General features: G+C 48.0%; 44 protein-coding genes (1 of these 44 cut by a window edge). 20 read left to right on the top strand and 24 right to left on the bottom strand.

The genetic code is table 11. The annotated features are described in order from the left end of the window. The first annotated feature begins 238 nt into the window (after nt 1–238). On the top strand, nt 239–1,948 hold the full coding sequence (argS, locus tag OXH39_22565) for an arginine--tRNA ligase (protein ID MCY3553254.1): 1,710 nt from the start codon (nt 239–241) through the stop codon (nt 1,946–1,948). 138 nt (nt 1,949–2,086) lie between these two features. Continuing rightward, entirely contained in the window at nt 2,087–3,433 is a 1,347-nt protein-coding gene (locus tag OXH39_22560; GenBank protein ID MCY3553253.1) for an aminotransferase, read from the top strand. Here the strand turns inward: OXH39_22560 and mtnP are convergent. Continuing rightward, entirely contained in the window at nt 3,407–4,264 is an 858-nt protein-coding gene (gene mtnP, locus OXH39_22555; GenBank protein ID MCY3553252.1) for an S-methyl-5'-thioadenosine phosphorylase, read from the bottom strand. The genes OXH39_22560 and mtnP overlap by 27 nt on opposite strands. 130 nt (nt 4,265–4,394) lie before the next feature. Here mtnP and OXH39_22550 point away from each other — a divergent pair, with 130 nt between their 5' ends. Further along, the gene (locus OXH39_22550; GenBank protein ID MCY3553251.1) at nt 4,395–5,216 is read left to right on the top strand and encodes an MBL fold metallo-hydrolase; all 822 of its coding nucleotides are present in this window, start codon (nt 4,395–4,397) and stop codon (nt 5,214–5,216) included. A gap of 224 nt (nt 5,217–5,440) precedes the next feature. Here the strand turns inward: OXH39_22550 and OXH39_22545 are convergent, their stop codons facing one another. Further along, nucleotides 5,441–6,841, bottom strand: a complete 1,401-nt coding sequence (locus tag OXH39_22545) for a tetratricopeptide repeat protein (protein MCY3553250.1) — start codon at nt 6,839–6,841, stop codon at nt 5,441–5,443. Between the two features lie 671 nt (nt 6,842–7,512). Here OXH39_22545 and OXH39_22540 point away from each other — a divergent pair. The 8 genes from OXH39_22540 (at nt 7,513) to OXH39_22505 (ending at nt 15,260) form a co-directional block, all read left to right on the top strand. Continuing rightward, nucleotides 7,513–7,740, top strand: a complete 228-nt coding sequence (locus OXH39_22540) for a hypothetical protein (GenBank protein MCY3553249.1) — start codon at nt 7,513–7,515, stop codon at nt 7,738–7,740. A gap of 246 nt (nt 7,741–7,986) precedes the next feature. Further along, nucleotides 7,987–8,901 carry an NAD(P)-dependent oxidoreductase gene (locus tag OXH39_22535; GenBank protein ID MCY3553248.1) on the top strand — a complete coding sequence of 305 codons (915 nt, stop codon included), beginning with the start codon at nt 7,987–7,989 and terminating at the stop codon, nt 8,899–8,901. A gap of 3 nt (nt 8,902–8,904) precedes the next feature. Beyond that, a complete protein-coding gene (locus OXH39_22530) occupies nt 8,905–9,630 on the top strand; it encodes a sugar phosphate nucleotidyltransferase (GenBank protein MCY3553247.1) in 726 nt (241 codons plus the stop codon). An 18-nt stretch (nt 9,631–9,648) separates the two neighbouring features. Beyond that, complete coding sequence (locus tag OXH39_22525) at nt 9,649–10,908, top strand: glycosyltransferase family 2 protein (protein ID MCY3553246.1); 1,260 nt, start codon at nt 9,649–9,651, stop codon at nt 10,906–10,908. Continuing rightward, complete coding sequence (locus OXH39_22520; protein MCY3553245.1) at nt 10,908–12,059, top strand: aminotransferase class V-fold PLP-dependent enzyme; 1,152 nt, start codon at nt 10,908–10,910, stop codon at nt 12,057–12,059. The genes OXH39_22525 and OXH39_22520 overlap by 1 nt, the downstream gene beginning before the upstream one ends. Before the next feature lie 10 nt (nt 12,060–12,069). After that, the gene (locus tag OXH39_22515; protein ID MCY3553244.1) at nt 12,070–13,578 is read left to right on the top strand and encodes a DUF4861 family protein; all 1,509 of its coding nucleotides are present in this window, start codon (nt 12,070–12,072) and stop codon (nt 13,576–13,578) included. Nucleotides 13,579–13,724: 146 nt separating this feature from the next. Beyond that, nucleotides 13,725–14,327, top strand: a complete 603-nt coding sequence (locus OXH39_22510; GenBank protein ID MCY3553243.1) for a thiamine pyrophosphate-dependent enzyme — start codon at nt 13,725–13,727, stop codon at nt 14,325–14,327. Nucleotides 14,328–14,363: 36 nt separating this feature from the next. Next, entirely contained in the window at nt 14,364–15,260 is an 897-nt protein-coding gene (locus OXH39_22505) for an aldo/keto reductase (GenBank protein ID MCY3553242.1), read from the top strand. Nucleotide 15,261: 1 nt separating this feature from the next. Here OXH39_22505 and trpA read toward each other — a convergent pair whose 3' ends face one another. After that, nucleotides 15,262–16,062 (bottom strand): tryptophan synthase subunit alpha, encoded by an 801-nt coding sequence (gene trpA, locus OXH39_22500; protein MCY3553241.1) that lies wholly within the window; start codon nt 16,060–16,062, stop codon nt 15,262–15,264. A 179-nt stretch (nt 16,063–16,241) separates the two neighbouring features. Between trpA and OXH39_22495 the strand changes: the two genes are divergently transcribed. Further along, a complete protein-coding gene (locus OXH39_22495; GenBank protein ID MCY3553240.1) occupies nt 16,242–16,817 on the top strand; it encodes a Uma2 family endonuclease in 576 nt (191 codons plus the stop codon). Here OXH39_22495 and OXH39_22490 read toward each other — a convergent pair. The 8 genes from OXH39_22490 to OXH39_22455 form a co-directional block, all read right to left on the bottom strand. Further along, nucleotides 16,790–17,080 carry a hypothetical protein gene (locus tag OXH39_22490; protein ID MCY3553239.1) on the bottom strand — a complete coding sequence of 97 codons (291 nt, stop codon included), beginning with the start codon at nt 17,078–17,080 and terminating at the stop codon, nt 16,790–16,792. The two genes, OXH39_22495 and OXH39_22490, sit on opposite strands and share 28 nt — an antisense overlap. 189 nt (nt 17,081–17,269) lie before the next feature. Then, a complete protein-coding gene (locus tag OXH39_22485) occupies nt 17,270–17,533 on the bottom strand; it encodes a hypothetical protein (protein ID MCY3553238.1) in 264 nt (87 codons plus the stop codon). A 2-nt stretch (nt 17,534–17,535) separates the two neighbouring features. Next, nucleotides 17,536–20,118, bottom strand: a complete 2,583-nt coding sequence (clpB, locus tag OXH39_22480; GenBank protein ID MCY3553237.1) for an ATP-dependent chaperone ClpB — start codon at nt 20,116–20,118, stop codon at nt 17,536–17,538. 155 nt (nt 20,119–20,273) lie between these two features. Beyond that, nucleotides 20,274–22,001, bottom strand: a complete 1,728-nt coding sequence (locus OXH39_22475; GenBank protein MCY3553236.1) for a CRTAC1 family protein — start codon at nt 21,999–22,001, stop codon at nt 20,274–20,276. Nucleotides 22,002–22,025: 24 nt separating this feature from the next. Beyond that, the gene (locus OXH39_22470; GenBank protein MCY3553235.1) at nt 22,026–22,811 is read right to left on the bottom strand and encodes an ADP-ribosylglycohydrolase family protein; all 786 of its coding nucleotides are present in this window, start codon (nt 22,809–22,811) and stop codon (nt 22,026–22,028) included. 79 nt (nt 22,812–22,890) lie between these two features. Continuing rightward, nucleotides 22,891–23,763: a hypothetical protein gene (locus OXH39_22465; protein ID MCY3553234.1), complete on the bottom strand. Its 873-nt coding sequence runs from the start codon at nt 23,761–23,763 to the stop codon at nt 22,891–22,893. 58 nt (nt 23,764–23,821) lie between these two features. After that, nucleotides 23,822–24,652, bottom strand: a complete 831-nt coding sequence (locus tag OXH39_22460; protein ID MCY3553233.1) for a hypothetical protein — start codon at nt 24,650–24,652, stop codon at nt 23,822–23,824. Between the two features lie 200 nt (nt 24,653–24,852). After that, nucleotides 24,853–26,094 carry a transposase gene (locus tag OXH39_22455; GenBank protein ID MCY3553232.1) on the bottom strand — a complete coding sequence of 414 codons (1,242 nt, stop codon included), beginning with the start codon at nt 26,092–26,094 and terminating at the stop codon, nt 24,853–24,855. 371 nt (nt 26,095–26,465) lie between these two features. Here OXH39_22455 and OXH39_22450 point away from each other — a divergent pair, with 371 nt between their 5' ends. Both OXH39_22450 and OXH39_22445 read left to right on the top strand, forming a co-directional pair. Next, complete coding sequence (locus tag OXH39_22450) at nt 26,466–28,739, top strand: leucine-rich repeat domain-containing protein (GenBank protein ID MCY3553231.1); 2,274 nt, start codon at nt 26,466–26,468, stop codon at nt 28,737–28,739. A 58-nt stretch (nt 28,740–28,797) separates the two neighbouring features. Beyond that, nucleotides 28,798–33,414 (top strand): leucine-rich repeat domain-containing protein, encoded by a 4,617-nt coding sequence (locus tag OXH39_22445; protein ID MCY3553230.1) that lies wholly within the window; start codon nt 28,798–28,800, stop codon nt 33,412–33,414. Nucleotides 33,415–33,425: 11 nt separating this feature from the next. Here OXH39_22445 and OXH39_22440 read toward each other — a convergent pair whose 3' ends face one another. From OXH39_22440 to OXH39_22385, 12 genes are all read right to left on the bottom strand, one after another. Then, nucleotides 33,426–33,803, bottom strand: a complete 378-nt coding sequence (locus tag OXH39_22440; protein MCY3553229.1) for a hypothetical protein — start codon at nt 33,801–33,803, stop codon at nt 33,426–33,428. Next, the gene (locus OXH39_22435; GenBank protein MCY3553228.1) at nt 33,796–34,719 is read right to left on the bottom strand and encodes a sugar phosphate isomerase/epimerase; all 924 of its coding nucleotides are present in this window, start codon (nt 34,717–34,719) and stop codon (nt 33,796–33,798) included. The genes OXH39_22440 and OXH39_22435 overlap by 8 nt, the downstream gene beginning before the upstream one ends. 62 nt (nt 34,720–34,781) lie before the next feature. Continuing rightward, nucleotides 34,782–35,426, bottom strand: a complete 645-nt coding sequence (gene purN, locus OXH39_22430; GenBank protein ID MCY3553227.1) for a phosphoribosylglycinamide formyltransferase — start codon at nt 35,424–35,426, stop codon at nt 34,782–34,784. Nucleotides 35,427–35,436: 10 nt separating this feature from the next. Beyond that, the gene (locus OXH39_22425; protein MCY3553226.1) at nt 35,437–37,245 is read right to left on the bottom strand and encodes a VWA domain-containing protein; all 1,809 of its coding nucleotides are present in this window, start codon (nt 37,243–37,245) and stop codon (nt 35,437–35,439) included. A gap of 88 nt (nt 37,246–37,333) precedes the next feature. Next, nucleotides 37,334–37,936, bottom strand: coding sequence for a zf-HC2 domain-containing protein (locus OXH39_22420; protein MCY3553225.1), 603 nt, complete (start codon nt 37,934–37,936; stop codon nt 37,334–37,336). After that, nucleotides 37,923–38,525: a sigma-70 family RNA polymerase sigma factor gene (locus OXH39_22415; protein MCY3553224.1), complete on the bottom strand. Its 603-nt coding sequence runs from the start codon at nt 38,523–38,525 to the stop codon at nt 37,923–37,925. Before OXH39_22415 ends, OXH39_22420 begins: the two co-directional genes overlap by 14 nt. A 104-nt stretch (nt 38,526–38,629) precedes the next feature. Then, nucleotides 38,630–39,187, bottom strand: a complete 558-nt coding sequence (locus tag OXH39_22410; GenBank protein MCY3553223.1) for a tetratricopeptide repeat protein — start codon at nt 39,185–39,187, stop codon at nt 38,630–38,632. Between the two features lie 23 nt (nt 39,188–39,210). Beyond that, a complete protein-coding gene (locus tag OXH39_22405) occupies nt 39,211–40,110 on the bottom strand; it encodes an SUMF1/EgtB/PvdO family nonheme iron enzyme (GenBank protein ID MCY3553222.1) in 900 nt (299 codons plus the stop codon). Nucleotides 40,111–40,266: 156 nt separating this feature from the next. Beyond that, nucleotides 40,267–40,974, bottom strand: coding sequence for an HAD family hydrolase (locus tag OXH39_22400; protein ID MCY3553221.1), 708 nt, complete (start codon nt 40,972–40,974; stop codon nt 40,267–40,269). 70 nt (nt 40,975–41,044) lie between these two features. Beyond that, nucleotides 41,045–41,314: a hypothetical protein gene (locus OXH39_22395; GenBank protein MCY3553220.1), complete on the bottom strand. Its 270-nt coding sequence runs from the start codon at nt 41,312–41,314 to the stop codon at nt 41,045–41,047. After that, nucleotides 41,314–41,706, bottom strand: coding sequence for a nuclear transport factor 2 family protein (locus tag OXH39_22390; GenBank protein ID MCY3553219.1), 393 nt, complete (start codon nt 41,704–41,706; stop codon nt 41,314–41,316). The genes OXH39_22395 and OXH39_22390 overlap by 1 nt, the downstream gene beginning before the upstream one ends. Beyond that, complete coding sequence (locus OXH39_22385; protein ID MCY3553218.1) at nt 41,690–42,280, bottom strand: iron-containing redox enzyme family protein; 591 nt, start codon at nt 42,278–42,280, stop codon at nt 41,690–41,692. The genes OXH39_22390 and OXH39_22385 overlap by 17 nt, the downstream gene beginning before the upstream one ends. A 389-nt stretch (nt 42,281–42,669) precedes the next feature. On the opposite strand from OXH39_22385, the gene OXH39_22380 reads away from it, so the two are divergent. From OXH39_22380 to OXH39_22355, 6 genes are all read left to right on the top strand, one after another. Continuing rightward, entirely contained in the window at nt 42,670–43,413 is a 744-nt protein-coding gene (locus OXH39_22380) for a phytanoyl-CoA dioxygenase family protein (protein ID MCY3553217.1), read from the top strand. 83 nt (nt 43,414–43,496) lie between these two features. Continuing rightward, nucleotides 43,497–43,826 carry a hypothetical protein gene (locus tag OXH39_22375; protein ID MCY3553216.1) on the top strand — a complete coding sequence of 110 codons (330 nt, stop codon included), beginning with the start codon at nt 43,497–43,499 and terminating at the stop codon, nt 43,824–43,826. 81 nt (nt 43,827–43,907) lie between these two features. Next, entirely contained in the window at nt 43,908–44,234 is a 327-nt protein-coding gene (locus OXH39_22370) for a DUF202 domain-containing protein (protein MCY3553215.1), read from the top strand. After that, complete coding sequence (locus tag OXH39_22365; protein MCY3553214.1) at nt 44,231–45,259, top strand: zinc-binding alcohol dehydrogenase; 1,029 nt, start codon at nt 44,231–44,233, stop codon at nt 45,257–45,259. Before OXH39_22370 ends, OXH39_22365 begins: the two co-directional genes overlap by 4 nt. A gap of 24 nt (nt 45,260–45,283) precedes the next feature. Beyond that, nucleotides 45,284–46,177 carry a WD40 repeat domain-containing protein gene (locus OXH39_22360; protein MCY3553213.1) on the top strand — a complete coding sequence of 298 codons (894 nt, stop codon included), beginning with the start codon at nt 45,284–45,286 and terminating at the stop codon, nt 46,175–46,177. A gap of 14 nt (nt 46,178–46,191) precedes the next feature. Next, the gene (locus OXH39_22355) at nt 46,192–47,013 is read left to right on the top strand and encodes a sugar phosphate isomerase/epimerase (GenBank protein MCY3553212.1); all 822 of its coding nucleotides are present in this window, start codon (nt 46,192–46,194) and stop codon (nt 47,011–47,013) included. Between the two features lie 119 nt (nt 47,014–47,132). Here the strand turns inward: OXH39_22355 and OXH39_22350 are convergent, their stop codons facing one another. Further along, a protein-coding gene (locus OXH39_22350; GenBank protein MCY3553211.1) for a phytanoyl-CoA dioxygenase family protein crosses the window boundary here: on the bottom strand, nt 47,133–47,867 show its 3' portion. The gene runs 63 nt beyond the window's last position; 735 of the gene's 798 nt are visible here — the last part of the coding sequence; its start codon lies off the right edge, out of view; its stop codon occupies nt 47,133–47,135.

Below are 47,867 nucleotides of genomic sequence, written 5' to 3'. Positions count from 1 at the left end.
ACACCCAAAAGCAATCAATACAGAACTCACGCGCCTTGTGGGGCTCGGTGAAATTGTAAAGGTTCGACGGGGTGTTTATAGGCTTCCAGAGGCGTGAAAATTATTTTTCAGATTTGGTATAAAAACCTGAAAACTGAATGCCCTATTTGACATACACTTCCTATTATGATATAATTTTCCGTGTTGAAAATGTGAACTCTATAGAAAACTGGTAAATAAACATCCCACGTTTGCTGATATGGATACAATTAAATCAGAAATCTATGACCTTATAGAAGGCGCGATCGACGCGGCTGTTGCTGCCGGGGAACTCACGATACTCGAAGTGCCAAAAATACCGTTCTCACCAACAAAGATGCCTGAACACGGGGACATTGCGACCCCGATTGCTCTTGGACTCGCGAAACAGGCACGGATGGCACCCCGCAAAATAGCCGAAATAATTGTCACACACATCAATCTTGATGCTCATCCAACCATCCGTCAAATTGACATTGCCGGTGCTGGCTTCATCAATATTCACCTCGCCGATGACTGGCTCTACGACACTCTCCAGATAATTGCTGCGATGCAGGCAGGGTATGGCACCTGCAACAAAGGAGAAGGGAAACAACTTCAGGTTGAGTTCGTTAGTGCGAATCCTACGGGACCGATTAACATCGTCAGTGGACGCGCTGCGGCAGTCGGGGATACTCTCGTCAATCTCCTAAATGCTATAGGCTACAATGCCATACGGGAATACTACGTCAATGATGCCGGTGGACAGGTGGAACGCCTCGGTGAATCAATTGATGTCCGTTATCGGCAGGCACTCGGTGAAGAGGGTTTAGAAATTCCGGAGGGCGGCTATCAAGGGGAATATCTTCGGGAATTCGGACAAACTGTAGCTGACACAGAAGGTGATGTCTATCTTCAACTTGAGATAAAAGAGCGAGTGGCAACGTTCCGGGACAAAGGCATTGCCCACATCTTAGCACAGCAAAAAACATCTTTAGAACGTTTCGGTGTCAATTTCGATGTCTGGTCAAGTGAGAAAGCGATTCGAGACAGCGGAAAGCCGGAGGAGATCGTTCAAGTGTTTCGCGAGAAGGAATATCTCTATGAAGCGGAAGGTGCAACCTGGTTTCGGATGACAGATTTTGGGGATGACAAGGATTGCGTCGTTGTCCGGAGCAACGGCGAATACACCTATTTTGTGCCAGATGCTGCCTATCACCGCGACAAGTTCGATAGAGGATTCACAACAGTTATTGATTTGCTCGGACCGGATCATCAAGGACATATCACCCGCCTCAAAAACTTCGTCAAGGCACTCGGTTTACCCGACGGTTGGCTCGAAATTTCTATCATTCAACAGGTCAACCTCGTCGATGCAGAGGGCAAACGGCAAGACATGTCGAAACGCCACGGACAGTTTCTCACTCTTGATGATCTCATTGACGAACTCGCGGAGACTGTCGACGAGCAATTCGCTGTGGATGTTGCGCGCTATTTTTTCCTGATGCGTGCCAATAACACGCACCTCGATTTCAATATGGAATTGGCAGTAACACACGCCAGCGAGAACCCAGTCTTCTACATTCAATACGCGCACGCAAGGTGCTGTAGCATTTTCGAGCAGGGAGATGAACAGGGAATTACACCGAAGCCAATTGAAGATGTCTCCCTAAAACGACTCACAGAACCGATGGAACACGAGTTAATACGGAAATTAGCCGAGTTCCCATCAATCGTGCTTCTGAGCGCGGAGGCTCGGGAAGCGCATCGCATTCCACATTATCTACATGAACTGGCAGGACTTTTTCATCCATATTACAATCAACACCGAGTACTGGATCCGTCGGACATGGAAAAAACGTACGCACGGCTTATTTTGGTTGGGTGCGTGCAAAGCGTATTGAAAAACGGACTAACACTTTTAGGCATTTCCGCGCCTGTTTCTATGTAGTTGGCTATCAGCAGTCAGCGGTCAGCAATCAGCAAAGAGGGCTGTGGAATCAAACAATTACGATCATCATGATCGTGTGACTTCTGATGGGACCTGATGGCTGATGGTTTCCGACAGCCAATGACGATAGGAAAAAATATGACAAAAGACTATAGACAAGTTGATAAAGCACACGTGTGGCATCCGCTGTTTCAACATCAACGCCTCGAGGAAACATCGTTAGTCGTCTTTGAATCGGCGCACGGGACAACGCTTGTAGATGCGGAAGGCAACGAATACTTAGATGCTTACTCCGCGCTCTGGAACGTCAATGTAGGCTATGGACGACAGGAGATTGCGGATGCTGTCTATGCGCAGATACAAAAACTGTCTTACTATCCACATTCACAGATTAACGTTCCCGCCACTGTATTAGCGGAGCAGCTCGCGGCGTGCCTTCCCGGTGATTTGAACCACGTCTATTTTTCCAACAGCGGCTCGGAGGCGAACGAAACAGCAATCAAAATGGCGAGGCAGTACGGCAGGCAAACCTATCCGGGAGAAAATCGCTACAAGATTATCAGTCGTTACCGTGGGTATCACGGCTTTACGTATGGCGCGCTATCGGCAACAGGACAAGCACGTAGACGGAAAGCATTTGAACCGCTTGTTCCGGGGTTTTTACATGCCCATCCGCCCTACTGCCATCGATGTCCTATCGGGCTCAATTATCCGTCCTGCGACACTGAATGCGCCGATGAAATTGAACGGATGATCCAATGGGAAGGTCCAGAAACGGTAATTGGAGTCATTGCGGAACCCATTATCGGTGGCGGTGGTGTAATCGTCCCACCAGATGAGTATTTTCCAAAACTGCGGCAAATCTGTGACGATTACGGGTTGCTACTCATCCTTGACGAGGTAATCACAGGCTTTGGACGCACCGGAAAGATGTTTGCATGCGAACATTGGGACGTGCAGCCTGACATCATCACGCTGGCAAAGGGGTTGACAAGCGGTTATCTACCACTCGGTGCGTGTGTCGCTTCAACTAAAGTCTTCAATGCATTCCTCGGGGAAACCGATGAAAATAGAGAATTTGCCCAAGTCTGCACTTATGGTGGGCACCCAGTAGCGTGTGCTGCAGGCGTTGCTAACCTCAAAATTCTGCAAGAGGAACGGCTCTGGGAAAATGCCGAAAAGGTAGGTGCTTATCTACACTCGAAATTAGAAACGTTGCGTGATTTATCTATTGTTGGTGATGTCCGCGGCAAGGGATTGATGCTCGCGGTGGAACTCGTTCAAGCGGATGGGACGCATCTGGAAACAGCGACAACCAACCGAATTGTGGGGCAATTGCGAGAAGAAGGTGTCATCGTCGGAAAAATCGGGCACGCCGTTGACGAACCGGAGAACATCATTTACATCGCACCACCCCTAATTCTGACAGAAGCGGAGGCGGATAGGATCTTCGAGACGCTACGCCAAGTACTTGTCCAACAGTAACTTTAACTCGTGTCGTTTAGCGACCGATATCTTGTCGGGATGCGTCGCGAGTGCGTATTGAAGGGCGGTTGAACACGCGCAGGTTCGCCTACCTTCAGGGATCTTAGCGACAGCAGCTCGGACCGTTTTTTTAGAAGTTTCAACGTTGAAACGGACGTTATCAAGGATCATCTCGGTTGTGACGTTATCGTGATCAAGATGCCAGCAATCGTAATCGGTAGAACATGCGAGGACGGCGTAACAAATTTCAGCCTCACGGGCGAGTTTGGCTTCCGGTGCGGCAGTCATCCCAATGATGTCAAACCCGAAGTGCCTGTAGAGTTCGGATTCCGCTTGTGTAGAAAACGCCGGTCCCTCCATACAGATGTAGGTACCACCGTTATGGACAACCGTACCGGCTTCTGTAGCTGATGACGCTAAAAAGGAACTTAGTTGTGAACAGAAAGGATGTGCGAGACTGACGTGGGCGGCAATACCGTCGCCGAAAAAGGTAGATTTCCGGTCCTTGGTGTGGTCGTAGAGTTGATCCGGTACAACAAAATGGCGAGGTTCGATATCTTGTCGCAGACTGCCTACGGCACTAACGGAGATAAGCCATTCAACACCTAACGATTTTAAAGCATAGATATTGGCACGGACATTAATATCAGACGGGAGTAATCGGTGACCAACACCGTGTCGTGGTAGGAAAACAACGGGCTTCCCATCAAGGTTGCCCAGAATAAGGGCATCGCTCGGTTTGCCGAATGGGGTTTCGATCTCGATTTCTTCGATATCCGTTAAGCCTTCCATCTGGTAAAAACCACTGCCGCCAATAATTCCGATACGCATTTTTTGTCCTTTCGTAAGGCGTGAATAGACTGATGTTTATTCTTCTGACAACTGATAACTGACGACCTTAACCATCAACTCGTCTTCTACATTTTTCAAAGGCACGAGTTGATGATTAAAACTATTCAATATGGCACTACTGCACTGTGATAATTTAACACTTGAGGGAAAATCCAGCTCCGCTGTCGCGACTTATGTTCGCGTGAAAGAGCTAGACCTTGTTTTCGATTTAGGCAGATGTCCGATGAATTTTATCGGCATCGGCAACGTCTTTATTTCCCACTTCCACTTAGATCACTATTTTGGGTTGCCCATTTATATCAGTCAACGCTGGCTTTCGGGGATACCACCGGGGAATATTTACGTCCCGTGGAGCGGCTCTAAACAATTGATGCACATTCTCGATAGAATCTCGGCGTTGGACACGGGGAGAAGCTGGGCATATCAAATCACGCCTGTTCGGGCAGGCGATGCGATTCCGTTTCGGCAGAACTTAGTCGCGCACATTTTGCCCGGCAACCACAGTGTACCTGCGGTCTCTTATCTGATTTGTGAGGTTCGCAAGAAACTCAAACCGGAATTCCAACACTTGTCGGGGCGCGACATCGCGGAACTGAGACAGTCAGGGGTAGAAGTAACAAAAGAGGTGCAGTTGCCCTTAATCGCCTACTTAGGAGATACGCGAAACATCCCGATTGATGCGCATCCGTTACTCAAACAGTGCAAAGTCCTAATTTGCGAATGCACGTTTATTCTACCGGAGCATCGGGTACGTGCGAAAAAGACGATGCATATACATCTTGAGATGTTACCTGCTATGTTAGCCGATATTGAGAGTGAGCATATTGTCCTAACGCACTTCTCGCGCCGCTACACGCCGGAGCTTATCCGGCAAAAAGTTTTCAACTACTTACCACCGGAGGAACGTTCCCGCGTTCATCTGTTCATCTAATGCGCTGTCCGCACGCCTCTGTGGGGGACAGGCTTCAAACAAGCCTTTAAAAATGTGATGCTGAGTTGTGTTTGTAGAGGCGAGTTCCCACGGCGTTCATCTTCGTGTGTCCACGAACGATGACGAAACCGGGAAGTCTCGCCCTACAACATACGACTCACATTTTTTGCTAAAGCAGCATAGGGAAACCGAGGTGTGGGAAGGTGGTTTCCCTAAAATTGGGATTAGCTACCCATCCCGGGATGAGAGCTTGCATCCTGGTCGGATGTTCCCGCTTCTTGCTCCTCGTAGAACTTGTATCCATCTTCGTCTTGGTCAAGTTCATATTGGCGTACAATCTGCTCCGCTTCACGAAGGTAGGGTACATCTCCCTTCGTAATGCTCATATAGGCTTTGAAGGCTTCATAAGCGGCACCAAATTCACGGATAGAACGGTAGCAAACCGCTTGTTGATAAACGGCTTCGTTCCGCCACGTAGACTCCGGCGCGAGTTCAAACAGATTGTCATACGCCGCAATTGCCCGTTCGTACTCACCATTCTGCTGGTAGAGGGTCCCGGTACGATAGAGTGCGTCTGCCGCAGCAAATTTCTTATGCGATAGGTCTCTCGCCAATGTCTTGTAGGCATTAATAGCACGCGGGTAGTTGCGAAGTTTTTCCCAGTTCCCCGCAATTTGTTGGAAATTCTGAACGACTTGATCGCCGTATCCCATCACCCACATATCAGCAGGGGTAATTTTCCGTCCAGTCTTTTGGTATTGGACCGCTTTCTTATTGCGATACTTATCAATTTCGTCCTTCAGTTCGTTAATTTCTTGGAGAATATCCGCTGTCTGCTTAAGGAGCGTCCCTGCTTGGGATGCTTCGTAAGAATCTTCAAACTTCTCAGTGACTGCAAGATAAGCGGGCCATCCACCGAGATAGTCATAAAGCGTGTAAAAATAGACGTTGCCAACCTGGAATTGTGCCTGCGATGCTTTGGAATGCGCAGGAAACTCCTCTACCATTCGCTCGTAATTGCGGATGGCTTCGGTATAATTCTCCAAACTTTCATAAGCGCGTGCGACCTCGTAGAGTGCCTCTGCAGCAATATTAAAGGTCTCCTCTGTCGGCGAATTATCGTAAATAGCTTTATAGTTTTGGTATTCAGCCCGCTTTGCCTTAATGATCTCACGGTTCTTCCGAATGTTCGCCGTTCCGCTTTTTGCTTCGTTTGCGTAATACCCAGTGGGATCCAACGCCACAATAGCTTGATAATGCTCAGTTGCCTTATCCCAGTCGTAGCGACGCTTGTAGATTTTAGCGATCTGGAAATGTGCACGCTGTGCCCATTTTCCTTTTGTGTCGCGTTCGATGACCTCTAAATAGAGTGACATCGCTCTATCATAAAGTTCCTGCTGCCTCTGGCGATTCTTCTCCATCTTTTCTGGGTCATCGTCGCGCACTTCAACTGTTTCTGCTTGGTCAAACGCGGTGTCAGCGTTCTGAAGCTTCGCACCGAGAGGAACGATACTAATGCCGCCTCCCCCGCAACCGAGAATCGTCACTGCGAGAAACGCGAAGGCAAGGATGAGAAGATGAGCTCGATCTATTCGAAGACCGAAGTCGTATGTAAAACGGTTCATTGTGAGTCCTCCTTAGGAAAATAGAAATCTGCCGGTATATTTTCAGCCAGAAAAGGTTAACTAACCGGCTTCCGTTCATCGTTCTGAAGATATCGTTCTGAAGATTATAACAAATTTGCAAAAAATGTCAACACTTTTTTAAATTTTGGGTGTGTAAATATTTTAACATTCAAAACTTAATAACTAAATTTGATTTAACTTTACAAATGTTGATATATATGCTATAATATACCTATAGGTGTCAATTTTATAAAGAAAATGGTCTCAGTTCTGTAGGTTGGGTTGAGCGGTGTTGAAAATTAAAGGTAGATATCTCAAAGGACATCCTACCTGATATACCCGCTTATGCATAGAGAAACCCAGCGAAACCCAACGTTCTTTAGGTCAAACGCTACAACCATGTCGGTAGGTTAGCGTTGGGTTTTGCTATCTTCTTGATTGATAGGACGATGTAGAGTCGTAAAATATGCTTGGGGTGTTGGTATCATTTTCTCAGTTCCGCTCAACCCAACCTACGGTACTGGTCTGGACGGATTGAATTTGACTAAATTGACACCTATGGTGCGGTTCCCTAACCCCACCCGTTTGGTGTGTCTCATTAGTGCTAAGATCCACTATAAATTTCCATAGCCGTTATGCCCAACACTTCAGAACATATAAAGAGGTAAAAAATGAAAACGCTGAAAACTTCAAAAAAGGACAAAGAAGGGGGCGCACAACCCCCCTGCGAGACGCTCAGAAAAGTCTTCATAGGCAATATCTCTATCTTCCTTGAGGATGCTTTTCAGCAACCAACCCGGCACAGAAACAACGGTTTAGGAGAAGAAAGGAGAAGAATTTTGATTATCTCAAAATTGGCAGACAAATCGGTCACCATGCGGTCTGAGAGGCGGTTGTAAAATTCTTTGTAGGAGCAGAAAACTCTTCTCCCGATCCGAGAGGCTTTGATATATTTGATAAGCCGCATCAACGGACGAATCGCTGCCAAAATATTTACACACCCAAAGGGAACGAAACACTTGACAAACATCTGCAAATATGTAAAAATGGAACTTACGTAAAGCGGTTGGCATTCCAATCGCCAGATAACTCATTCAGTAATATAAATGTGCAGTGTGAAGGTTCACAACAGTAAGGAGACAAGCATGGCAGATTCACAAAATAGGGCTGATTACAAAATTGGTGTTGTAGGGGTAGGGAGAATGGGAGCGAACATCGCTCGACATCTCAATGACGAAGGATTTGATGTGACCGTTGTATACGATGTCGCAAGCGAACGCGCGCAAGAACTCGCAACAGAAATTGGAGCAGCGGCAGCGGAGGAACTCGCGAAGGTCACAGCACTCGCAGACTATATCATCACTGTTGTCACGGATGACGCGGCGATGCGAAAGATTTTCTCGGACGATGCGGCGGATAGCCTACTTCAAGGTGCCTCCGGCAAAGTTTTTATCAACTGTGCAACAATCAGCCCGCAGGTCCACGTGGACATCGAACAACTCGCCGCAAAGCACGGAGCAGAGAGTCTTGAAGGGTGCATGGCGAGCAGCATTACACAAGCGCGGGAAGGCACGCTCTACCTCATGTGCGGCGGTAAAAAGGAAACATTCGACAAATCACGCGCAATTCTGGATTCAATGAGCATTTCCCTTCGTTACATCGGTGAATCCGGTCAGGCAGCACAGGTGAAAGCACTCGTCAACATGGTAATGAACATCAATACGGCAGGACTTGCCGAAGGGTTAGGTTTGGGTGCCGCACTCGGATTGGATCTGGCGATGCTACAGGAGGTTTTCGCACAAACAGGCGCAAACTCCCGCGTCTTGGAAACCGATGGCGAAGATATGGAAGCACGCGATCATGAATGCTATTTCTCATCTGCTCATGCCTCGAAAGATTCGGGCATCGCCCTCGATTTGGCAGACGATGCTGGTATTTCGCTTCCACTCGCGCAGGCAACGAAGGCACAGTACGACCGGATGATTGAACTCGGATTGGGCGATTTGGATAAGTCCGGTGTTGCTGAACTCACCTTCCCCGGACGAGGAGAAAATAGCTAAGCTATGCTCAAAGGTGTAATCCTCGCAGGTGGACTCGGTACCCGTTTGCATCCGCTCACCAAAGTTACAAGTAAGCACCTACTCCCGGTCGGTAACGAACCGATGATTTTTCACAGCGTCAAGCAACTCACGACGGCAGGTGTTACTGATATTCTTATCGTAACCAACCCGCAATACGTTGGAGACTTTGTGAATGTATTAGGAAGTGGTAAAGACTTCGGATGTGAATTTACCTATCGGGTGCAAGAGGAGGCGAAAGGGATCGCACACGCGCTGGCGTTGGCGGAAGGGTTTGCCACCGGTGGCAAAATTGTCGTCTTGCTCGGCGATAATATTTTTGAGGCACCCATCCACCAAGCAGTTTCCGATTTTCGCACGCAACAAACTGGCGCACGCGTGATGCTCAAACAGGTAGATGACCCGGAGCGTTATGGTGTCGCGACTTTGGACGGGAATCATATCGTCGCGATTGAGGAAAAGCCGATACACCCCGAGAGTGATTACGCGGTAGTAGGTGTCTATTTCTACGACGCGTCCGTGTTTGACATCATCCGCACTATTGAACCTTCAGCCCGTGGGGAATATGAGATAACGGCTGTCAATAACGCCTATATCCGTCGTGCTGAACTTGAATACACTTTTGTGCAAGGCAAATGGGTTGATGCTGGCACCTTCGATTCACTCACCGAAGCACATCAGATTCTGTTGAACTCCCCGGATTGGCAGTAAGAACCGACAACTATTAAAATGGACGAAAAACCGACGTTATCTATCGTAGTCCCGGTTTACAACGAAGAGGAGAATGTTCGCCCGCTGTTTGAAAAGATTCAAGCAGTATGTGAGGCAATTGGTGAGACTTATGAGGTGTTGTTCGTAGACGATGGGAGCGGCGATAAAACTTTCGCGGTACTTGCTGAGTTGAGCAAAGAAAAATCGCAGTTGGTGGTCATTCGATTCCGAGAGAACGCTGGACAAACAGCTGCGATGGCGGCAGGATTTGAATACGCACGGGGACAACGGATTATCAGTATGGACGGCGATTTGCAAAACGATCCGACGGACATTCCGAAGCTGCTTCAAAAACTGGATGAAGGCTACGATCTGGTGTGCGGCTGGCGGAAAGATCGACAGGATAAATTCTTGACACGGCGTGTCCCGTCTGTCGTTGCAAATTGGATAATTGGCAAGGTAACTGGTGTCCCTATCCATGACAATGGTTGTTCACTTAAGGCATACCGCGCATCAGTTGTCAAGCAGGTATCGCTCTATGGAGAGATGCACCGATTTATTCCGGCGATGTCCACGGTAGTAGGGGCGCGGATCGCTGAAATTGTCGTCACACATCACCCACGGCGTTTCGGACAAAGTAAGTACGGACTCGGCAGAGTCTGGCGTGTGATGTTGGACATTATAGCATTCAAATTCATTATTTCCGTCTTCGCACAGCGTCCTACATCCCAAAAAATTTCGCTGTGGAAACGGTTGTCAAAAATCCTTTTCAGACCTGAGCAGAGAGCGTTTCGCACCGCTGCATTCCTAAGCCTCCCTTTCTTTGTTTTAGGGCGTGTTTTGTTCGGAGATGCGAGCATCGCAGCACTGAGCTGTCTCAGTTTAGCAATAGTTCTGCTAATCCTTGGGTGGATAACAGAGGATAAAATCCGTAGGGGCGAGGTGACCTCGTCCGTACAACAGGAAACACCGACGTTAGGAGCACTTGCACGTTTCTTTATCTTTCAATGTAAGCGGAGACCTATTCGGTTCTTTGGACCCATTGGCGTGGCGTTGTTTATAATCGGTGGAATTCTTCCAATCGCGCCCATTCGTACGCTTCTGTTCAAAGTGTGGAACGTTGCGGCACTGGACTTGAGCGCTATCTTCATCACAATTGGCATTCTGGTGTTCTGCTTCGGATTGTTCGGTGAACTCATCACGTTTGCGAACGCAAAACAGGTGAAAGATTACACGGTTGAAACGCTCCTGAATAGTAACAGACAAGGAAACATGTAGTGAACAATGCTTCTGATGGCAAACTACGTCAGGACTGGCGTAGTGAATTTCCGGTGACCGAAACCTATATCTATATGAATCACGCCGGTGTCGCTCCGTTATCACGTCGGGTCCGAGAGGCGATGGCAGGATTCATAGAAGATGCGACTGTGAACGGTGCCGTGAACACCGAGGATTGGGCAGAGACTGCTGAGGTGTGCCGCGGCGCGGCAGCACAACTCATCAACGCCGACCCCACAGAAATCGCATTCATGAAGAATACGACGCAAGGTATTCTCATCGCGGCGAACGGTATAGATTGGCAGGAAGGGGATAACGTCGTCACGACAGCGGTTGAGTTCCCCGCCAATGTCTACCCGTGGTGGAGTTTAAAGGAACGTTATGGGGTCCAAACACGTATGGTCCCGGAACGAGATGGTCGTATTTCTATTGAAGATATTGCTGCCGTTATCGACACACATACACGTGCTTTGACAATCAGCCACGTGGAGTTCGCTTCCGGCTTCCGAAACGATATTCAGGCACTCGGCGAACTGTGCCGGGAACACAATATTTGGTTCATTGTTGATGCTATTCAGAGCCTCGGGGCGATTGAAGTAGACGTAAAATCCTGCAACGTTGATATTCTCGCCGCAGACGGGCATAAATGGTTGCTGGCACCGGAAGGAGCAGCGATATTCTACTGCGCCGACGAAAAACGGGAGCAACTCATCAACACCAATATCGGTTGGGCAAGTGTTGTAAATCCGCGCGATTTCCTTGATTACGATTTGACGCAAAAACCGGACGCAACCCGTTTTGAAGAGGGGTCTTACAACAGCGTTGGACTTTATGGACTTAACGCAGCGATCGACTTACTGCTTGACATCGGCATCCCCACAATTGAAACGCACATTCTGGAACTCACGGTTGGTTTAATCGCTGGATTGGAGGCGAGGGGGTATCGAGTTATTACACCGAAAAAGGACTTGGAGCGAGCCGGGATTGTTATCTTTGAAAGTGCGCAGCATACACCTGCTGAAATCTATGAAATGCTTCACGCCGAAAATATAATTACAGCAGAGCGGGGCAGTGGTATCAGAGTCTCACCCCATTTTTACAATACGACATCTGAGGTCGAACGCCTGCTTGAAGTACTACCAGATCTATAAGGAAAACAAAGTGAAAACCATACACACACGAAACAACATTTGTAGAGGCTGGGTGACCCAGCCCCTACTCACAACAATCTGTTTATCGTTTATTTTAGGCACACTCCTGACACTCTGCGCTTGTACGATGCCAGGGGGTCAGCAGAAGATTAGCAAAATCCGTCTTTCCATCCAAAATACATTACCCATCGCACGGAAAAAAGTACCGATTGTGTTGACCGGAGCGCAACTCCGACAAGTGAATCCCGACTTCACGTTTAAAGCCTACTCCGTCGCTACCGGAGAAGCCCCGCGCGAAGTGATGATTCCAGCACAAGCAGATGATTTGGACTATGACGGTGAACGCGATCAACTCTGCTTCCTGTTAGACTTTGAAGCAGGAGAGACAAAAGAAATATCAATCCTTTACGATCCAAATGTCAAGGCGACGCTAACGCTTGATATCAATAAGCAGACGCGCGCCGCCATCCTTCCTGAATTGAGTGCCGTAGCAGCAATAGAATCGAATTTGATTGCATACCTACTGAAACCGAATTGGAATTACGTCACCTACGGCAAAAAACGAAGGAAACTTTTCAGTGTGGATGTAATGTTTCAACACGAATTAAATTATGATCAACCGCTTTCACCGGAACTCAGACAACATTTCGAGACCCACGGTGTTACCCTCTCCCAACAGGTTAGAATCGAGATAGAGAAACCGGAGCAACAGTGGATAATCCGAGATCTTGAGAATCAAGAGAACTACTTTGTCCGAAAATCACACAACAACGAAACGGATCTCGGTCAGGAAACTGAGACAGAAGGTCAGTTGAACGTCACTGAATCAATCGGTTTATCACTGAATGCACTCCTCAACCCTGAAACACTGGAGATGGTCGCACTAACGCAATCGGAAGGTCTAATAGGGTGTGGCGGCATCGCGCTGTGGCACCGAGAAAAAGGGGAGATGATCCCGCTTCCTACTGAGGGGGACTACGTCCGGATTCTCGCCGACGGTGCCATTCGTTCTATCGTCCAAAGGATTTTGCCGGAAGGTGAACTCGGAGATACAGCAGGCAAACTCACGTCAACCACTTTCATCTACGGAGAACACGCGGGGATTGAGCATCATATCCATATCGACGGAAACCTATCACCGGCTTATGCAGTTGTCACAGGTATCCCAAATCTGAAAGGTGCTTATAGTGAAGACAAAGAACAGGGTTGGATATGGAGCTGGGGCACCGATCCAAGCGGCATAGACACACTCGGCGTTGCATTCATTTTACCTCCCAGCAGCAATGCACAGGATATAGACACGCCGACTGATCTCAACGCCTCGGAGAAACCACTTTTGCCGGTTGTTCTAACGCCTGACGCGGAAGGTAGACTCAACTATCGCACGCTTGCTATCTGGGGTGGCGGTATTAACGGCATTGAGACCGAATCGGAATTCGCGGAGCGCATCCAAATTATGACAACTGCATTGAAGACTCCGCCCCGTATCAAGTTCTTGCCGAAAGAGGAGGAGAAGTAGCCTCAAACAGGGTCCCAACTCTCGCTGGCGAGGGTATTTTTGCTTGGGTGTTTCCGTGTATTTCGGATAGTATCCTCGCCTATCAAGGTCCCAACTCTCGCTGGCGAGGATTGTATCCTCGCCTATCCACATAATTGGAGAAAACTATGCTCATCAAGGAAGAGTGCCTACAACTTATCGCAAACCAACGTACAGATGAAATCGTTGTCACAACAATGGGACTCACTGTGCCGTGGGGCAAAATATCAACACATCTGTTGGACTATGCCTCGGTCGGCAGCGCGATGGGACATGCCGCCGACTTCGCACTCGGCATCGCGCTCGCTAAACCAGACAAGAAGGTGGTCGTGCTCAACGGGGACGGAAGCATGTTGATGTGTTTAGGCACATTGGCGACAATTACTGCCCTCAATACGCCGCCGCCTAACTATCTTCTCTTTGTCTGTGACAACGGCACCTACGAGGTCACAGGCAATCAACCGGTCCCTGATGGTAACACTGGTTTCAGCTGGACCACGATCGCGAAAGGTGTAGGCTTTGAACAAGTTTATGAATTTGACAACTCAGATGCGCTTGGAGCAGAACTACCGAAAATCTGGAACCAAATCGGACCTATTTTCGTGAATCTGAAGATCGCACAAGCACATGAGCCACCGCCTGATCGGTGGGGCGGTTTTCCTTACCCGTATCTACAAGAATCCCTTGCCGAATCTACACATAAGTTAAAAGAAGCGTTGGTGGCACAATAAGGCATACTTCTATCAAGAAAGGGAAGAGAAAAAGTTATGGCGCAGAAATTAGAAATCAGACGGATGGGACGTACCGAGATGCGTCCGAATGCCCTTGCGCTCGGTGCAGCGTGGCTGTGGCAGAAACCGGATGCTGAAGTCATCGGCGCAATCCGACGCGGTCTTGAACTCGGCATCAACTATATCGACACCTACCCAGGGCACGCGGAACACCTCTGGGGGGAAGCACTCTCTGACGGATTGAGAGAAAAAGTCTATTTGCAAGCGAAAGTAGGCACCCATCCTGAACGCCGGAAAGACTTCTCCGCAGAAGGCACACGCTGGAGTGTCACAAATAGTCTCAAAGACTTCCAGACGGATTACCTTGATGCTGTGCTTATCCACGATCCAATTGACATGGAAAGCGTGCTGGCACCGGGACGCGCCTTGGATACGCTTTTAGAAATGAAAGCGGAGGGAACCGTTCGACACATCGGTGCCGGTGTACGTTCCCATGAATTCCACAAAGAACTCATCGAAACGGGACATATTGATATTATTCTTACCTTCTTGGACTACACGTTGTTATCCCAATCCGTGGCAGAGACAACATTGCCGTTGGCGCGTGAACACGATGTCGGTATCATCCTCGCAAGTCCATTAGGCATGGGGGGCTTGACTGGCGCGGAACCGAACGTTGAAGATGAACGCAGACGGAATCCGGATGCTGAACCGAAGGCATACGCAATGTGGAAGTGGTGTCAGGAACGTGATGTCAATATCCGTCATCTCGCAATGCAGTTTTGTCTTGCTGCACCCATAGACGGGGTTGTTATGTTTGGTCCCGCGGATAAAGCACAAGTAGAAGACGGATATGAAGCGGCTACAGCTGACATCTCAGAAGACATTTGGGAGGCGTTTGAAGCGGAATTTGGTATCAAGCGTGGGATGTAGATTATGCTTTCACACCTGCTGCTAACTCCGATGCGAATTGCTTCACCGCAGCGAGCAATCCCGCTTCGTCATTCATATTCTCTTCAACAACATCGACAATAGCACTCCCCACAATCACACCATCAGCGATCTGCGCGACTTGTGCTGCCTGCTCCGGTGTTGATACACCGAACCCGACGCTAAGCGGTTTGTCCGTGTGTTTTCGCAGCTCTGTAATCATCGGTGCGATCTCATCTGACAACATCCCGCGCGCCCCTGTTACGCCGGTTACCGAGACGCAATAGATAAACCCTGTACTAACCGATGCGATTAATTGCATCCGTTCCGGTGGGCTTGTCGGAGCGGCGAGAAAAATGGTTGAGAGGTTATAGTTCGGTGCGACTTCAAGGAGCGATTGTGCTTGCTCCGGGGGCAGATCTGGCACGATGACACCGTCAACCCCTGCGTCCTGTGCTGCTTTACAAAATGCTGCCTCCCCCATCCGAAAGATCGGGTTATAGTAACTCATCAGGGCAATAGGGATATCTGTCTGTGTACGGAGGCTCGTGACCATCTCCAGAATCTGCTGGAGTGAGATGCGATGTGTGAGCGCACGCTCACTTGCGCGTTGGATGGTGGGTCCGTCTGCAATCGGATCGGAGAAAGGAACACCGAGTTCGATGAGGTCTGCACCGGCTTCCTCAAGCGTAAGGAGGAGTTTAGAGGTAAGTTCGGGGTTCGGATCTCCAGCACAGAGATATGGCATAAATGCGCGGACACCTTCGTGTCGGAGTGCTTGAAATTTCTGGTCAATTCGATTCATAAATATAATTGATTTTTGGCTTTCTGTTAATAGGTTTTCTCAATTATACCTTACACAAATCAAATTGTCAAGCGAAACTTGCCGAGTTAATAACATTGAAAGTCGTTGAAATTCTGCTTATAATATGCTATGATTTAACATCAATAGATTCAAAATACATCATATTCATGGGGCCTTGTATGTCATCTCTCGCAGCACAAACCATCTTCACTCCAGAGGAATATCTTGCTTTGGAACGCAAGGCGACGGTCAAAAGCGAATACCTCAACGGAGAAATACGCGCAATGCCCAGGGCGAATTTCGCTCATAACCTTATCACGGTAGATATAGCGACTGAACTTAATATTCAATCGCGAGTGCCTGGTTGGGATGTCTGTATGAGTAATATGCGCGTAAAGACGGGCGCGAAAGGTGCCTATTTTTACCCAGATGTTGTCGTTTTCTGTGGCGATCCTCAATTTGAGGATAATGTCTTTGACACACTTCTCAACCCGATCCTTGTTGTAGAGGTGCTTTCACCATCAACGGAAGCGTATGACAAAGGTGAGAAATTTAGGTGCTATCAAGAACTTGCCTCTTTGCAGGAGTACATCCTCGTTTCACAAGATAGGGTTCACGTGGAACAGTATCGCCTTCTCAAGACGCAGTGGGGGCAAACGGAGTTTCGCGCACTTGAAGATATCTTACCGCTCGCTTCAATCGGATGCGAACTACCATTGCAGGACATCTATAGACGCGTCCCTGAAGTCATTTGATAATTTCTTGAATCGCTTCCCCTGCCTTTGCGGAAATAGGTTGTATAACCAACGCGTTCAAAGAAAAGCGGAGAAGTCAAGCCTTCAGTTTCGCGCTTTTTGACAATTTCTAAGGCGGATTCGCCGAACCAAATCCTGCAACTTTTCGGATCGATACCAGCCGTCTGACCGATTCGCTCAGTGATATCGTGCTGTTCCTTGTATTCCGCCCAAATTTGCTTGCATTTGCTTGAATCGGCTTCCGTCCAATTTGAGTGTTTCATTGTTGGTTCCTCCGTTCTGTTGCAAACACAGTTTGAGACCGAGACTTTCCAACTAAAGAATACCACCAAACTTGGGCAATGTCAAATTATAGTGAGACCTAAAAATATCTGGGCACTTTTTGGCACAACGGGCAATAATGCACTTCGCATTTGGGCGAGTACGCCGCAGAATTGCCCTACTACGAACGGTTAGGTTCCGAGGTCTAACGCTTCATCAATACGCTCAAGAATCCACTTTTTAATAAGTTCACCGGCTGGGATGCCGCGTTCCTCGGCAAGTGCTATCACAACCTCAGTTTCTTCAGGTGTTAGCCAGACAGAGGCTTTGAATTCATTGCCTTGTTTCAAGAGCGCGCCCTCTTGTTGATCCATCTCTTGGGCTGCGAAGTATTCATAGTCATCGTAAACATCTTCGTATTCTTCAACTTCGGGATCTATGATGTGTTTGAGCATTATCAGTTCCTCCTAAAAACAAATTCCTCGTTTTCAAAGTCAACAACGATCGCGTCGCCATCGTGGAATGTACCTTCCAACATCTGAATCGCCAGCGGATTGAGAATATCTCGCTGGAGTGTCCTTCGGAGCGGACGCGCACCGTAGACTGTATCAAATCCGCGTTTTACCAATTCCTCATTTGCAGATTCAGAAAGCCTTAAGGTCATCTCCTTCTCCGCAAAGCGTTTGCTCAGTTGCACAAGTTCCAGTGTGACAATCCGTTTCAACGCCTCAATACCGAGGCGATCGAAAACAATCAGATCGTCAATACGGTTCAAGAATTCCGGGGGGAAATGCGTCTGGACGGCTTCCATTACTTTCTGACGAATCTCTTTTCCGTCCAAAAGCGCGTCGCTAATCCACTGACTCCCGATATTGGAAGTCATAATGACAACGGCATTCTTGAAATCGACGGTACGTCCTTGCCCGTCGGTCATTCTACCATCATCAAGCATCTGGAGCAAGACATTGAACACTTCTGGATGTGCCTTCTCGACCTCATCAAGCAGAATGACGCAATAAGGGTGTCTTCGGACCGCCTCGGTCAGCTGACCACCCTCGTCGTAGCCAACATATCCCGGCGGCGCGCCGATTAATCGTGAGACAGTGTGTTTCTCCATGTACTCGCTCATATCAATACGCGCCATAGCGTTTGCATCGTCAAAAAGGAACTCGGCGAGCGACTTGGCGAGATGCGTCTTGCCGACACCCGTTGGTCCCATGAAAAGGAAGGATCCAAGCGGTCGATCGGGGTCACCGAGACCAACACGGGCACGGCGAATCGCATTAGAGACGGCACTCACCGCTTCATCTTGTCCGATGACCTGCTCCTGCAAACGTTCTTCCATGTTGATTAACTTCTGTGTCTCACCCTCCATGAGTCGATAAACAGGGATACCGGTCCATTTCGCCACAATTTCGGCAATGTCTTCCGCGCTCACATGCTCCTTTAACATCTGTGTCCCGTGCGTCTCCGTTTCAACTGCCTCTCGGACACTTTTCAATTGCGCTTCCAATGCGGGTATCTGTCCATATTCAAGTTCTGAAGCTCTGGCGAGATTCCCTGTACGTTTGGCTTGCTCCGATTCAATGCGGAGTCCCTCGATCTGTTCCATCAACTCGCCAATCTGTATTAAATTCGCCTTTTCGTTCTGCCATGCGGCTTTGAGCGCGTTCGCTCGTTCTTTGAGTTCGGCAAGTTCAGCGATGAGTTTTTCGAGACGTTGTTGAGAAGCATCGTCTTCCTCTTTCTCCAGTGCCTGCTGCTCAATCTGGAGTTGAATAATGCGGCGTTCAACCTCGTCAATTTCCTCTGGTACACTGTCAATCTCAATCCGTAGACGCGACGCGGCTTCGTCTACCAAGTCTACGGCTTTGTCTGGCAGAAAACGTTCGGAGATATAACGTTTTGAAAGCGTAGCCGCAGCGACAATCGCATTGTCCTGAATTTGCACGCCGTGATGCGTTTCATAGCGTTCCTTTAAGCCCCGTAGAATGGCAATTGTATCCTCAACCGAAGGTTCTTCAACCTGAACAGGCTGGAATCGTCGTTCTAAGGCAGCGTCCTTTTCAATGTGTTTGCGATACTCATCAAGCGTTGTCGCACCGATGCACCGGAGCTCACCGCGAGCCAAAGCGGGTTTGAGCATGTTTGATGCATCCACAGCACCTTCTGCAGCACCTGCACCCACGATGGTGTGGAGTTCATCGATGAAGAGCACCACTTGCCCCTCCGCCTGCTCAACGTCGGCAAGGACAGCCTTCAACCGGTCCTCAAATTCACCACGATACTTACTTCCTGCAATAAGGGCACCTAAATCGAGAGCAATCAACCTCTTCTCGCGAAGACTTTCTGGGACATCTCCATCAGCGATGCGTTGTGCTAATCCTTCCACAATTGCTGTTTTTCCGACCCCGGGTTCACCAATCAGCACTGGATTATTTTTTCGCCTGCGGGAAAGCACTTGCATCACACGGCGGATTTCATCATCTCGTCCAATGACTGGGTCAAGTTTCCCCGAAATCGCCTCCTGCGTGAGTTCTCTGCCAAATCGGGTGAGTGCCTGATACTTGTCCTCTGGATTCTGATCGGTTACCTGCTGCGTACCCCGTATATCGACGAGTGCCTTGAGAATTTTATCTTTTGTTACACCGACTTCCCGTAGGATTTTACCTACTTCGTTCTGCTTCGTTTCAGCACACGCTATTAGCAGATGTTCTGTGCTGACGTATTCATCCTTGAGTGCCGTTGCCTCTTTGAATCCAGCATCCAAAACGGATTGGAGTGCCGCGGCGATACGCATTTCAGAAGCTGCACCTTGCACTTTTGGTGCTTTTTGGACAGCAGCCTCAACCGCTGACGTAATTCCATCGGTATCAACACCCAATTTCTGAAGAATCGGTGTGACAATTCCATCCGTCTGCCTAATGAGAGCCAACATCAGATGCTCAACACCCAGTTCAGGACTTTGGGCATCTGTGGCTAAATTCTGCGCTGTTTCGAGTGCTTCTTGTGCTTTAATTGTAAATCTATCAAATCTCATGACGAACCTCCGTTGTGTTTATTTTATCCAAACCAGTCTTGCATGCATAAGATATAGCAAAATCTATGCCATTTCTCTCTTTCATGTAAGCCATGCCACTTTGGCATCTAATATGCAAATCTGGCAGAAAAGACAGGTGAAGTCGTGTCAATTTTTCATTTATTTGAAAGGGGTTCGGTCACCACGAATTCCTGATTTGCCGCGAGATTTTCCAATATCTGCACAGCACCACTCTGCCAACGGATATGAAGTCTATCCACAACGGTTTGATCTCCAAGTCCAAAAAGCAGCCTTGGATCGTTACTACTGAGATAACTGTACCCTACATGTACTTCGCGCGTTTCGGATTCATCTCCGAGTATCAACGTTACGCGCGCGCCGATGCTATCACGATTGCTGCGGATCCCAACTAATTTGAGGCGAAACCAATTGTTGTGAGTGCCATTCTCATTCCGAAGTAGCGTCACTTTGTTGTTCAACTGCGTGACAAGGACATCTGTATCGCCATCGTTGTCGTAATCACCGAAAAGAGTGCCACGACTGACAGCACGCTGCTCCCCAAGTCGCACCTCGGCAAACGTACCATCACCTTGATTCCAAAAGAGTTGATTCGGCTGCTTATATGAGATCACATCTGTAGTGCGCTCGACATTTGGAAAAATATGTCCATTCGCGACGAAAATATCAAGGTGTCCGTCGTTATCTGCATCAAAAAATCCCGTCCCGAATCCTAAAAGGAGATAACTCTCTTCGCCGAGCCGCGCTTTATAACTGACATCGGTGAAAGTCCCGTCCCCGTTATTCCGATAGAGGGTGTTTGTCTCATAGGAGAAATTGGTGACGAAAATATCCAGATGACCATCGCCATTGTAATCACCAGCATCAACCCCCATACCCGCTTGTGCGATTCCATCCGCGCTGTAAGCACAACCCGCAAGGATAGCGATTTCAGCGAATGTGCCATCGCCCTTGTTATAAAAGAGATAGTTTGGCGTATCGTCGTTGGCAACGTAAAGATCAGGATTGCCATCGGCATTAAAGTCTGCTGCTACAACACCCAACCCTTTGCCGAGAAACATGCCACCCGGATCCCGAACATTAGCGACCTCAGTGACATCTGTGAAAGTCCCATCACCGTTGTTTCGGTAGAGACTGTCCGGTGCGCCTTCAAAGTGTTTCGGATGACAATAACCGCGAACTTTTTCAGTAGAACCAAACGTGGGATTCTCAAAACAGGTAGGCGCAGAGCCATCCAACTTATAACTGACATAGTTAACAACGTAGAGATCCAAGTCGCCATCGTTGTTGTAATCGAAAAAAGTCGCGCTACTACTCCAACGCGCATCCCCTGTCCCTGACTTAGCCGTGACATCCGTGAACGTCCCATCGCCATTGTTATGATAGAGTCGATTCGCACCAAAATTGGTTACGTAAATGTCTATATAACCGTCATTGTCGTAATCTCCACAGGCAACGCCGTGTCCATAGCTTCCTTGATTGCCGACACCAGCGTTCGCAGTGACATCTGTGAACGTTCCATCGCCGTTATTTTTATAGAGGATGCTTAGCGCAGCACTATTAACGAGATAGAGATCGAGATAGCCATCGTTGTCATAATCGAAGAAGGCACCCCCTGCACCAAGGGTTTCGGGTAGATGGAACTCACCCGATGCGCCATTGGTGTGTGTAAAGTGGATACCGGCAATATCGGTAACATCTGTGAAATGGATAGGGGACTCTATTGGTAGGGCGGGAAAAGGGGTAAAGACAAGGAAGGACAGAACAAAAATCGCTATGATCGGAACCTGCAGGTTACGCGCGAAAGCATGGTAGTGGTAAAAACTACAGTGCTTTGAAGTCGCCTCAAATGCGATTACATCCATAATATGTATAGAGTTTCCGATGACTCAATTGCCCACCGTGCGATACATTTTCGTCATTATGTCTCTAATGTCTGGCGCATTGACGAGGTAGCGGCTTTCTGCCTGTTCCTTAATTTCCGCGGGAATTCCGTGTAGTGCCTCGGCAATAGCACCCGCGATTGAACCGAGCGTGTCGGAATCACCGCCCAGAGAGATAGCATTCCGCACGGCATCTTCATAACTCTCTGATTCCAAAGCACACGTGACCGCCTGTGGCACCGTGCCTTGGCAGGTCATATCGAAAACGTAATCGGGTCGGATGTTGTCTACCGTCTGCGTCAAATCGTAGCCGTATTCAGTAGTGATAACCTTGCGGATAGTCGAGGCATCTTCGCCTTGATAGGCGAGCCAAATGGCGTGTGTTGTCGCCCGCGCGCCTTTTATGCCTTCGGGGTGATCGTGGCTGATAACAGTCACTTTATCAGCGGCGGTGAGCGCGGCATCCAGATCCTCACGGTTCAGAAATGCCGCTGGCGAGACACGCATTGCCGCGCCATTACGGAAAGTACAATTCGGTGCGTCCATCTCAGAATGGATCCAGTTTGTAAATATTTGACTGAAACCGCACCTTGGATACCGCTTTCCCCACTTCTGCATCGTTTCTGCTGGCGGGAGATCGTGCAAGAGGGTATCAGCGACAGCAATTGTGCAAACCGAATCATCTGTGAAACGGCAGTCTTCACTGAAAAAAGGGAAATCTTTAGTCTTGATCCGGCGATCCTTGGGTTCATAGATAGACCCAACAATATCGCCGATAATCGCTCCTAACATATTTTGTCCCCTTAAAAAGCATGGTAGGGCTGAGATACAAAGACCTCGCCCTACAAGAACACACAACTATCAATAAATATTATTGCAGTGTGCGTTGTGCTTTTAGTGCCGCCCATGTGGTGGTAAATTTGTCTTGGGGTTGAACACTTGTGACTGCGACTACATACTCAGCGAAATCAGCTGCATCGAAGGCGGAATTGTAGACGATGACTTCATCAATCATACCGCCAAAGAAGTGGATATTGGTTCCTGCACCATCTTCATCATGGAAAACAGCATTGGCATTGACATGCCCGATGCCGATATCGTCGCCGTGTCCATAGAGCGCGCCGCCATCTTCACTTGCGATGAGTTCACCGTTAAGCCACATCTCAAATTTACCGGGTTCAACTGCGGCATCGGCATCTCGAATAACTAAAGCGACGTGATACCATTTCCCAGACTCTACAGGTGCAGAGGGCCATGCGCCAGCCCACTGGTATTCGGCACGGTTCCAACCAGCTACATAGACTTGCCCATCAAAGACGTTGATGACGAGACCGCGGGTCCGTCCCCCTTCTTCAAAAATTGTCTGTTTTTGTTCGGTAATATCAACATCTGTGCAGTTAAAATAAGCAGCGACGGTCCGATCGGTATAGAAATTAGGTTGTGCGATTGTATTGATACCGGCAGAATCTGGGAGTTTGACCCCATCATCTTCACCGTCGAAAAGCAGTGCCTTGCCAACAATACCGTCAACGACCTCAGGGTCCCCAGCGATTGTTCCATCTAAACCTTTTCCGGAGGAGTCTGCGGCATCTCCATTGTCAAAATTCCAGACACCTTCAACTGTTGCTTCATCTTTCGCCGCGTAAGTGGTTACGACTACAAACATGAGTAAAACGCTAAACACATATTTTGTATAGCAAGTTTTGGCTTGTAAACTGCGCCCAAAAAAACGATATTTCACCATTGTGGCATATCTCCTTTATAGTTTGTCATTGTTACAAAACGCAATTTTGATGTTGAGGTTAATTTTGCGTTCGTTGAGTTTTCAGGTGCGCCCAAGTTGTTGTGAATTTGCCTTGCGGCTCAACGCTGAGCGGACTTGCAAGATCAGCAAAATCACCTTCGTCAAAGGCGGAACCGTATACGATGACTTCGTCAATTAAACCGGCGAACCAGTCAATGTTAGTGCCACTACCGCCTTCATCATGATAGACAGCGTTTTGGTTGGTAAATCCGATACCAATGTCATCCCCGTGTGCATGGAGTTGACCGCCTTTCTCTTGGGCGATGCGTTTGCCATCCAACCACATCTCAAACTTTTTGCTCTCTACCTTAGCGGCTGCATCGCGAATAACTAAGCCGACGTGATACCAACGCTTTGACTTAACCTCGGCAGAAGGCCATTCGCCGTTCCAGTTATATTCAGCGCGATTCCAACCGCCGACGTAGACCTTGCCATCGTAGACATAGATGACCAAGCCACGCGTCCGTCCACCCTCCTCGTAAATTACCTGTTTCCGACTATCAATCCCGACATCATCGCAGTTGAAGAGCGCAGCGACCGTCCGGTTGGTATACGGACCGACTGTATTTATGTCCGCGGAATCTGGAATTTTTATGCCATCATCTTCACCGTCAAACTGCAACGCTTTTCCGGCGATGCCATCAACGGCTTTCGGTTTTCCACTGAAATTGCCATTCAATCCTTTCTTTGAGGTATCTTTGGCACTGCCGTCATTAAAGGTCCAGTTTGCAGCGACTGTCGCTTCATCTCGTTGTGCATCCACTGCTACAATGGGTAATAACACACCCAGCAGCATAATACAGAATGTAAAAATAAACACTCGAATCACTTTTTTCTCTCCTAAATGTTCTCTCCTTTTTTATATATGGAGATTAAGGTTTTTGAGGCAGAAACATCCCTGCCTCACACTTCGGACGTGTAACACGCCTGCAATCATTATTGAAAATTTCCGAAATTTTGTCAATTGACATCCTCTCCAATCTAAAGATTGGAGATTCCTTTTGTTCCTTTTAGGAACATTCTCTGGGTTTAAGCCAGAGCAACAGGGACTTCCAAGCGAAAGCCCAAGGGCGGTGCCATCCGGGTAGAACCCATTGCCGCCACTACAGGGTCGCCTAAACAACCTTGATACTTTCTCAAAATATTAATCGCACCTACGCCATCGCGATGATACTCAAAACCGCACTTACAGGTGTACTCACGATTATTAGGTTTCTTCCTATTGCCGCAACTTGGACAAGTTTGTGATGTATAAGCCTCATCTATCTGAACAACCTTGATACCTAACACCTCGGCTTTATAAGTTAGCAAAGACGTAATCTTACCAAACGCCCATTGATGTAGACGCTGATTGGCACGCTTGCCATAGTCAATGTTATCGCGGATACCAGTCAAGTTGCCGAGAACAATGGTGCCAATGCCTATCAACTGACAATATTTCAGGAACTTGGTGGTATGTTTGTGGAGAGCATCTGTGATTTGGTTGTCAATCTTGTTGATGCGTTTCCATTTACGACGTGTGAGTTTCCACCAGCGTTTAGAATGGCGTTTACACCTGCTGATAGCATGACTGAATTCAGAAAGCACTTTATTTCTCTGGCGATATAGCGAACGGATATACCGACCATTGTAAATATGTGTTTCTTTACCATCATGACTCACCATCGGATGTATTTCGCCAATATCCACACCTATTACGCCTTCACCAGTCGCAGTATCTTCAGTCTCATATTTATACGAGAAATGCAACTCCCACTGACCATGCTTATAGCACAAATCAATAGTTGCGATGTGTTCGTTTTCAGACATATTAAAGTTAGAGGGCAGTTGTATTTCCAATTTGGGTCTACCACTCCCCATAGAAAGCAATACACGCTTACCAAACAAACTCCCCACTACAAAAGTGATAGCAGACTTCAGCCAACGCGTTGTCATATAGTTTTTGCGTTTGTTGGGAGGTTTAGGCTTAGCAATACCACCACTCTTTTTCAAGGCAGAATAAGACTTCCACGACTTAAAGTATTGCTTCCTGATGGCTTGTATACTTTGCGAATGCAGAGGTTGTGCCTTAGACAAATTCTTATCCATCCAACCCTCACAGTCTTTTCCGAAATAGAAGTGATTGTGAGCATGTGGATAACCACGCTGATACTGATAAAATTCCATGAGCGATAAACACTCATTCCATACAGATGCTGATGTAGCATGAATATCGGAAAATATAGCTTGTCTATCTATTTTGAGAATCTTCGTTCTGTGGAACTTTGCCATCGGAACCTCGCTTCAGCAAAGACTGCCCTGACAGGGCACAAAGCATCAACTACCATATATACATCTACTTAGTATAGCACAAGAACACTTTTTTGTGAAATACAAAAACTGGTTTGGTATCAGAATTAGGTTTTTGACGAGGAGAGAAGTTTTTGATAGGATAAAGTCGTTCGCATTTTCTACATCTCCAAACTAAAGCATGGAGTTTTGAAAATGAAGAGGATGATAAAAAACCTAAAAAGGTCTTGACATTACCCCGTATTTTAAGGTATCTTTTATTTTAAAAGCGTCACGAAAATCCATCTATTTTAGTCCCAAAACGGAGTACTCACGAAGCGCGACACCAGTAGTAGAAAAGGAGATCACCCTGCATGCAATTCACCAAAACACAACATATTTCCGTTTATACACTCGTGCTCTGCACAATGTTGTTCTTGATATTTCCACTAACCACAACGGCACAAACCGTTAACATTCCCGACGCGAACCTACACACGGCAATTGCGGAAGCACTCGGTAAAGCACCAAATGCCCGGATTACCACAGATGAGATGGCGAGGTTGGTTCGTCTTGATGCGAATAACAGAGGCATCAAGGATTTGACAGGGCTTGAAGTTGCGACAAACCTGGATGACTTAAGGCTTAACGACAATTTAATATCCGATATATCCGCACTCGCGGGATTGATAAGACTGCGTCACATAGAGTTGGAAAATAACGCTATATCTGATCTCTCTCCACTTGAAGGATTAATCGGCTTGGAGCAGCTACATATCGCGCATAATCTGATAACCGATCTCTCTCCGCTCCAAGGCTTAATCAACTTGCGCGGGATAGCGATCCATCACAACGCAATATCCGATTTATCCGCCCTCGCGGGTCTAATAAAATTGGAATGGATAGGGATGAGCCATAATCCGTTGGCAGACCTCACACCGCTTGATGGGTTAGTTAACTTGCATAATTATCACTCCTGGGGCACGCCTGTGGTGAACCTTGCCGCCGTGGCGAAATTGCCGAAACTCAGGGAGATAAATGTGTGCGGCGGAGAGATATCGGATATCTCTGCCTTAGCGGACGCGAAGGGTTTAAAAGAGCTTTACCTTATTGATAATGAGATTTCGGACCTATCAGCCTTGGAAGGGTTAACAGGTTTGACCCGTCTGAGTCTTAAACATAATGAAGTATCCGATATATCGTCTCTTGAAGCGTTAAGCAGCCTCACATGGTTAGAACTTCACGACAATGTAATATCGGATGTATCTCCGCTTGCGAAACTAAATAACTTGACATGGTTAGATCTTAGCGAAAATGCGATAACGGATGTATCCTCTCTCACACTTTTGCCCAACTTGACATGGATGGGACTCAACGACAATGCAATAACAGACGTAGCAAGTTTAGAAAGATTCCCTGAGAACACATCTATCTCACACTCAAGTTTCATTAACTCCGCTTTCCCTGAAGCCGGTCCAAAAATAGAAGGACCCTGGTTATGGGTAATTGTGCCAGGGTCACGCCTTGACCACACAGACCTGCTTGCAAAAGCGAGTGGGGGTGCCGCAACAGAGGTAAAAGTTGCTACCTTTGGGGCAACTGACGGGAAATCCGTTGGGGATAGCAAATGGAGAGCACACAAACTCTCCCCGACGGGTGGGAATAACCTCAATGAAATGACAGATGCGCTCGGTTGGGGGTCAGGTTCGGAAATATATGACCATGTCGTTTACGGTTCCGTCACGTTGAATTCCCCGCGTAAACAGGACACAACGATGCTTGTCGGGAGTGATGATGAAGTAAAAGTTTGGCTCAACGGTGAATTGGTTCACTATAACCCTGTGCTTCGGGGTGCTGGCGATTTCCAAGATGCGTTTCCTGTTACACTGAAGCAAGGCGTAAACGTCTTATTAGTTGCTGTTGACAATCGCGGACACGGAGCCTTTAGCGGTTTTTTCGGTTTCGCACAGGATGCGGAATATACAGTAAACCCACCCGAGAGAAAATTTTTCATAAAAACACCCGCATGGGACGTGAACAGAGACGGACTAACGAACATTTTGGATCTGATTCTGGTAGGTCAGGATATGGGAAGGAACAGACCGACGAACGCTCGAACCGATGTAAACAAGGATGGAAAGCGTAATATCTCAGACCTTATCCTCGTGGCACAACACCTCGGTGAACTCAGCGGAATTTCTGCTGCACCTACCGCGCTTGCGGTAGACAGCATGAAATTAGATTCAGCAGTGGTACGCGGCTGGATAGCACAGGCATCCCTTGAAAATGATGGCTCGATCGCCTTCCAACGGGGAATCGCGAATCTCCAACGTCTTTTAATGTCGTTCATTCCAGAAAGGACGGCATTGTTGGCAAACTATCCGAACCCGTTCAATCCAGAAACTTGGATACCGTATCAGCTCGCTGAATCTGCCGATGTCTCCTTACGCATCTATGGCATGAGTGGTGTGTTGATTCGGACGCTGGGTATGGGGCACCAGTCTGCAGGTATCTATCACCAACAGAGTCGCGCAGCGTATTGGGATGGTAAAAATGAGGTCGGTGAATCCGTCGCAAGCGGTGTCTATTTTTATACCCTAACCGCAGGCGATTTGACAGAAACGCGCAAAATGTTGATAACGAAATGAATGTGTAACCAAAAGGATTCGCGAGCACAGTTCGCTTCCACAAGTAGAGGGAAAATACATGAAGAATCTCATCAAAATCAGCTTTCTACTAATACTTATCTTGGGGTATCAAACTGTTGAGGCGCAACTGGATCTTGCACAACAGGCGTATGAGATTCTCGACCATAACTGCTCAAGCTGCCACGGAGAACACGGCACCTTCACAGAGCAGCTCATCATCCGAAGTAGCCGAGAACTTATTGATTCGGGAGCAATTATCCCCGGAAATCCTAACGGTTCAAAGTTCTACCAGCGGTTAATCGAGACCGATCTGGCAAGACGGATGCCGCTTAACGCTCCTCCGATCTCCCAAGAAGCACTCAATACAATTCACCAATGGATTCAAACAGGTGCTCCGGACTGGACTACCTTTACACGTCCGGACATCAATTTCATCACGCCAGACCAAGTGCTTGAAACGATTGAAGGTCACGTCGAATCTCTCGCACCATTTGACCGCGCCTTCGCGCGTTATTTTACACTTACACACCTCTATAACGCTGGCGAAACGACTGAGGCACTACGTGCCTATAGCGTCGCTCTCTCGAAATTAGTAAATAGTCTATCTTGGGGTTTTGAAGTTAAAAAACCGACACCCATTGATCCGAGAGAGACAATCTTTCACATCGACTTACGGCACTACGAGTGGGATATCAGAAATGAAGCATGGACACAGATTGAAAGGGAATACCCCTATAAGGTTGAATTCGATTCTGAAACCCAAGCAAATCTGAACGAAAAATTGACAAATCTGCGTGAAGAGATGAGGTGTGAAGTGCCGTTTGTTCATGTCGACTGGTTTCTCGCAACGGCATCACTGCCGCCGCTCTATCACGATATTCTGGATCTTCCAGAAACAGATCGCGAGTTAGAGAGAGACCTTGATGTGAATGTCGCGAGGAATATCCAGAGTGCGCCGGGGGTCCGCGTCTGGCGCGCAGGTTTCAACGACTCAGGTGTCTCAAATAACAATCGCGTCGTGGAACGTCATACTTCTCGATATGGTGCGTATTGGAAAAGTTACGACTTTGCTGGAAGCGTTGGTGCGCAAAATATCTTCACACATCCCCTCTCTTTTACACCTGACGGTGGTGAGATCATCTTCAATCTTCCCAACGGTTTACAGGCATACTACATCTCGGATGCATCTGGTAGTCGCATAAATGTAGCACCCACCACTATCGTTTCTAATCCTGCTGCGGACGATCCTGCCGTGCGGAATGGGCTTTCGTGTATCGGTTGCCACACAGAAGGGATGAAGACGTTTGAGGATACGGTGCGTGCAGCGGTTCAGCGGACGGGAAATCCGACATTTGATAAAGAGCAGGCGTTGCGATTGTATGTAGAAAAAGCAGTGATGGATGCCCGCTTAGACGAAGATAAAACGCGTTATGAGATGGCACTTAAGGAGACAGGGGGCATCCCCGGTGGCATAGAACCTGTACATCGGTTTCATGAAGTATTTCATGATCCTCTTGAAGCATCATACGCTGCGGCTGCTGTCGGGTTAGAAACTGATGCTTTTCTTCAAGAGATTCGAGAGAAGTCGAGTTTACAAAACTTGGGCTTGACAGGACTTATTGATGGCGGGAACGTGCAGCGTGACACATGGACAGATCGGTTTGATGAAGTAATCGCTGCGCTGAATTCCCCGGAAGAGTCCAGCAGCATCACCCCAATAGTTGTAGACCGCACCCAACCGACTCCAACGGGTGCTGTTTACATCCCGGATGCGAATCTCCGTACAGCGATTGAAGAGGCACTTGGGAAAGCCCCCGGTGCTTCAATCACCACAGAGGATATGGCGAGATTGACGGGGCTTGAGGCTGATGAAAGAGACATCCGCGATCTGACGGGACTAGAGTATGCGATAAATCTCGAACGGATAGAATTCCGTCGCAATGAGATATCCGATCTATCGCCGTTGGCAGGCTTAATACGCTTAGATAACATCAAGTTGCGGGGTAACAGGATAACCGATGTATCTCCGCTGGCGGACTTAACTAACGTAGACTGGTTAGGGCTTGAGGAGAATGCAATAACAGATTTATCTCCATTGAAGGGGTTAATAAAATTGAACGGGATAGGGATTTCAGGCAACCCTATAGCCGATGTGTCGCCGCTTACGAGTCTCATTAGTTTGGAAGGCATAGCTGCTCGGAACACGCCTCTCTCAGATTTTTCCCCATTGGCAAAGTTGCCAAGACTACAATGGATAGAATTTGGTGGCGATAGATCTGTATCAACGATTCCGTCCGTAAACGGATTGAAATCACTGAGGCATCTGGCGATTCGAGACTGTGGCATTTCAGACATCTCTGGACTATCAGAGTTAACACAACTGACTTCGTTAGATTTACGGGATAATTACATATCAGACCTCTCGCCTTTAGATGGATTGACAAGTTTGACGTATCTTGACCTTGCCTATAATCTCATATCTGATGTATCACCACTGTCAGGATTAACCCGTTTGAAAGAATTGCATCTTTACAAAAACGTCATATCGGATGTGTCGCCCCTTGCGGGACTTATAAACTTGGAACGACTTGACCTTTGGAGCAACGCGATATCCGACTTCTCACCTTTATCTGGATTATCTGAGAAGACTGATATCGGGACAGCAGACAACCCGGGTGTTTTCCTAAAAGGTGCTCCGAAAATAACGGGTCCGTGGTTATGGATGCTGCTCCCTGGGGAGCGTCTTGACAGCAAGACAGATTTGCTTGCAAAAGCAAGTAAAGGGTCTGTAACAGAGTTGGAGATTGCTACTTCCGGTGCAACAGAGGGGGAGTCTATCGGAGACAACGAGTGGACATCCCGCAAAATCCCATCTACCGGAAGGAATAACATTGATGCTATGCTGCCGCGTCCTGTCCCTGATGGAGTTGTCTATGGTTCTATCACCTTGGATTCGCCATCGGAACAGGAGACAACAATGTACGTCGGTAGCGATGCTGAGTTAAAAGTCTGGCTTAACGGTGTGTTAATTCACGAGGATCTCGTTTGGCAGGCCGGTGAGGATTACCAAGATTTCTTTCCTGTTACATTGAAAGCAGGTAGAAATGTCTTGTTAGTTACTGTTCGCACCCATAGTAACGGGTTTTTTGGCTTTGCACCTGATACCGAATATACAGTGTTACCCCCTGGTACCAGATTCTCTTTATTCACAGATACAACGCAGGTTAAAGCTGGCGCGACATTTACCGTCTATGTCAAGACTAAAGGTGTCGACGATTTAGCGGGATGGCAATCCGATATTATATTTGACCCAGCTGTACTAAAAGCAAACAGCGTGAAGGATGGCAATTTTCTGAGGCAGGATGGGGGACGAACCCACTTTTTGGAAGGCGCGATTGATAACACAGATGGGAGAATTACCGGTGTGGGTTCAGCGCGGATCTCAGAAGGGGGAGCGAGCGGTGAGGGCACCCTGCTGTCCGTCACATTCACGGCGAAAGCTGCCGGAGAAACACGGGTGGCATTGCGTGAATTCCAATCTGGTTCCAGTGCTGGCAAAGCAATGCCCCCTGCTTCGCCTGATATAACTATTACTGTGGGGGATCCGTCTACCTTAGATGTAAGCGATACCGCGTTCTCCCTTTCCACAGATACAACATCCGTCTACCTCGACGATACCTTCACGCTTCGCCTCAGGGCAAAAGATATTACGGATTTAGCAGGATGGCAGTCTGACATTGCATTCGATCCTGCTGTACTTGAAGTGGTTGAGGTGAGCGAAGGCGACTTTTTGAGAGCGGAGGGGGTAAGTACCTTTTTCGGCCCTGGCACGATTGACAACACCACTGGTAAAATCACCAACTTAAGCACAGCACGATTCAAGGGTGGGGTCAGCGGCACCGGCACGCTGCTATCGGTCATATTTACAGCGAAGGCTGTCGGAGAAACACGGGTAACTTTTAGCAATTTTTATGCGGGTTCCAGCAGCACTGAGGTAATTCCTTCAGGCTCCCCCGAAATTGCTATTACTGTTGAAGACAGTGCGTTCCTCACTTCGGACGTAAACCGAGACGATCAAGTGAACGTTCTTGATCTAATTCTGGTGGCACAACTTTTGGGTTCCACTACGCCCGGGGACAGTCGAGCTGATGTTAACGGTGACGGAACTATTAACGTTTTGGATCTAATTGTTGTTGCGCAACATTTGGGTGAGTCAACCGAAGGGGCTGCTCCTTCCAATGTTGCGGCTGTAGACAGTTTGGAACTAAATCCTGCGATGATTCAGGCGTGGATAGCACGTGCTCGAGTTGAAGATGATGGATCGCTCGCCTTTCAACAGGGTATTGCTAAACTTGAGCAGCTGTTGACGTTGTTCATTCCAGAAGAGACGGCTTTACTTCACAACTACCCAAACCCGTTCAATCCAGAGACTTGGATACCGTATCAACTCGCGGAACCTGCCGAAGTCACGGTGCATATCTATGCCACGAATGGTGTCTTAGTGCGGACGTTGGCGTTGGGTTACCAACCCGCGGGTATCTATCAGTATCGGAGTCGTGCGGCGTATTGGGATGGTAAAAATGAAGTGGGCGAGTCCGTGGCAAGCGGTGTCTATTTCTATACATTTACAGCCGGCGACTTCATTGCCACGAGAAAAATGTTAATAATGAAGTGAAGAATGGTCTGCTATTCCGCCGATGGCTGATTGCTGTAAAAACCGAGAAAGGCAATATCACGTAAGCCTCGAAAAAGTCGTCGTCGAATCTGAAAACGGCTCTTTGCCCAACCCTCTACATATCGCATTGCGTCGCGTGGTGGGAGTTGTGTAAAACGACACAACTTCCCTTTGAAAAGCAGCGGTCCCCATTGGAAGAGATGTAGTCCAAAACGGAGTTGCCGCTGCAACGTTTTGGGCAGTTGCTGGACGAACGCGTCGATGGCGATGATAGGCGTATCCAATCCGGTATCGCATGGAACCCCCACCATATACGCACACACGGATTTAAGAATATCGTGTTCAACTTGGGTGAAAAAGTAGGTGGCTTTCGGCGGTGCCCTAAACATTGGCTTGCTCACTCGATTGCGACAAAGACTCACACAATTCTCGTGCCTCTACCACCGGTTCCGCTTCGCAGGGACGAATTTCCAATACCTTCAGAATATCTGATGGCAGCTGCTTAAAGAGTTCGTCCCACTCAAGATCCCCGGTCCCGGGTGGATGATACCCTTCAAGCCCTTTCAGATCGTGCAGGTTCACGCCGACAAGGTGTTCAGCATACTGCTCAAGCCATGTGTCCGCCCAGCATACGCCGAGTTTCTCCTGCAGCGCAGCATGTCCCATGTCGTGCCAATAACGCATTGGGCTGCCGTAAAACTTCTCAAGGAACAGTCCAGCCTCATCAAAATTCGGAATTTGGTAATAATGTGGACGGTTTTCAATAGCGATACAGAGTTCCATTCTCAAGGCGTATTCGTTTAATTCGTCAAGGCTCCGTAACACTGCGTCTTGGTGTTTTGTTTCTTTACGCTTCCGCCACTCAATGGCTTCAGTCACTTTTTGATCGAAGGCTTCAAACTCGCGCTCGCCATAATTGTATAGGTCTCTCATTAGATAGGACCTATCGTAGGTGTCAACTTGGCCAAGGTGAAGGACCACAATCGGCACCTCCAATTCAACGGCAAGTTCCATCGTTTGAAGAGTGCGGCGGATAGCCTCCTTCCGTTCGTCTGCATTGAGACTCGAAAGTAAAATTTTGTCTTTCTCTGCTTCTGCTTGTGACGTTCCGGGCAGGATGGGACAGAAGTTGTGGATCGAGCAGGGTGGGTTTTCGCGGAGATACGGCTTAAGTTGTTCTACCTGATCCGATGTAAGATGCCTGCTGAGTTCGAGCGTTTCAAAGCCAAGGTTTTTGAGTTCATCGAACAGCGCAGCACCGTCCTGTTGTTTCAAAGCGTTCCACAGTGTTGAAATTGCTAACATTTTTATTGGCTTTCAGCAATCGGCTATCGGCTGCCTGAAACCTTCGGTTAAGAGGTTTTCGTTTAACAAGACCCTCTTGCTGACTGCCGACGGCTGACTGCCGACGGCTGTATGATTACTTTTCGTCCTTCAACCTTCAATCTACCCTGTGCGTACCACTTAATAACCTCAGGATAGAGTTTATGTTCTTCAACCTGAATTCGGTTATGCAAACTCTCCTCGTCGTCCGTATCCAGAACGGGAACAGCCAACTGCGCGATGATAGGACCGGAATCCACATCTTCATCAACAAAGTGAACGGTGACACCCGCGATTTTCACACCGTAAGCCAATGTATCAGCGACAGGATGCGCACCCGGAAATGCTGGTAAGAGCGTGGGATGGACATTGATAATTCGGTTCCGGTACTTGCGCACGAAGGGGGGCTGAAATAACTTCATGAAGCCCGCAAGAACAATTAATTGGACACCGTATTGTTCGACGAGCCTTGAAATTTCTGCGTCAAAGTCTTGGCGACTCTCAAAATTTTGGGTTCTTATAACATGTGTCGGTATACCTGCACGTTTCGCGCGTGTGAGCGCGTAAGCCTTGCGTCGATCACTGATCACAACAGCGATTTCAATACCACTCGTTTCGTCTTGATGTAGCTGCTCAATCAGGGTTTGCAGGTTAGTTCCACTCCCTGAAACGAGGACTGCAATTTTCAATCTTGATCCTTTACCAGTACGAATTGTTTGTTGTATGTCCTTCTGGGATAGGCACCCAGACCCCACCAGTTTTTTCCGCCACCTCTTGTTGGAAATCATCGTAAGTGCCGACGACGCTGACGAGGACCTGCTTTTGTTCTAACATTTGAATAATCGCGAGGGGTGAGTATTCACCTTTTGCTGGTTCATCTGTAACCAGAATAAAATAGGGTTGTGCATTCGATCGGAGTTTCAACCGTCGCATCCCCTCCGCCACGGCATCTAATAACATCTCATTTTCTCGGCACGGCAGTTCAATGATCTTCCGAATCTTCTCCAGTTTTTGCGGCGGATTAAAAACGTTGACCATGTTCATAGATGCGCGCGATCGGAAGCGCACCACACCTATCTGATAGTCCACAAAGGCGTTATCCCAATCACGAACGAGAATCTCAAGTTGCTTCAAAAAATGCGGAAGTTTCTCGTCCATACTCTTGCTACCGTCAACGAAGAGGACAATATCGACTGGGATGCTGCCGCTCAATTTCAACGCGATATCCCCAACTTTTGTAACATTTGCCCATTGTGCTTGGCGTAACGATACTGCTTTATTTCTTGGATGCATCGATGTATGAGTTTGCTGCGGCTTTTTGCGTTTTGGATCTTCGGGAATGAGATGCCACTTACCACCTGTCTCAGAGGCAAGTGCCTGATGTTCCTCAAGCGGAAGACCGAGGACATTCACATAGATACCGAACTCCCGGCAGTACGCAATGGCATTTTTCAGTTTAATCCCCTTTAGGCTTGTAAGAGGTTCATCGGTAACAAGAATAAAATGCCGCTTAGAGGTCGCGCGGAATCGGAGTTCTTTGACCGTTTGCACAATAGCATCTAAGGCATTTTCGTCCTGATGGGTGTAAATCGCTTGGAGAGTGCGTTTGTATTTCGCGTAACTCTTTGTTAGTTGGACGACTGTAATGACGTTTTCTTTCTTACGCGCCCAAAATTCTGTCACACCGAGGGCGTAATCTATCTTGGAGGCTTTGTATACATCCACCATTTCGTGTAAATGTTCTACAACGGACTTGATATTATCCTGCATGCTACCGCTGGCATCAATGACAAAGACCACGTCAATTGGACCACCCTCGCTTGTCTCCACAATCTCCTGTGCAAGTTTTCTCATAAGCCTCGGAAAGGAAACATGCGGTAGTGCTTCCCGTTTTTCCTGAACCTCTGCCAACTGTGCTGGAGATAATCCTTCCTCTTCTTCTACTATTTTAAGTGTCGTAACTTGTGGGGCACGTTGAATTCTCGGTGGACCCGGACGTTTCGCCCCGAAGGTCGTATCGCCTGCTGGACTCGCAGCTTCCGTTTTCGACAAATTCCCTTCGACATTCTGAAGTGTACGGGCAGCGGTGCTGACCTCATTCCAGTTTTCTCTCGACAGATCCAGAGATGTCGATGGATTTTCCGTCTCAACCTCGGCTTGCAAACTGCGTCCTAAGGCAGGACGCGGCGTTTCGGTATCTACCGTAACGGGCGTTGCAAGAGAGGGTGGCAATTCTCCAGTACTGACATCCGGTTTTATAAACTCATGCTCAAGCGCGCGAAGACGCGGCGAAACCTTTTTCAGTGGTGGCTTCGGTCGAGCAGTGTTTTCGACTGAAATAAGCTCTGCCGTTAGATTCACCTTCTCTGACGTTATTGGCTGATTCTGTGCCACGAAGTAGAACGTCGTGATGAAAAAAAAGAGATGGAATATCAGCGAAATGAATAACGCTTTGTGGATTGCTGACTTCGTTTTCCAAGTCCTATATAAACGGGTTTCTAATTTCATTTTTCATGTCCTACCACAAAGTATTACGGAAGAACTAAGGCACAGGAACTACGGCAAATAGATAGAAACGCTTCCCTGAAAACGTAGCTTACTTCCGCTGAAGGTAGGTTGTCAGTAAGCGTTTAGGTGGTTCGTGCTGAATAACCTCAAAAGAGATTAACTTTTCTCCATCCAGTGCATGCGATTTCTTCAATGCATGCACCGACTGTCCAAACCGATCACTGGAGGATTGATAGAGTGTTGCTCCCACCATTGTAAAAACAGCGAAGGTCAATACAAATATGTAAATTGGACTGCGTGTCCGAATATTGTAGCGCAGACTGCCAATCAATATTGAGAACGGGTGCGCCCATCCGAAAGATGCTTCAACAAATCGTCCAATGCGGGACCAGAATGATTTCTGCTGTTGTTGATGCTGTACGACATCCGATACGCCTGCCATTACACTACTTAAGAAATCATTAGAAGTTTCCACCTCTCCAGCATGACGGAGGAAATTGTCGGTCTGTTGTAACCGATGGACGTGATTTGCACAAACTTCACACTTTTTAAGATGCCGTCGGATGAGATGGCGTTTCCATGCTGGTAACTCTCTGTCAATATAAGCAGAGAGTTCGTCTGGACTCGCAAGTTGCGCCTCACATTTTGAGCTGTGTACATCTGGGAATTCGGTTTGTCTATATTTTCTCATTGACACTTTCCTCCGTGATTCCCGCTTTGATAAGCAGCTTTCTCATTTTTTGTCGCGCGCGATGGATCAATGCTTTAACAGCACCTACCGAGCATCCGAGAATGTCTGCAACCTCTTCATACCGTAAGTCTTGATATGTGACGAGCGTTAGTGCCACACGTTGATTTTCTGGTAACTGTGCGAGTGCTTTTCGGATAATCTGTCTCTGTTCCTTTTTCTCTAAGAGTACGTCCGGCAGATAGCGGGTATCCCGCATAATGTCGGTATGGTAAACATCCTCACCTTCTTCAACCAAGTCTTCCAAAAAACAGGTATTTCGGCGTGTGCGGTTCCGAATCTCGTTCCGAGACAAATTAGTGGCGATCGTATAGAGCCAACTTTTGAAGGATGCCGTTGGTTCATAACGGTTCGCACTTTTGAAGACCCGCAGGAACGTTTCTTGGGAGAGGTCCTCCGCCCGTTGATAATCGTTGATAGAACGGTGAATGTAGTTAATTAAAGGGTTCTGATACCTCCGTACCAGCAACTCGAAGGCACTCATATCCCCTTTACCACATTTCACCATCAAATCTTCATCTGAAACAAACATTTTTTAATGTTCCTTGCGGTTGGGTTAGGCGTGATTTTCGGTGATGTGCCTCTCCGTAGACTCAGCCCATTCGTTTATAGTAACGGGTGGAACTGCTGTTTGGTTTACGCATTCCCGTCAAAATTTAATTGAAGTTTCAATTTAAGCTTCATCGCTGTTTTGTATGCGCTAACTGCTTCGCGTCGCTTGCCTTGAAACGTATAGACTGCCCCAAGTTCAGAATATAATTCAGGGTGCTCCGGTATAAAATGGATGGCACGCGTATAAACCTCAACAGCCTCGTCGTAGCGTTTGAGCAAGCGATAGGTCGCTGCGAGATTGATATGTGCTGTCGCCTCGGTTGGTTCGCACGCGACTGCCATCTTGTAGGCATCTATTGCTTTCTCATAGTCGCCCTGCATAAAATAAGCTAAACCAAGATGGAAATGTGCTTCAGCTGATTCACGGTTATGTTGAATTACCTGCTGAAATTCTTCGATTGCTTTCGCGTAGTTTCGGACATTCAAAGCATCCGCACCCTGCTTCAGGTGTTTAGCAGCGATTTGATGCGTGTGGATATCAAGGTGCCCCCGCTGAATGAGTTTCACTTGTGTCTCATTTGAAGACACAGCAGAATCTTCAGGTGTTAAGGCACGTTCCGTATCGATTTTGCTGTCTTTCATCTGTACTTTCCTACAAAAACTGACTAACACGCAATGCGGAATCCTATCACAAACTCCGCATATCCGTTGCTAAAAAAGTCATAACTGGTGCAGGTACTATAGTTATGATTGTAATACCATGCGCCACCACACGCCACTCGGAAATTGCCTTCATCATCATAAGTTGTGTCTGTCCATTCCCAGACATTACCCACCATGTCGTAGCAACCGAACGGACTTATGCCATCTCTGAAACTAACGACCGGAGTTGTCGTCCCCGCACCGAGTTCTGCGGTGTTGCACCGCGGCTTATCAATTTCATAGCCCCACGGGAAAAGTCTATCATCAGCACCACGTGCGGCGTATTGCCATTCTGGAAATGTCGGCAGCCTGCCACCGATATAACGCGCATAAGCCTCTGCATCTTCACACGTAAGCCAGACAACAGGGTGATCACCTCTGTTCGCTGGATAGACACCATCTGTCCAATCCTGCGGTGGTGTATGTCCAGTCTCCTGAATGAATCGTTGATACTGTGCATTCGTTACAGGATAAACACCGAGTTCAAATCCGTTCATCTCCAAAGGCGCGCCTTCTTCACCGATACAAGCTGTCCCCGCAGGAATACGAACGGTCGCATCTAACACCTGTAGCGCAGCATCTCGGACACCCTCATCTTCGTATGAAAGCGCGTAACCGAGTGGCGAGATGACTTCACCGACGGGTGGTGTTGTGAGTTGCGGCATCGCCTCCCAGCCAAGTTCTGTACTTAGCAGCAACCGAGTGGCATCGGATAGCGATGCGTCGAAGTGCCACGTCCAATAATCTCGACAAAGTTTCTGGAAGGCATCCGGCGTATTGCTTTCTACGAGTGCAAGTCGAGATTCCTTTGACCTCGTGATATTTAGGATATTTTTTGTTGTAACGCCGTTCGTGCGCTCCATATTTATAATGATAGCATAAAGAGACAGTTTTATACAAGTGATTTTGGGACTGTAGATTCTTCAGATTGGGAAACACAACAAAGGCAAATAAGCCTCAGTCCATCAACGTTCTTTCGAAATTTCTAACAGCAATTCAATTTTTTGCCAAACCTCTTCTCATGTTTTATTTTTCCTCCTCATCCGAATGATTTCAGGGATTTCAGTCAACGAAGCCACTTCGTAATCAGGTCGAGTTTCTGTATCATTCAATACACCTTCTCGGTTGAGCCAGACGGAAGACACGCCTGCGCTCCGCGCGCCTGCAATATCGGTTTCAAGGGAGTCGCCTACATGGAGGAGATGCGCGAGTTCACAACCTGCTCGCTGGGCAGTTATCTCAAAAATTCTTGGATCTGGTTTCTCAACCTGTACATCTTGCGAAAAAACAACAAAGGTGAAATATCCTTCAAGTCCGCAGCGTTCAGGGTAGGTGTTCCCATTCGAGAGCAATCCTAACTTGAAATGCGGTGCTAAAGCGTCAAAGGTTGGGATGACATCAGGATACAATTCTATATCTTCAAAACGGTGTTTCCGATATATCGCATTTAGATAGGCTGCGAGTTCTTTATCTGGGCAACCGACTTGTTCAAGTGTTCTCTCAAATGCACGCAATCTGATTTCTTCAAGGTTCCAGATTTTGCCCTTCACCTCTTCAGCAAATTGCTCTCGAATCGCAATCATTTCGTTGATTGTTAGTTCTAAAACACGCGTTGTTGGAACCTGTCTTTGTAGTTCCGCCAGTGTGTGCTTGAGCGAATGCCGCATCACTTTCCGAAAATCCCACAGGGTCATGTCGCCATCAAAAGAGATCGTTGAAATTTGCAAGGGTATTTCCTCTCTGAAGCGTGGTCACTATATGGGTAATTCACAATGACAATGTCACCACGTTGTACCTTCATGATTCCCTCCGCGGATCAAGATCATTGTAAACGTCCATCTCTGGATCATCCCAACCAATACTGAGTCCCATCTCAATAAGCAAAGCAGTTTGTTCCTCCTCCGTTATTGGCCCGTCGTCGTAATATACCCCTTTTCGCATCCGTTCAAACGTTTCAACAGGTAATACAACATACTCCACATTTGTTTCTGGATCCACTAACCGTACAGGATCCTCCTGAGAATCCTTGATCGCTTTTTGAATTTCTTTAGTAAGGGTTATCACCATTAGTCCTCCGTTGTTGATACACCAATCGAGGCGTGGATCTGCGCAAATTTCCACGACTCGTCAGTTTCTTCCAAGACCCCCGTCATCCGCATCACGAATTCTTCCGGTGTACCTTGCCATTTGAGTCGCCAGACCTGACGTGTGTAGAACCACGCGACATCGTCCCGTTCCTGTACGTCAAGGTTGATAAACTTAATGCTGAAATCCTCTGTGCTCGCGACGTGGTTTTGATAATACGTCGTGATACCCACGCTTCCCTCAACAACCTCGTCAGCATCGGTACCGATCTTGACATAGTAGGCAGCAGGAAGCATCATTTCAACGAGGGTTTCAGCATCTCCAGCGATAAGTGCGTCAAAATACGCCTTTACCGTATCATGTGCATTCGGCATCATGAATTCCTGTGAGAGCATCCCACAAGGCAGCACTCATCTTCTCACACGCCTGTACGACAGTGCCGTGCGAATCCGACGGCAACGCGCCGATGTACGCAAGCAGCTTCTCCGCTTCATGCTCATTGTGTGAATGCGTTTCAAAGTAAGGTTCTACCGATTTCGGGAGCTGGTAGAATGCCTTTAAACCTGTGAGTTTCGATTGGGCAGTTGCTGGTTGCTGTACCTCGAATGCATAGAGCGCGCCGAGGGCAGTCGTAGGTTCTGAAAAGAGTTCATCTGCTGTTTCCATCAGTGCTTTCACCTGCGGAATTTGTGCTTCGGTAACAGTGGTATCAAGTCCGGCAGCGAAATCAGCCCACAAGTCAATGTGCTCGGTCTCTTCTTCTGCTATTTCGGCATCATTGAGGGTCTCCCAACCCGCTGGCATCATGGAAATAAAAGCCCCATACTCACGCGCATAGGATCGTAAGGCTTCGACTGGCAGCTCACCAGCACTCCACGCTTGGTAAAAGGGATGATTGAGTAAGTTATAATCTGCGATTTTGCTGTCTAACGTTTGTTTGAAATCCATTAAATTGGGTACTCCATTTCTTTTGTGTGGATAAAGTTCAACGGGACGTTGATGCTTTACACAGCAATTTCCGGTTTGCAAGCGACACCGATTTTTGAATAGCAAGTTTTCGGTTTGCAAGCGACACCGAAAAGCTGTTTATAGCATGCTTTTAATATAGCACATAGAATGCTTCAGTGTCAAACAAAGGTGATTTATTTTTTAGAGACATTCAGTGAATCCTGTGAATCCTGGTTCGGACAATTAAGGCTGCACCTTCACGAACCCTTACCTACTGACAACTGACAACCGATAACTGAGTACTTCCGAAAAAATCGTTTTGAATTAAACCCAAAATTTGATATAATCGTTAACATGACTGGAAGTGTTATTTGTCAGGGAGGAGTGCTATGACGGAAGAACAAAAATTTATCTTCGATCTCAAAGGCTACCTGTTAATTCCTGAAGTTTTAGAGCCTTCAGAAATTGCGGCACTGAAAACGCAAATTGAGACAATCCGAACAGACCCGGAATCTTTACCGCTGCATGAACGACAGTTCCCGGGTGGGACGGCTTCGTTTTTAATCGATCATCCTGTCGTGCTTGACGTTCTCCATGAAATTCTGGGAGAAGTTCGGATGGAATCCAGTTGGTTTACCTATCGCACCGTCGGAAACGGCGGTCCCCCACCACACGGTGGTGTGCGAAATGTGAATCCCAATTTCAATTACCAGTGTCGAGAGGGGAAAATATATTCCGCACTGACGCGAGTTGTCTTTGAATTGAACGAAGTCAAGGCAGGTGAAGGTGGCACGCTATTCCTGCCGGGAAGCCATAAAGCAAATTTCCAAATTCCTGAAGCACATCGGCAAACAGATTCACCGCTCTTTGAAACGTACAGTTGTCCTCCAGGTTCGGTCATCATCTTTACGGAAAATCTTTGTCATTCCGGGGTTGCGTGGCAGAATCCAGATCGACCACGGATAGCTATCTTCAATTGTTATAATTTCGTTGGGTGTCAGTTTCATAAGCCGTCCGTACCGAAGCATGTGATTGAAGGGTTGCCTCCTGAGAAACAGGCGTACTTTCGTAATGTCTGGGTTTGGCATCAAGGGGGTCCCGACAACGGGAAAAATTTGCGTTACGAGGGCTAATGCGTGTTGCGCGCAGAAGGCGTTCTATAATGTTGTAAAGGACCGGAACAAGAGAGCTTCGCGTTCCAATCCGGATACCACGCATGGCTCCAGAAACAAGAACACCATCCGCATCACTGATCCACGTGGCACGGACTGACGCAACCCGCAGTGTTTCTAAGTGGCGTTGGATAGCATTTGGCGCGGTTCTCAGTGTCCTGCCTATAATAAATGTTGTGTTTCTCGGTGTAAGTACCCTTGTTATGAGCATCTTAGCACCCAAAATTGATCTGTCCACGCCGAAACGCTTAACGTTCTATTTCCAAAATCCCGCGTGTTACACAGCGGAATATCGGCGGACAGCAAAGCGGTTACGGTGTATTCGGACGTTCTATGGATGGATCGCCGGTGTCATTATTTTAAATCTCTTTTAAGGTTTTTTAACTTATGAGTCATCGTTTCGGAAAAATGGGTCTTATCGAACCGCAAGGAAAATTAAAAAAAGGAACGAGTAAATGTCAGATAAACCAAGGCCTTACACAGGACTGGAAGACCAACTTATCCTGCGAGACCATCTCGCTGCGGATCGGACTATCCTCGCGAATGAGCGAACCTTCCTTGCCTATATCCGTACGGCACTGACGCTATTCGTCGCAGGTTTATCTTTCGTCCATCTCAAAATTTTTGAATCACACATTTTTGAGGCGATTGGCATCATCTTCATCTTACTCGGCATTGCGACCTTCTTCGTTGGACTCTTCAGATACAAACGGATGCAAGCACTGATCCACAAGATTAAGCAGGAAGAATTAGAAGAATTAGGAGAAAAAGACGCATCATGAAAATAAGAGAGGTTGTTGTAACAGGTCAGAACCAAGTGGAGTTGCAGACTGCCGATATAGACGCACCGGTGCTTGCTTCCGACGAATTGCTGATAGACACAGAATATACCTTTATCAGTAGTGGTACGGAACTCGCAAATTATACAGGGAGAGAACCGAAAGTCTTTCAGAAGGGTTCATGGTGTGAATACCCGTGGCGTTCTGGTTATGCGAATGTCGGCATCGTCCGTGAAGTCGGTGCAGGGGTCAACCGTGCAGCACCCGGCGATCGGGTTTTCACTTATGGAAGGCACGCTTCAACGATTCGATATTCACAAGATCGGCTGGTCGCGCCTGTCAGAGAAGCGGTAGATCCGGCTGTCGTTGCAGCATCACGGATGGCAGGCGTTGCAATGACCGCGATTATTGTCGGGGAGATCGAGACGAACCCGTGGGTCGTTGTTTTTGGATTAGGGCTTGTTGGAAATCTGGCATCACAGATGTTTCAGATTCACGGATGCCGTGTAATTGGTGTAGATCCGGTGCCAGAGAGACGGAAACTTGCACAGCGGTGTGGGATTCGTCATACCGTCGGTGGCGATGCTGACGAAGCGCAAGCACACGTTGAGGAAATTACGGGTGGTGGGCTTGGCAATATCACTGTTGATGCGGTGGGACACAGTGGTGTCGTTATGCAGGCACTCCGTGCTACCGCTAATCATGGGCAACTCATCATCCTTGGTTCACCGCGCGTGGAAGTCCAAGGAAACCTGACCGATCTGCTCTCCGAGACGCATCTGCGATGGATTACCATCCGTGGCGCATTGGAATGGTGTGTGCCGATGTATCCAGACATCGGGAACCGAACCTCTCAATGGAGCAAACAGCAAACTATCTTTGACTGGATGGCACGCGGGCAATTGCACGTTGAACCCTTAATCTCGCATCGCCTCAAACCGGAACAGATTAAGCAGGCTTACGACGGTCTTCTCAATGAACCGAATGTATACACAGGCGTTGTTTTGGATTGGTCTTCTTCGTCTTAACTTGGTAGTAAGAGAGAAATTATTATGAAAAAGACAGAAATGTTCCAGAATTGCATCCAATCTGAGTTACCTCCGGGACTCAAATCAAGGTTTGATAGAAAGCAGGTGATGGCTATTACCTTCTCGCCAGACGGCACACGGCTCGCTGCGGGCGGTGATGGCCGTATCTGGATATACGATACTGCCAGCGGCGCGCAATTCGCGATGCTCTCAGGTTATACAGAACATATACGGGCAGTGGCATTTGCTCCAGATAATTCTCTGCTTGCCAGCGGGAGTGAAGACAATACGCTCCGACTCTGGGATACTGCCACCGCTCGAGAAGTGCTAACACTGGCTGGGGATTCCAATCTGGTGAACGCATTAGCATCGTCTTCACCGGATGGCGTTCCGCTTCCGGGATGGGATCAACGCACAGAACGGTTGCTCGCATCCTCTACTGAAGCACCCGGGCGAATTAGGAGTTTGGCATTTTCGCCAGATGGTACAACACTCGCGAGTGGGAGTGCGGACGGCAAGATTCGCTTATGGGAAATTGAAACGGGTAGGATGCTCTCCACCTTTTCAGCGCACGACGGACTTGTTTTGGCTTTGGCTTTTTCACCACAGAACGAAGTATTGGCAAGCGGCGGTTCGGACACGCTTGTTCGGATGTGGAATTTGGAAAGTAAACATCTCCTCTCCATTCTAAGAGGGCATGCCGATTCAGTCAATGCGTTGGCTTTCTCTGGCGACGGTGAACTGCTTGTAAGCGGCGGGCGAGATAACTACATTCAGTTGTGGAATGTGGATGACGATAACCCTATATCCGTGTTTCCTGTACAGGAAGGTGCCATTCGGGAATTGACTTTTTCAGCGGACGATGAAAAACTTATGTACGCGACGCAGGACGGTGCGCTTCTCGTAAGGGAACAGTGAAAGGAGATGTAACAGTGATCGGTATTTCTTATCATGCAGGTGGGATGAAAGACATCCCCCTACAAGAAGTTATCACGATTCTCGCCGATGCAGGCTACGATGCAATCGAGATGATGTGTGGACCAGAAGCGCATATCCCATCCGGCGAAGTCACTGACGGTTTGCTCAAAGAGGTCAAAAGGATGGTAAGCGACAGCGGCTTAAAGGTCTCTGTCATCAATCCGTTTACTGGAGGAGGTCTATACCAACTGGCGGTGGAAGACCAGCAGGGTGCAGTTGACCATTACGCCCTTCTTCAAGATGTAGCAGTTGCCCTTGGGGCAGGTGGCGTTAACTTTCTCACTGGATACGGCGGTGAAAACGGCGACCCGTTCGCATGGAGACTCCTCGTTGACGTGCTGAAGCCGATCTGTCAACGTGCCGAGGAACTCGGCATCACAATGAACATCCACAATCATGAAGCAACGACAATTGATTCCTCTTCAAAAGTGACGCTTCTGATTGAGCACGTCGGATCCGACGCGCTGAAGTCTCTGAACGACATCACCAATTTCTATCATCTCGGTGAGGACATCGCTGAAGTTACCGAAAAACTGGGACCGCTCACCGCGCATTGCCATGTAAAAGGTGTGACAGGCATGTACCCTTACAGCACCTTTCTGATTCCGGGTGAAGAGGGAGATGAATTGGATTTTCGGACCTTTGCGGAAAGTTTGGGGAAAGTCGGTTACGATAAGTATATCTCGGTGGAAACATTTCCACACATGCGGATGGAGAAGGCACAGATTGCTCACGATATGATGGCGGGGACATTGAGGGAATTGGGTTTGAGATAAATACAGAACAGGTATTGAGACATGGAAGGATAGGAAACCTACCCCTATGTCCCTCTGCATGTAGGGGCAGGTCTTGTGCCTGCCCTTTCAATTCCACAAGCAAACGGATTTTGCCCGTTTCAAGATTCGTCAGTTTCCAACGCTTTGATACCGGGCCAGTCGCGCCACATGTCCTCGTTCGGTGGTTCTTCCTGCGTTTGCTCTAATTCTATTTTGCGGAAATCGTACAGGACTGCCTGCCGAATCTGCCGTGAATAGTTATGACCAGCAGCATGCCCGATGCGATGATGCCAGAAGACGACATCCCCCGCGTTACCGTAGCATTCAACGCCTGGACCTCTGCTGATGCGCTCGCGGTCAACATCGTACTGTGGTGTTGGCTCGTTTTTGTATTGGGAGTGGTAATCGTAATAGAAGACTTGATGGCTCCCGGGCCAGACCGTAAACCCACCACCTTCGGGTGGCACATCGTCAATATAACCGACAGCACCGAGATGGAATGGATGCGCGTCTACATGGCAGCCAATTGATTTTTTAGGAACATCACCGTAAGGAAGCGTGCAATAGATACCGCGCACACGGTCGGGTTGCACCAAATTCCCTTCGCCCAAAAGTTGTTCTGCCATCCCCCAGACGTTTGGGTCAGTCGCGAGAAGTTGGACCATCCACGCTTCACCGCCTGGCTCACGGAAATTCCAACGGAAACCCCGTCGGTTATTGTCTTTGTCAATGTTCTCTTCTTCAGCGGTGAAGGGACCGATCCAAGTTTCAGGGTCATCACGTCTGCGTCCTTCGGGCGCGCCGTCCCAAAGCCTTGTCCGTGCCCGTTCCATCAATTCAGGGTTAAGGACGTT

This window comes from Candidatus Poribacteria bacterium, assembly GCA_026702755.1.
Taxonomy (GTDB): domain Bacteria; phylum Poribacteria; class WGA-4E; order WGA-4E; family WGA-3G; genus WGA-3G.
This window is presented reverse-complemented; position numbering and strand designations above follow the sequence as displayed.

Bases quoted from the DNA above. Each gene is read 5' to 3' on its own strand.
- argS (MCY3553254.1), top strand. From the start codon at position 239: ATGGATACAATTAAATCAGAAATCTATGACCTTATAGAAGGCGCGATC.
- OXH39_22560 (MCY3553253.1), top strand. From the start codon at position 2,087: ATGACAAAAGACTATAGACAAGTTGATAAAGCACACGTGTGGCATCCG.
- mtnP (MCY3553252.1), bottom strand. From the start codon at position 4,264: ATGCGTATCGGAATTATTGGCGGCAGTGGTTTTTACCAGATGGAAGGC.
- OXH39_22550 (MCY3553251.1), top strand. From the start codon at position 4,395: ATGGCACTACTGCACTGTGATAATTTAACACTTGAGGGAAAATCCAGC.
- OXH39_22545 (MCY3553250.1), bottom strand. From the start codon at position 6,841: ATGAACCGTTTTACATACGACTTCGGTCTTCGAATAGATCGAGCTCAT.
- OXH39_22540 (MCY3553249.1), top strand. From the start codon at position 7,513: ATGAAAACGCTGAAAACTTCAAAAAAGGACAAAGAAGGGGGCGCACAA.
- OXH39_22535 (MCY3553248.1), top strand. From the start codon at position 7,987: ATGGCAGATTCACAAAATAGGGCTGATTACAAAATTGGTGTTGTAGGG.
- OXH39_22530 (MCY3553247.1), top strand. From the start codon at position 8,905: ATGCTCAAAGGTGTAATCCTCGCAGGTGGACTCGGTACCCGTTTGCAT.
- OXH39_22525 (MCY3553246.1), top strand. From the start codon at position 9,649: ATGGACGAAAAACCGACGTTATCTATCGTAGTCCCGGTTTACAACGAA.
- OXH39_22510 (MCY3553243.1), top strand. From the start codon at position 13,725: ATGCTCATCAAGGAAGAGTGCCTACAACTTATCGCAAACCAACGTACA.
- OXH39_22505 (MCY3553242.1), top strand. From the start codon at position 14,364: ATGGCGCAGAAATTAGAAATCAGACGGATGGGACGTACCGAGATGCGT.
- trpA (MCY3553241.1), bottom strand. From the start codon at position 16,062: ATGAATCGAATTGACCAGAAATTTCAAGCACTCCGACACGAAGGTGTC.
- OXH39_22495 (MCY3553240.1), top strand. From the start codon at position 16,242: ATGTCATCTCTCGCAGCACAAACCATCTTCACTCCAGAGGAATATCTT.
- OXH39_22490 (MCY3553239.1), bottom strand. From the start codon at position 17,080: ATGAAACACTCAAATTGGACGGAAGCCGATTCAAGCAAATGCAAGCAA.
- OXH39_22485 (MCY3553238.1), bottom strand. From the start codon at position 17,533: ATGCTCAAACACATCATAGATCCCGAAGTTGAAGAATACGAAGATGTT.
- clpB (MCY3553237.1), bottom strand. From the start codon at position 20,118: ATGAGATTTGATAGATTTACAATTAAAGCACAAGAAGCACTCGAAACA.
- OXH39_22475 (MCY3553236.1), bottom strand. From the start codon at position 22,001: ATGGATGTAATCGCATTTGAGGCGACTTCAAAGCACTGTAGTTTTTAC.
- OXH39_22470 (MCY3553235.1), bottom strand. From the start codon at position 22,811: ATGTTAGGAGCGATTATCGGCGATATTGTTGGGTCTATCTATGAACCC.
- OXH39_22465 (MCY3553234.1), bottom strand. From the start codon at position 23,763: ATGGTGAAATATCGTTTTTTTGGGCGCAGTTTACAAGCCAAAACTTGC.
- OXH39_22455 (MCY3553232.1), bottom strand. From the start codon at position 26,094: ATGGCAAAGTTCCACAGAACGAAGATTCTCAAAATAGATAGACAAGCT.
- OXH39_22450 (MCY3553231.1), top strand. From the start codon at position 26,466: ATGCAATTCACCAAAACACAACATATTTCCGTTTATACACTCGTGCTC.
- OXH39_22445 (MCY3553230.1), top strand. From the start codon at position 28,798: ATGAAGAATCTCATCAAAATCAGCTTTCTACTAATACTTATCTTGGGG.
- OXH39_22440 (MCY3553229.1), bottom strand. From the start codon at position 33,803: ATGTTTAGGGCACCGCCGAAAGCCACCTACTTTTTCACCCAAGTTGAA.
- OXH39_22435 (MCY3553228.1), bottom strand. From the start codon at position 34,719: ATGTTAGCAATTTCAACACTGTGGAACGCTTTGAAACAACAGGACGGT.
- OXH39_22425 (MCY3553226.1), bottom strand. From the start codon at position 37,245: ATGAAATTAGAAACCCGTTTATATAGGACTTGGAAAACGAAGTCAGCA.
- OXH39_22420 (MCY3553225.1), bottom strand. From the start codon at position 37,936: ATGAGAAAATATAGACAAACCGAATTCCCAGATGTACACAGCTCAAAA.
- OXH39_22415 (MCY3553224.1), bottom strand. From the start codon at position 38,525: ATGTTTGTTTCAGATGAAGATTTGATGGTGAAATGTGGTAAAGGGGAT.
- OXH39_22410 (MCY3553223.1), bottom strand. From the start codon at position 39,187: ATGAAAGACAGCAAAATCGATACGGAACGTGCCTTAACACCTGAAGAT.
- OXH39_22405 (MCY3553222.1), bottom strand. From the start codon at position 40,110: ATGGAGCGCACGAACGGCGTTACAACAAAAAATATCCTAAATATCACG.
- OXH39_22395 (MCY3553220.1), bottom strand. From the start codon at position 41,314: ATGGTGATAACCCTTACTAAAGAAATTCAAAAAGCGATCAAGGATTCT.
- OXH39_22390 (MCY3553219.1), bottom strand. From the start codon at position 41,706: ATGCCGAATGCACATGATACGGTAAAGGCGTATTTTGACGCACTTATC.
- OXH39_22385 (MCY3553218.1), bottom strand. From the start codon at position 42,280: ATGGATTTCAAACAAACGTTAGACAGCAAAATCGCAGATTATAACTTA.
- OXH39_22380 (MCY3553217.1), top strand. From the start codon at position 42,670: ATGACGGAAGAACAAAAATTTATCTTCGATCTCAAAGGCTACCTGTTA.
- OXH39_22375 (MCY3553216.1), top strand. From the start codon at position 43,497: ATGGCTCCAGAAACAAGAACACCATCCGCATCACTGATCCACGTGGCA.
- OXH39_22370 (MCY3553215.1), top strand. From the start codon at position 43,908: ATGTCAGATAAACCAAGGCCTTACACAGGACTGGAAGACCAACTTATC.
- OXH39_22365 (MCY3553214.1), top strand. From the start codon at position 44,231: ATGAAAATAAGAGAGGTTGTTGTAACAGGTCAGAACCAAGTGGAGTTG.
- OXH39_22360 (MCY3553213.1), top strand. From the start codon at position 45,284: ATGAAAAAGACAGAAATGTTCCAGAATTGCATCCAATCTGAGTTACCT.